Origin of the sequence: uncultured Anaerococcus sp., from assembly GCF_963510575.1 — a bacterium.
Lineage (GTDB): Bacteria > Bacillota > Clostridia > Tissierellales > Peptoniphilaceae > Anaerococcus.
On the sequence record NZ_CAUPFR010000003.1, the window covers coordinates 1 to 45,321 of the forward strand.

Annotated in this window: 42 protein-coding genes; 33 read left to right on the plus strand and 9 right to left on the minus strand. The window is 37.8% G+C overall.

Annotated elements, in window-relative coordinates; all coding sequences use genetic code 11:
* The 3 genes from RQ907_RS00500 to RQ907_RS00510 all read right to left on the minus strand — a co-directional run.
* Nucleotides 1-786, minus strand: a 786-nt coding sequence (locus RQ907_RS00500; protein ID WP_311491447.1) for a DUF4145 domain-containing protein, incomplete at its 3' end; no start/stop codon positions are given.
* A 9-nt stretch (nucleotides 787-795) separates the two neighbouring features.
* Nucleotides 796-2,883, minus strand: coding sequence for an N-6 DNA methylase (locus tag RQ907_RS00505; protein ID WP_311491448.1), 2,088 nt, complete (start codon nucleotides 2,881-2,883; stop codon nucleotides 796-798).
* Between the two features lie 279 nt (nucleotides 2,884-3,162).
* Nucleotides 3,163-3,816, minus strand: a complete 654-nt coding sequence (locus RQ907_RS00510) for an MgtC/SapB family protein (protein ID WP_311491449.1) — start codon at nucleotides 3,814-3,816, stop codon at nucleotides 3,163-3,165.
* A 322-nt stretch (nucleotides 3,817-4,138) separates the two neighbouring features.
* Here RQ907_RS00510 and RQ907_RS00515 point away from each other — a divergent pair, with 322 nt between their 5' ends.
* From RQ907_RS00515 to RQ907_RS00530, 4 genes are all read left to right on the plus strand, one after another.
* Nucleotides 4,139-5,212 carry a C4-dicarboxylate TRAP transporter substrate-binding protein gene (locus tag RQ907_RS00515; protein ID WP_311491450.1) on the plus strand — a complete coding sequence of 358 codons (1,074 nt, stop codon included), beginning with the start codon at nucleotides 4,139-4,141 and terminating at the stop codon, nucleotides 5,210-5,212.
* Between the two features lie 119 nt (nucleotides 5,213-5,331).
* Complete coding sequence (locus RQ907_RS00520) at nucleotides 5,332-5,811, plus strand: TRAP transporter small permease (protein ID WP_311491451.1); 480 nt, start codon at nucleotides 5,332-5,334, stop codon at nucleotides 5,809-5,811.
* Nucleotides 5,808-7,100, plus strand: coding sequence for a TRAP transporter large permease (locus RQ907_RS00525; protein WP_311491452.1), 1,293 nt, complete (start codon nucleotides 5,808-5,810; stop codon nucleotides 7,098-7,100). Before RQ907_RS00520 ends, RQ907_RS00525 begins: the two co-directional genes overlap by 4 nt.
* Nucleotides 7,101-7,883, plus strand: coding sequence for an HAD-IIA family hydrolase (locus RQ907_RS00530; RefSeq protein ID WP_311491453.1), 783 nt, complete (start codon nucleotides 7,101-7,103; stop codon nucleotides 7,881-7,883). It begins immediately after the preceding gene.
* Nucleotides 7,884-7,970: 87 nt separating this feature from the next.
* Here the strand turns inward: RQ907_RS00530 and RQ907_RS00535 are convergent, their stop codons facing one another.
* Complete coding sequence (locus tag RQ907_RS00535) at nucleotides 7,971-9,662, minus strand: Na/Pi cotransporter family protein (RefSeq protein WP_311491454.1); 1,692 nt, start codon at nucleotides 9,660-9,662, stop codon at nucleotides 7,971-7,973.
* A 231-nt stretch (nucleotides 9,663-9,893) separates the two neighbouring features.
* On the opposite strand from RQ907_RS00535, the gene mnmE reads away from it, so the two are divergent.
* The 16 genes from mnmE to ftsH all read left to right on the plus strand — a co-directional run bounded on the left by mnmE (nucleotide 9,894) and on the right by ftsH (nucleotide 25,724).
* Nucleotides 9,894-11,258, plus strand: a complete 1,365-nt coding sequence (gene mnmE, locus RQ907_RS00540) for a tRNA uridine-5-carboxymethylaminomethyl(34) synthesis GTPase MnmE (protein ID WP_311491455.1) — start codon at nucleotides 9,894-9,896, stop codon at nucleotides 11,256-11,258.
* Entirely contained in the window at nucleotides 11,248-13,134 is a 1,887-nt protein-coding gene (gene mnmG, locus RQ907_RS00545) for a tRNA uridine-5-carboxymethylaminomethyl(34) synthesis enzyme MnmG (protein ID WP_311491456.1), read from the plus strand. Before mnmE ends, mnmG begins: the two co-directional genes overlap by 11 nt.
* Nucleotides 13,127-13,756: a 16S rRNA (guanine(527)-N(7))-methyltransferase RsmG gene (gene rsmG / locus RQ907_RS00550; protein ID WP_311491457.1), complete on the plus strand. Its 630-nt coding sequence runs from the start codon at nucleotides 13,127-13,129 to the stop codon at nucleotides 13,754-13,756. Before mnmG ends, rsmG begins: the two co-directional genes overlap by 8 nt.
* A gap of 27 nt (nucleotides 13,757-13,783) precedes the next feature.
* A complete protein-coding gene (locus RQ907_RS00555; RefSeq protein WP_311491458.1) occupies nucleotides 13,784-14,584 on the plus strand; it encodes a CPBP family intramembrane glutamic endopeptidase in 801 nt (266 codons plus the stop codon).
* Between the two features lie 91 nt (nucleotides 14,585-14,675).
* Complete coding sequence (locus RQ907_RS00560; RefSeq protein WP_311491459.1) at nucleotides 14,676-15,890, plus strand: CinA family nicotinamide mononucleotide deamidase-related protein; 1,215 nt, start codon at nucleotides 14,676-14,678, stop codon at nucleotides 15,888-15,890.
* A complete protein-coding gene (locus RQ907_RS00565; protein ID WP_311491460.1) occupies nucleotides 15,868-16,752 on the plus strand; it encodes a ParA family protein in 885 nt (294 codons plus the stop codon). The genes RQ907_RS00560 and RQ907_RS00565 overlap by 23 nt, the downstream gene beginning before the upstream one ends.
* A gap of 8 nt (nucleotides 16,753-16,760) precedes the next feature.
* On the plus strand, nucleotides 16,761-17,768 hold the full coding sequence (locus RQ907_RS00570) for a ParB/RepB/Spo0J family partition protein (RefSeq protein WP_311491461.1): 1,008 nt from the start codon (nucleotides 16,761-16,763) through the stop codon (nucleotides 17,766-17,768).
* A complete protein-coding gene (locus RQ907_RS00575) occupies nucleotides 17,758-18,321 on the plus strand; it encodes a cyclodeaminase/cyclohydrolase family protein (protein ID WP_311491462.1) in 564 nt (187 codons plus the stop codon). The genes RQ907_RS00570 and RQ907_RS00575 overlap by 11 nt, the downstream gene beginning before the upstream one ends.
* Nucleotides 18,318-18,791 (plus strand): DUF4446 family protein, encoded by a 474-nt coding sequence (locus RQ907_RS00580; RefSeq protein WP_311491463.1) that lies wholly within the window; start codon nucleotides 18,318-18,320, stop codon nucleotides 18,789-18,791. Before RQ907_RS00575 ends, RQ907_RS00580 begins: the two co-directional genes overlap by 4 nt.
* 72 nt (nucleotides 18,792-18,863) lie before the next feature.
* Nucleotides 18,864-19,886, plus strand: coding sequence for a phosphate acetyltransferase (gene pta / locus RQ907_RS00585; RefSeq protein ID WP_311491464.1), 1,023 nt, complete (start codon nucleotides 18,864-18,866; stop codon nucleotides 19,884-19,886).
* A 60-nt stretch (nucleotides 19,887-19,946) separates the two neighbouring features.
* Nucleotides 19,947-21,338 (plus strand): DUF1538 domain-containing protein, encoded by a 1,392-nt coding sequence (locus tag RQ907_RS00590; protein ID WP_311491465.1) that lies wholly within the window; start codon nucleotides 19,947-19,949, stop codon nucleotides 21,336-21,338.
* The gene (locus RQ907_RS00595) at nucleotides 21,338-21,934 is read left to right on the plus strand and encodes a P-II family nitrogen regulator (protein ID WP_311491466.1); all 597 of its coding nucleotides are present in this window, start codon (nucleotides 21,338-21,340) and stop codon (nucleotides 21,932-21,934) included. Before RQ907_RS00590 ends, RQ907_RS00595 begins: the two co-directional genes overlap by 1 nt.
* Nucleotides 21,935-21,943: 9 nt before the next feature.
* The gene (locus RQ907_RS00600) at nucleotides 21,944-22,252 is read left to right on the plus strand and encodes a thioredoxin domain-containing protein (protein ID WP_311491467.1); all 309 of its coding nucleotides are present in this window, start codon (nucleotides 21,944-21,946) and stop codon (nucleotides 22,250-22,252) included.
* The gene (locus RQ907_RS00605) at nucleotides 22,252-23,112 is read left to right on the plus strand and encodes an NAD(P)/FAD-dependent oxidoreductase (RefSeq protein WP_311491468.1); all 861 of its coding nucleotides are present in this window, start codon (nucleotides 22,252-22,254) and stop codon (nucleotides 23,110-23,112) included. The genes RQ907_RS00600 and RQ907_RS00605 overlap by 1 nt, the downstream gene beginning before the upstream one ends.
* A gap of 84 nt (nucleotides 23,113-23,196) precedes the next feature.
* A complete protein-coding gene (locus RQ907_RS00610; RefSeq protein ID WP_311491469.1) occupies nucleotides 23,197-23,667 on the plus strand; it encodes a MarR family transcriptional regulator in 471 nt (156 codons plus the stop codon).
* On the plus strand, nucleotides 23,664-25,724 hold the full coding sequence (gene ftsH, locus RQ907_RS00615; RefSeq protein ID WP_311491470.1) for an ATP-dependent zinc metalloprotease FtsH: 2,061 nt from the start codon (nucleotides 23,664-23,666) through the stop codon (nucleotides 25,722-25,724). Before RQ907_RS00610 ends, ftsH begins: the two co-directional genes overlap by 4 nt.
* A 634-nt stretch (nucleotides 25,725-26,358) precedes the next feature.
* Here the strand turns inward: ftsH and larC are convergent.
* Genes larC through larE form a run of 4 tightly spaced genes read right to left on the minus strand, consistent with a single transcriptional unit; the run spans nucleotide 26,359 to nucleotide 29,295 of the window.
* Nucleotides 26,359-26,781, minus strand: coding sequence for a nickel insertion protein (gene larC, locus RQ907_RS00620; RefSeq protein WP_311491471.1), 423 nt, complete (start codon nucleotides 26,779-26,781; stop codon nucleotides 26,359-26,361).
* A gap of 2 nt (nucleotides 26,782-26,783) precedes the next feature.
* Nucleotides 26,784-27,704: a LarC family nickel insertion protein gene (locus RQ907_RS00625; RefSeq protein WP_311491472.1), complete on the minus strand. Its 921-nt coding sequence runs from the start codon at nucleotides 27,702-27,704 to the stop codon at nucleotides 26,784-26,786.
* Entirely contained in the window at nucleotides 27,704-28,462 is a 759-nt protein-coding gene (larB, locus tag RQ907_RS00630) for a nickel pincer cofactor biosynthesis protein LarB (protein ID WP_311491473.1), read from the minus strand. The genes RQ907_RS00625 and larB overlap by 1 nt, the downstream gene beginning before the upstream one ends.
* Nucleotides 28,462-29,295 (minus strand): ATP-dependent sacrificial sulfur transferase LarE, encoded by an 834-nt coding sequence (gene larE / locus RQ907_RS00635; protein ID WP_311491474.1) that lies wholly within the window; start codon nucleotides 29,293-29,295, stop codon nucleotides 28,462-28,464. Before larE ends, larB begins: the two co-directional genes overlap by 1 nt.
* Nucleotides 29,296-29,536: 241 nt before the next feature.
* Between larE and sppA the strand changes: the two genes are divergently transcribed.
* The 5 genes from sppA to RQ907_RS00660 all read left to right on the plus strand — a co-directional run bounded on the left by sppA (nucleotide 29,537) and on the right by RQ907_RS00660 (nucleotide 36,267).
* A complete protein-coding gene (sppA, locus tag RQ907_RS00640; protein ID WP_311491475.1) occupies nucleotides 29,537-30,520 on the plus strand; it encodes a signal peptide peptidase SppA in 984 nt (327 codons plus the stop codon).
* Complete coding sequence (locus tag RQ907_RS00645; protein WP_311491476.1) at nucleotides 30,510-30,980, plus strand: RDD family protein; 471 nt, start codon at nucleotides 30,510-30,512, stop codon at nucleotides 30,978-30,980. Before sppA ends, RQ907_RS00645 begins: the two co-directional genes overlap by 11 nt.
* 190 nt (nucleotides 30,981-31,170) lie before the next feature.
* Nucleotides 31,171-33,699 (plus strand): ribonucleoside-diphosphate reductase subunit alpha, encoded by a 2,529-nt coding sequence (locus tag RQ907_RS00650; protein WP_311491477.1) that lies wholly within the window; start codon nucleotides 31,171-31,173, stop codon nucleotides 33,697-33,699.
* A gap of 1,167 nt (nucleotides 33,700-34,866) precedes the next feature.
* Entirely contained in the window at nucleotides 34,867-35,199 is a 333-nt protein-coding gene (locus tag RQ907_RS00655; protein ID WP_311491478.1) for a phage holin family protein, read from the plus strand.
* Nucleotides 35,200-35,208: 9 nt separating this feature from the next.
* Nucleotides 35,209-36,267 carry a ribonucleotide-diphosphate reductase subunit beta gene (locus RQ907_RS00660; RefSeq protein WP_311491479.1) on the plus strand — a complete coding sequence of 353 codons (1,059 nt, stop codon included), beginning with the start codon at nucleotides 35,209-35,211 and terminating at the stop codon, nucleotides 36,265-36,267.
* 122 nt (nucleotides 36,268-36,389) lie between these two features.
* On the opposite strand, the gene RQ907_RS00665 is transcribed toward RQ907_RS00660, so the two are convergent.
* Complete coding sequence (locus tag RQ907_RS00665; RefSeq protein ID WP_311491480.1) at nucleotides 36,390-37,454, minus strand: hypothetical protein; 1,065 nt, start codon at nucleotides 37,452-37,454, stop codon at nucleotides 36,390-36,392.
* Between the two features lie 102 nt (nucleotides 37,455-37,556).
* On the opposite strand from RQ907_RS00665, the gene RQ907_RS00670 reads away from it, so the two are divergent.
* Genes RQ907_RS00670 through RQ907_RS00705 form a run of 8 tightly spaced genes read left to right on the plus strand, consistent with a single transcriptional unit; the run spans nucleotide 37,557 to nucleotide 45,311 of the window.
* The gene (locus RQ907_RS00670; protein ID WP_311491481.1) at nucleotides 37,557-37,880 is read left to right on the plus strand and encodes a V-type ATP synthase subunit H; all 324 of its coding nucleotides are present in this window, start codon (nucleotides 37,557-37,559) and stop codon (nucleotides 37,878-37,880) included.
* A complete protein-coding gene (locus RQ907_RS00675; RefSeq protein ID WP_311491482.1) occupies nucleotides 37,867-39,789 on the plus strand; it encodes a V-type ATP synthase subunit I in 1,923 nt (640 codons plus the stop codon). The genes RQ907_RS00670 and RQ907_RS00675 overlap by 14 nt, the downstream gene beginning before the upstream one ends.
* Nucleotides 39,789-40,256 carry a V-type ATP synthase subunit K gene (locus RQ907_RS00680; RefSeq protein WP_004827183.1) on the plus strand — a complete coding sequence of 156 codons (468 nt, stop codon included), beginning with the start codon at nucleotides 39,789-39,791 and terminating at the stop codon, nucleotides 40,254-40,256. The genes RQ907_RS00675 and RQ907_RS00680 overlap by 1 nt, the downstream gene beginning before the upstream one ends.
* Before the next feature lie 15 nt (nucleotides 40,257-40,271).
* Complete coding sequence (locus RQ907_RS00685; RefSeq protein ID WP_311491483.1) at nucleotides 40,272-40,835, plus strand: V-type ATP synthase subunit E; 564 nt, start codon at nucleotides 40,272-40,274, stop codon at nucleotides 40,833-40,835.
* Nucleotides 40,832-41,866, plus strand: coding sequence for a V-type ATP synthase subunit C (locus tag RQ907_RS00690; RefSeq protein ID WP_311491484.1), 1,035 nt, complete (start codon nucleotides 40,832-40,834; stop codon nucleotides 41,864-41,866). The genes RQ907_RS00685 and RQ907_RS00690 overlap by 4 nt, the downstream gene beginning before the upstream one ends.
* Nucleotides 41,859-42,170, plus strand: a complete 312-nt coding sequence (locus RQ907_RS00695) for a V-type ATP synthase subunit F (RefSeq protein WP_311491485.1) — start codon at nucleotides 41,859-41,861, stop codon at nucleotides 42,168-42,170. The genes RQ907_RS00690 and RQ907_RS00695 overlap by 8 nt, the downstream gene beginning before the upstream one ends.
* Nucleotides 42,171-42,181: 11 nt before the next feature.
* On the plus strand, nucleotides 42,182-43,939 hold the full coding sequence (locus RQ907_RS00700) for a V-type ATP synthase subunit A (protein WP_311491486.1): 1,758 nt from the start codon (nucleotides 42,182-42,184) through the stop codon (nucleotides 43,937-43,939).
* Between the two features lie 4 nt (nucleotides 43,940-43,943).
* Nucleotides 43,944-45,311 carry a V-type ATP synthase subunit B gene (locus RQ907_RS00705; protein ID WP_311491487.1) on the plus strand — a complete coding sequence of 456 codons (1,368 nt, stop codon included), beginning with the start codon at nucleotides 43,944-43,946 and terminating at the stop codon, nucleotides 45,309-45,311.
* Nucleotides 45,312-45,321: the final 10 nt, after the last annotated feature.

Genomic DNA, 45,321 nt, shown 5'->3' on the forward strand with positions numbered 1-45,321 from the left:
AGCCAAAGGTAAGCCATCCTTGCCATAAAGAACATAGTCAGCAAAACCTTCACCAGACTCGCTAGGCATTCCCTTGACAGGCACTTCTGCCAAGGCATTTGCTCCCATATTCCAACCGGCAAGCTCTAGGTCTAGGTCAATAAATTCCTTCCTGGTTTGCGCTTCAGTGTAAGGGTCAACCCTGTAGGTCCTATCAGGATCTGCCTTAGCCTTTTCCTTATTTTTCTGAATTTCATTTTGAATGACGTCTGAGGTTTCCTCCCTCTCCTCATCAAGAGACTTAGGATTTTCTTCCTTATATTCGAGCTTCTCGGCTTCCTTCCTGGTCATAAAATCCCTAAGGTCATCGGAAGTAGGGACCAAGTTTTCATCGAAAAACCTCTTTTGGTAACCACTCTCCCCATAGGCACACTCTATAAAGTCTACAAAGTCAAAAAGCGCCCTCAAAATAGTAATGGCCTTGGCCTTGGAAATCAAACCACCACCGTGGACGGCCTTGTTGCCCAGCTTTCTAATCAGGTGGAGGAAATCCAAAAGCTCTGGATTATCGAGATTGTCCACAAAATCTGGATTTGCCATCATATCCATAAGGCTATCACCGTAGAGAGGCAGCCTAATAGACTTATCCACCTTGTAAATCCACTTGATAATAAGTTCCATAGCCCTACGGCTAGCGGCAACGGCTGATAGGGTGGAAATCATCATAGACCTTTCCGCCTCCACACAGGCTGGGGCAAAGTCTTCGTAATATTCGTTTTTCAATAAAAAATCAAAATTGCCTGCCATAAGTCCTCCTTATTTAGACATAGATCCATCAAAGGCATCCTGCATTAGGGAATTAGATAAGTCATCAAGCTCGTCTATAAGGGAGATTAAAGTTTTCTTTTGATCATCAATATTATTAACAATTGATTCGAATTTATTTTGCAATTCTATTTTAGGAATTGAGAATTTGAAATTTTCTAGGAAATCCCTACCAATTCTTTTTTGACCAGCACTTCCAGACATCCTCATTTCACCTAATTCTCGGAAATATTTTGTCCTAGTCAAATAATTTAACCATACTGGATTAATTATATTTTTGTTTTTACTTCTCAGTACGTGAAATTCAGTAGTTCCAAAACCTATTCCGTTTACTAAGCCTTTCATGAGGGCTCCCTTTCCGTTTTCAAAGCAAGGTGTTATTTTAGCTACAACCACATCATCATCTTTGAAATAGGTAAATCCCTTGTAAGCTTCATCTATAGTTTTTGTTTTAGAAAGACTTAGTTCTCCATTTTCTGAAACATCTTCCATTGGGACAAAGGATACAACTGTATTAGGATTTAATTCCTTAACTTCAGATTTAGGAGGGTTTATTTCTACATAGTCTTTTAGCTTAACTAAATTAATATTTTCGGTATCATTATTATAATAAAAGATATCATTAGATAAAGATTTAAGTTTCTGAATGTTTTTAGATAACGATTTTTCCAAATCCACAATCCTCGCAATTATATCCTCTGGTTTGTCGTAGGATATTTTTTCGTATTCTATTTCCTTATACTTGTTGATGGAGAGGTCGTAGTCGTTTTGGGCGATTTCTTCCTTGTCTACAATAAAGGATTTGCCTGTCCTTGGCTTGTCTATTTGGGCATCAAGATTAGCAAAACATTCTATGATGTCTGGTATGTCATTTTCTTCGATTGGGTTTCTGTTGTCATTTAGGCTGTAGCCGTCGTTTTCCATATCGTAGAACCAGACCTTGTCTGTTCCACCGATTCCGGTTTTATTAAAGATTAATATTCCTGTGGATACTCCTGTGTAGGGTTTGAAGACTCCGGATGGCATGGAGATGACTCCGATGAGCTCGTGGTTTTCGATTAAATTTTCCCTGAGTGTCTTGTGGGCCTTGCTCGCTCCAAAGAGGACTCCGTCAGGGACTATGACTGCTGCCCTGCCTCCTGGTTTGAGCATTTTGATAAAGAGGTCTATAAAGAGGAGCTCGGTCTTTTTTGTCTTTAGGCTTGCGATGATGTCTGCTGATACTGATTCGTAGTCAAGGGACCCTTTGAAGGGTGGGTTGGCTAGGATGAGGGTATATTTGTCCCTGTCAGTATTGTCATCAGATAGGGAGTCTCTGTAGGCTATGTCTGGATTGTCTACAGAGTGGACCATCATGTTCATGGCAGATATCCTGAGCATGGTTGTGTCCATGTCGTAGCCGTGGAACATTTCATTGTGGAAATGATTTGATTTCTTGGGATCGAAAAACAAGTCAGGATCATTTTCTCTCAAATATTCGCTGGCAGCTACCAAAAATCCAGATGTGCCGCAGGCGGGATCTGCGATGATGTCGCCTGCTTCTGGCTTTGTGAGGGCGACCATCATTTTTATGATGTGCCTTGGGGTGCGGAATTGGCCGTTGGTACCAGATGTGGCTAGTTTTGATAGGAGGTATTCGTAGATGTCTCCCTTGATGTCGTTGTCTTCTGTTGGCAGGTCATCTATGGCTGTGACTACCTTTTGGAGGGTCTGGGCCTTGTTGATGTTGAAGGTGGCGTCTTTCATGTATTTGGAAAAGGCGGCGTCTTCGTCATCTGCCTTGAGGTTTTTGATGAAGGGAAATATTTCCTTTTGCATGAGGTCAAACATATAGGTGGCATCTCCTATATTTTTGAAGACGTGCCAACGGTATTGAGGCTTATCTTCTGGGAAGATTGATTTATGGTCTAAGCCTAGGAGGTTGGAGTCTTCTTCCTTACTTAGTTCTGCTTCATCAAGGCCTTTCATGAATAATAGGTAGGTAATTTGTTCTATATTTACAAGGGGCTGGGTAGAGCCTTCTGTCCAGAGGGTTGTCCAAATTGAATCTACCCTATTTCTTAATTCTCCAGTGAGCATGGTTTCTCCTTTTTGTCTGATACTTTTCTTTGTTAATTAATTATTATACTGGTTTTGGTTAAGGTTTTCATTCAATTTCCCAAGTGATTTGTGACAAAAAAACGGGACTGTTGCAAAACTATGAATAACTATCGTCGCATCACTAGAGGGTTCTTGTGGGAAATTTTTGGCATAGCCTACCGGCTCGTGGAGGCAAAATTTTCCACAAGGTTCCTCTGGTGATTTGGGACGATTTATTCATTCTGCAACAGCCCCGTAAAATTTTCAGGAGAAAATTATTTAAAATATATCAAACTTCTCAACATGGAGGTCGTTTTCTAGGAATTCTATAAATTCGTTTAGTTCTTCTGCGTCTTTTGGATAGATTAGGAAGTTTAGTATGTATTTTTGGTCTTTGAATCTTAGGTTATAGGCTTTTTTGATTAGGTGGTTTTCTTCGATATAGGTATCGATTCTACCTATTATGTTTGAGCTTCTTGATTCTATGATTGTTGTGTATTGGTCGTGTCTTTTGAATATTTCTCCGCTGAACATAAAGGTTTGAAATATTACTATAAAGGCTGCTGCTACTATTCCTACAAAATACATACCTGCTCCAAATGCCATACCTACTATTGATGTTGTCCACATTCCTGCTGCTGTTGTTAATCCTGTTACGCCGTAATTTTTTACAAAGATGACTCCTGCTCCGAGAAAACCTACACCCGATACTATTTGGGCCGCCACCCTTGCTGCGTCGTAGTTTTTTACATCGTAAAAACCGTATTTTGATATTATCATCGCTATACAAGCACCAAGGCAGACAATGGTGTGGGTTCTTACTCCGGCTGATTTGTTTTTGGTTTCTCTTTCTGATCCTATTATGAATCCAGCCAATACTGATAGGGCTATCCTTAATAAGAGATTTAGGTTGAAGCTATCTAATAAATTCATAATTCCTCCTAAAATAAAAAAGAGCACGGAAATAATGCCGATATTTTCTGTACTCGTGTCTCATAAAATATTTGTTTAGACAATTATATTATATTTCATTTAATATGTCAAATATCGTGATAATGTTTTCAAAAAAATGTTGACAAATGGTTTTTACTATGTTAACATATAACCATACATACTTGGTAGGTTATTTTACTAAGGTTTTATAGGTGTAGAGAGTGGGTGTACAAATTAACTAGTATTTTTTGCGCACCTTTTTTTATATCACAATAAAACGATTTCAAATAATCTATCAAATAAATTTTAATAGGGAGGGTATATGTTTAAAAAACGTACCATAGGTTTCATTATGGCTATGGCTCTAGTGTTTAGCGCTTGTGGAGGAGCTAAGAAGGCTGATAATGATGCTGAAAAAAAGAACGAAAAAGAAGTAGTTGAAACAGCTAAAGATACCGAAGAATCTAAAGAAGGTAAAGAAGGCAAGAGGGTTATTAAAGTTTCTACAAAGTTTGTTGATGATGAACAAACTGCAAAATCTCTTGTTAAAGTTTGCAAGAATATCAATGAAAGAAGCAAGGGTAGCCTTGAACTCCAATTATTTACCGGTGGTATCCTACCAATTGGTAAGGATGGTATGGAACAAGTTGTTTCTGGTTCTGACTGGATTTTAGTTGATGGTGTTAACTTCTTAGGTGACTATGTTCCAGATTATAACGCTATTACAGGACCATTCCTTTATAAGACTTTTGACGAATACTTCCACATTGTTAAGTCTGATATCGGTCAAGAATTGAATAAAAAAGCAGAAGAACTTGGTATAAAAGTTTTGAGCATGGATTGGGTATTTGGTTTCAGAAACATGGAATGCAAGAAAGCTATCAAGACTCCTGAAGATATGAAGGGTTTAAATATCCGTGTCCCTACCAGCCAACTTTATACTTACACTCTAGAGGCTATGGGCGCTAACCCAGTTTCTATGCCATATCCTGATACTTATGCTGCTCTTCAACAAGGTGTTATCGATGGTGTTGAAGGTTCTATCCTAAGTTATTATGGTACAGGCCAATATGAAAATGTTAAGGAATATTCTTTGACCAAACACTTACTTGGTGTTTCTGCAGTTTCTATTAGTACAAAAGTTTGGAATGATCTTACAGATGAACAAAGAACCATTATCCAAGAAGAATTTGATAAGGGTGCTAAAGAAAACCTTGAAGAAACAAATAAACTTGAAAAAGAATATACTGAAAAGCTTAAAGAAAAAGGAGTTACTTTCCACGAAGCTGACATTCCTAAATTCCAAGAAGCTACTAAATCAGTTTATACTAAGTTTGATAAGTGGACACCAGGAATTTACGAAAGAATCCTTGAAGAATTAAAAAATGTAAAATAAAAAGTTAATAAATCATGAGGCTTGGTGGCAATATTGTCTCAATACCATTAAGGCTAAATACAAGCATTTATTGGGAACAATTAGCCAGGCCTCATATTTTTTTTACTATAGGAGTTATTATGAAGAAATTTTTGGATAAGTTTGAGTTATACCTAGGATCTGTTTTTCTTAGTGTAACTTTCATTTTTGTAGTAATTAATGTTTTTACTAGGTATTTTCTCAAATTTACATATTATTGGGCAGAAGAAATAGCAGTTTCCTGCTTCGTCTGGGTTATATTTTTAGGTTTCGCCTATGCTTATAGGTCAGATGAACTTATTGGTATTTCAGCGATTGTTAATTTATTTCATGGTAAGGTTAGGTCTGTTATAAAAATTATTACTGATGCTTTAGTTTTTGTAATTTCGGCTGTTATGTTGTATTTTTCTTATAATTACACAGCTAATATGACTAAGATTACTTCTGCTTTGGAAGCACCTTACCAGTTGATTTATTCTAGTATAGTTATATCTTTCTTTTTAGTTTGTATATATTCTATTATTAGAATTTATGGATCTATAAAAAAATTGAGCAGTCATGAAGTGGAGGAGGAATTATGATAAGATTCTTACCAATTATTATATTATTTGTATTATTTTTCCTTGAAGTACCAATTGCTTTTTCTCTTATGGGAGCTAGTCTTTTTTACTTTATTTTTATAAATAATACCATGCCTATGGAAATGGTTATCCAACAATTTGTAACTTCCATAGAGTCTTTTCCCTATTTAGCAGTTCCATTTTTTATAATGGTTGGAGCTGTTATGAATTATTCGGGTATTAGTGAGGCCTTGATGGATTTGGCTAATATTTTGGTTGGTCATACCAAGGGTGGTCTTGCCCAAGTAAACGTGCTTTTATCAGCTCTTATGGGTGGTATTTCTGGTTCAGCTAATGCTGATGCTGCTATGCAATCTAAGATGCTTGTTCCTGAGATGACTAAGAAGGGTTTTTCTCTTGAATTTTCTGGCGCTGTTACAGCTGCTTCTTCTGCAGTTAGTCCAGTTATCCCTCCAGGAACTAACCTTATCCTATTTTCAATCATAGCAGGCATACCTGTTGGATCAATGTTTTTAGCAGCTTACGGACCAGGTATCCTAATGACTGTTGCTATGATGATTACAGTTCAGATTATAGCTGTTAAGAGAAAGTTTGCTCCAAATTTAGATAAGAGAGCTACTGTTATAGAAGTTTTAAAACAGATTCTTAAATCATCATGGGCCCTAGTTATACCTTTTGGTATTATCATGGGTATGAGAACAGGTGCCTTTACTCCTACAGAAGCAGGTGCTATAGCTGTTGTATTCTCACTCTTTGTAGGATTTTTAATCTACAAAAAATTAGAAGTAAAACACCTAGGCATTGTCCTTATGGATACTGTAAAATCAACAGGTTCAGTTCTTTTGATTATTGCTAGTGCTAAGGTTTTTGGTTATTATTTAACCCTTGAGTTAATCCCTCAACAAATTACCCAGGCCCTAGTTAATTTCACAGACTCACCACTAGTATTTTTACTTTTGGTTAATGTACTACTTCTAATAATTTGTATGTTTATCGAAGGTGGTGCTGCCTTAGTTATACTCGCTCCACTTTTAGTGCCAGCAGCTAATCAATTTGGTATTAATACCCTACATTTTGGTATGATCTTTATTGTAAATATCATGATTGGTGGTCTTACTCCTCCATTTGGTTCTATGATGTTTACAGTATGTTCTATACTCGATTTACAGATGGAGAAATTCATCAAAGAAGTTTGGCCATTTATTGTATGTCTTTTAATAGTACTTTTGATGGTAACTTTCTCAGAAAAAATAGCCCTCTTTGTACCATTGCTATTTGGAGGAATATAGATGATAAATCAGTCCGTGTTCTTGCTTGATATGGATGGGACAATATATTTAGGAAATAAGCTTATAGATGGGGCTAAGGATTTTTTGGAAAAAATAAAATCCTCTGGGAAAAAATATATTTTCTTAACTAATAATGCATCGAAAGATAAGGCTGAATATGTTAAAAAACTAGACAAGCTTGGGATTACAGCTAGCAAGGAGGATGTATTTTCTTCTGCAGATGCAACTATTTCATATTTCAAAAAAATCGGAAAAAAGAGATTGTTTCTTGTGGGAAATACTTCCTTAAAAAACCAGTTTCTAGATGCGGGTTTTGAAATAATTAGCGAAAGAAACCAGGATATAGATGGGGTTTTGGTAAGTTTTGATACAGAGCTTACTTATGAAAAACTTTGGATAGCTTGTGATTACCTCCAAGATGGATTTGATTATTATGCCACTCATCCTGATTATGTTTGCCCACTTGATGCTGGCAGAATTATGCCGGATGCTGGTTCCATTATCGAATTGCTTTATGCTTGCATTGGTAGAAGGCCAATTGTAATCGGTAAGCCAGAAGAGAAAATGATTGAATCTCTAACAGGAAAGTACCATGTTGATAAAAAAGATTTGATTATGGTTGGCGATAGACTTTATACAGATATAGCTATGGGCCATAAGGCTGGGATTAAGTCGATTTTGGTCTTATCAGGCGAAACAAGCCTAGCTGACTATGAAAAAAGTGATGTGGAAGCTGATTATATTTTTGATTCTGTTAAAGAAATAATTCCTGAAATAAAATAAATCTTCACCAGACTTGGGATTTTCAAGTCTGGTTTTTTCTTGTTTTTTTAAACAAAAAAAGATGCTGGGTCTCCAACATCTTTTGTCTTAAAAGAGTTCCATATTTTCTTCGCCTTCGATATGGTAACCGGTGTGGGTTTTTACTGGGTCTACTGTGATCCTTGCTATGTTGTAGGCGTGGTCACCGATTCTTTCCATGGTGGATAGGATGTCGTTGTAGACGTAGGATGCCATGGTTGTCATGTCTAGGCCTTTTTTAAGTCTGCGGTAGTGGCTCTTTCTTAATTTTACTTCCATTAGGTCGAGGGCTGCTTCGTCTTCGCCTAGCTTGTTATATTTTGCTAGGTCTTCTTCTTCGAAGACTTCTACTGCCATTGCTATGTTGTTTATGACTAGGTCACAGATGTCGTTTAGGTCAGCTAGGGCTTCTTCTCCGTAACCTGTGCCTGATTCGTATATTTCATGGTAGTAGTCTGCCAAGTTTTCTGATAGGTCGGAGATTCTTTCTACGTTGATTTGTACCTGCAAGTAGGTTTGCATATCTCTTTCTATATCTGGTGGGGATTGGCTTTGGGCGAGGGTTAGGAGGTAGGATTGGATTTTGGTGTCCATGTCGTTTACCATTGATTCTGCTTCCTTGGCTGTGTCATAATATTTTTTATCCTTGGTGTTTAGGTAGGATTTGGTTGCCTTGATGTTTTCAAGGGCTACTACCGATTCTTGGATAATTGCAGTTTTTGTTTGTGATAGGGCTGCAGCTGGGAAAGTTGTTATTAACTTCTCGTCTAGGTCTATATTTCCAAGGTCTGTTAGGATTGAATCCTTGCCTGGGATTATCTTTCTTAAGATTCTGGCGACTAGTCTTATAAATGGTAGGAAGAGGATCATTCCTACAAAGTTAAAGGTAAAGTGTCCTACTGCTATGGTCATGAGCTTGTTGGCTCCGATTGCTCCTGCAATTAATTCTACCAATTTTTGGTAAGGACCTAATATTATTAGGAAGACCAGCGATATTGATACGTTAAATAGGATGTGGAAGAGGGATGTCCTTTTGGCTGACAAGCTTCCGCCAAGACTTGCAAGGATGGCTGTGATACAAGTTCCTATATTGGCACCAAACATGAGAGCTAGGGCCACGTTTAGCTTAATGGCTCCTGTTGCGAATAGGGATTGGGTAATACCTATAAAAGCAGATGATGATTGGAGTAGGGCTGTGAGGGCTGTACCGATTAGGACGCCTAAGATTGGTTTTTGGCCAACATTTGCTACTACTTCTTCAAAACCTGGTATGTTTTTGAGCTCTTCTAGGGATGCTCCCATCATTTCAAGACCGATAAATAATAGGCCGAAACCTATAAAAATTTCACCTATGTATTTGTTTTTCCTTTTAGCAGAGAACATAAATACTAAAACACCGACTAGGGCGATAAAATAGGAAAAATATCCTAGGTTAAAACCGATAAGAATTGATGTAACGGTTGTACCGATGTTGGCTCCTAGGGTGACGCCGATGGCTTGTTCTAGGCTCATGATGCCTGCCCTTACGAAGGAAATGGCTATAACTGTGGTTGCTGATGAGGACTGGATTAGTCCTGTAATTACTATTCCTACAAGGACCCCTTTAATAGGGTTTGATGTGTATTTTTCAACTAAACCTCGCATCTTTGGTCCGGCAAAATTTGTTAGGGCATCGCCCATTAGGCTGATACCAAACAAGAATATAGCGAGACCTCCAGCTATGAGGTTCCATTGTAGGGAAGATAGTGATGATAAATTCATAATTCCTCCAATAAATCTTCATTACTTCTAATATATCACATTTATTAAATAAATAAAATGAAATTTGAAAAAATTTACAAATTTTATTTGTTTTTATAAAAATTATAAATAATTCTAAGTGGCTAAAAGTCAAGCTTTTTTATTGACAAATCGCTAATTTCCACTATAATCTTTATGTTACAGACCACTAGTGAAAGTAGTGGATAATCACTAAAAGCATAAGGAGGATTTATGGCAAAGACAATAGCGGCTATCTCAACTCCAGCAGGCACTGGTGGGATTTCGATAGTGAGAATGACGGGTGATGCTACCCTCGCTATTATAAATGAAATATTTAGACCGATTAATAAAAGGCCTATTGACCCAGATAAGGATAATAGGTACCTTCGCTACGGCCACATAATTGATAGTGACGGAGAAATTATAGATGAGGTTATGGTTGCCTTTATGAAGGCACCTGCTACCTATACTAGGGAAGACGTATGTGAGATTAATTGCCACGGGTCTTTTGTGGCTGTTAGGGAAATTTTAAACCTACTTTTAGACAAGGGCGCTGACCTTGCAGAGCCAGGTGAATTTACCAAAAGGGCCTTCCTCAACGGAAGGATAGACCTTTCCCAAGCAGAAGCAGTCCTTGATATAATCAATTCGACCAATAAATTATCTGCCAGTCAAGGTATCAGCCAACTCCAAGGATCTCTTACTAAGAAAATAAGAGAAATTAGGGATGATTTAAAAGAGGGACTTGCCCGTCTGGAATATTCTATAAACTTCACTGAAGATGGGGAAGACCTCCCTGTTTCTGATATTACAGCCTTTATCAAAACCGCCAAGGGAAAAATTGACGATTTGGCAAGCACATCAAACAAGGGCAAGCTCGTGAAGGACGGGATAAATACAAGTATAGTTGGCAAACCAAACGTGGGCAAGTCTTCACTTTTGAATGTACTTTTGGATGAGAATAGGGCCATTGTTACTGATATACCGGGCACAACTAGGGATCTTATAACAGAATATATTTCCTTAGGTGATTTTACCCTAAAAATTAATGACACTGCGGGAATCAGAGATACGGATGACCTTGTTGAAAAAATCGGGGTTGATAAGTCAATCGAACTTATAGAAGAATCTGACCTCATCCTAGCGATTTTCGATATGTCTAGGGAATTTGACGAGGAAGATAAAAAAATCCTCGATTTAATCAAGGGGAAAAATGCCATTATAATTTTAAACAAGACAGACCTTGATGGGAAATTTGACGAGGGAATTTTTGACGTCAGCCTTCCTATTATCAAAACTTCCATGGTTGACCAGGTGGGAATAAAAAAACTTGAAGATACCATCAGGGAAATTTTTGATACCAAGGAAATAAAGAGAGAATCAGTTTTAATAACTAATACCAGACACGAAAGGCTTTTGAAATCTGCAAGGGAAAAGATAAACCAATCTTTAAAAGACATGGAGGCTGGTATTCCTATAGATGCCTGCGAGGTTGATTTGTCATCTGCCTACGAAGATTTGGGCCTAATTATAGGTGAGAGTGTTTCTGGAGAAATTATGGATAAAGTATTTAAGGAGTTTTGCGTTGGAAAATAAATATCAAGCAGGAAGCTACGATGTAGTTGTTGTTGGTGCAGGCCATGCTGGTTGCGAAGCAGGTCTTGCAGCTGCAAGGTTAGGAATGAGGACCTTAGTTTTAACTACATCTATGGAGTCAATCGCAGACATGCCTTGTAATCCCAACATCGGAGGTACAGGCAAGGGTCACATAGTTAGGGAAATAGATGCTCTTGGTGGGGAAATGGCGATAAATATCGACAAAACCTTTATCCAATCAAGGATGTTAAACACATCCAAAGGCCCAGCTGTCCATTCCCTAAGAGTCCAGGCTGACAAGAGAAAATACCACGATGAGATGAAAAAAGTTCTTGAAGACAATTTAGATCTTTTTGAACAAGAAGTAGACAAAATAAATTACCAGGACGGAAAAATTGTTTCATGTGAAACAGTCCAAGGAGCAATCTTCGAAACAAAGGCAATCATAATTTGTACTGGCACCTACCTAAATGGAAAAATCTTAATCGGCGATTACGAAAAAGTTAGTGGACCTCACGGCCTTTCAGCAGCTACATACCTAACAGACAGTCTAAAAGAAATGGGTTTTTCTATCCGTAGGTTTAAGACAGGCACACCTGCCAGAGTTCACAGGGATTCTATAAATTATGAAAAAACAACAGTTCAAGAAGGTGATAAAGAAGTTATTCCATTTTCATTTTTAAATGAAGGCAAGGATTATTCTGACAGGCACCAAGAGGATTGCTTCCTAACCTACACAACAGAAGAAACCAAACAAATTATCATGGACAATTTAGATAGGTCTCCGATTTATGGGGGCAAAATCAAGGGAATTGGTCCAAGATATTGTCCATCTATCGAAGATAAGATGGTGAGATTTCCTGACAGGGATATCCATCAAGTTTTTATCGAGCCAGAAGGTTTATCTACAAAGGAAATGTACGTCCAAGGCGTGTCATCTTCCCTTCCTCAAGAAGTCCAGATGGAATTTTACAAAACCATAATCGGACTTGAAGATGTAAAAATTATTAGACCTGCCTATGCCATTGAGTATGACATGATTGATACTAGGGAATTAAAGAGGACTTTGGAATCAAAGGCCTATTCTGGTTTATATTTTGCAGGCCAAATCAACGGGTCTTCAGGTTATGAAGAAGCTGCTGGCCAAGGTCTTATAGCAGGTATAAATGCAGCCCTAAAAATCAAGGGCGAGGAAGAATTTATCCTAGATAGGTCTGATGCCTATATAGGGGTTTTGATTGATGACCTTGTTACAGAAGGCACCAACGAACCATACAGGATGATGACATCTAGGTGTGAATACAGACTAACTATGCGCCAGGATAATGCTGACGAGAGGCTTTCTAAGAAGGGCCACTATATAGGCTTGGTTTCAGATGAGCGTTACCAAAAAATGTTAGATAAGCGTGCGAAAATTACTGGCGAAATCGAAAGACTTAAGAATATCATGCTTACACCAAAGGAAGAAACCAACAAGGCCCTAGAAGTGCTAGGATCAACTCCATTAAACAATGGCCTAACCCTTTACGAATTAATAAAAAGACCAGAAATCACCTACGAAAATTCAGCAGTATTTGACCCAGAAAGAGAAGACCTACCTTCTTATATAAGGTTGAGCGTCCAAACTGAAATCAAATACGAAGGCTATATCAAAAAGCAACTTAAGGATATAGAGAAATTCAAAAAGCTAGAGAGCAAAAAATTAAGCCACGATATAGATTATTGTAAAATTCCTGGCCTTAAAAAAGAATCAGCAGAAAAGCTTAACGAAATCAAGCCAGATTCAATAGGCCAAGCCTCTAGGATTTCTGGGGTAAGTCCTGCAGATGTGAACGTGCTTTTGATTAGGCTTAAGACTGGAGAACTTTATGGATAAGTACAAAGTTTATAGGGACTATTTATTAGAGGTCAATTCTCACACAAACTTAACAACAATAACAGCCCCGCCAGAAATTGAATTAAAACACTTTAAGGATTCCCTTACAGTTTTGGATTATATAAAAGAAGGCGATAAGGTTTTGGACCTGGGTGCTGGTGCAGGTTTTCCTGGTATCCCACTTAGGATTGAAAAAGATTTTGATTTGACTTTGATAGATTCAGTTAATAAAAAAGTTAATTTCATGAATGAGGTTATAGAAAAACTTGGCTTGGCAAATGCTCGCGCCATTCACACTAGAGCTGAAGATTTTGCCAAAGATCATAGGGAAGGATTTGACGTGGTTGTTTCACGAGCAGTGGCAAACATGGCGACTCTTTCCGAGCTTTGCCTGCCATTTGTAAAAGTCGGTGGACTTTTTATCGCCCTTAAGGGCCCTAAGGCAGATGAAGAAATAGAAAATGCGGAAAATGCCCTCGAGATTTTGGGCGGGGAAGTAATTGAGAGAAAGAAATTTGACCTTGACGGCAATGAGAGATGCAATGTGGTTGTAAAAAAAGTTAGGTCTTGCAAAAAGACTTATCCAAGGGGACAAAACCTTCCAAAGAGAAACCCCCTATAATGTTTCACGTGAAACAAAGGAGGAAATATGAAATTTAAGAAAATAATAAAAACATTCTTTATTATAATGAGTTTCTTGCTTGTAAATGTTATTATAGACGTCATTACAGGGGCGAGTATTCCGAGTATAATAGCTCAAGTTAAAGATGGGGATTTTTTAAAAGCGTCTGGCTACGTTATCTACGGTGTACTTTGTGGGCAAGTGGTGAAACTTGCGATTTTATATTTTTACATTAAAAAACGTGATAAGACCTTTAGGAGCAAATATAATAGAAGATATATCTCGGATGCGAAAATCAAAGATCCGCTTACTCTTGTGGGCATTGGTATAGGAACAATTGGCTTTGGACAACTGCTTACCAACTTAATTATCAAGGCATTTGCTGGTACAGAAATATTAAAAAGCTCCATGGACATCTTACAAAATGTCTTTAACGCAAAGGGAATTGTTGACGGAATTGTCATACTTATAGTAACAGTAATCGGTGCACCACTTGTAGAAGAGCTCTTGTTTAGAGGAGTCTTGTTTGAAGAAATAAGAAAAGAATGTTCTGTAAAGACCACAATATTTTTGACAGCCCTAATGTTTGGTTATTATCATTTCAATATTATTCAAACACCAAACACATTTTTCATGGGCCTTGTCCTAGCCTATGTCTATTTTAAAACAAAATCGATTAAGGCTTCGATAATAGTACACGCTACAAACAACATCCTTGCCATGATTCCATTTTTGGATAAGGGTTTGAGTCCTATCGGAATTTGTATCTACACAGTATTTCTAATAATAGGAATATATTCACTAATAACACTTAGGCGAAAAGCCTAGGTGTTTTTTTGTTTCACAAATTAGAATTTATCCTAATTGGGAGTAAAATATAGGTATAAAAGTTTCACGTGAAACATTAAGGTAGGTAAAAATGAAAGCAATAATTTATTCGGTAGGTACAGAAATCCTACTAGGATCAATTTTGGATACAAATTCAAAGTTTATAGCATCAAGACTCCAGGACTTGGGTATAAATTTATACAAGATGGTGACTGTAGGAGATAATCCTGAAAGGCTTTACAAAGCGCTCAAGGAAGCAAATGGCGAATATGATTATGTATTTGTTAGTGGGGGCTTGGGCCCAACTGAGGATGACCTAACCAAGGAAACTCTTGTAAAAGTTTTGGGTCTAGAAGATGAAATGGTATTGGATAAAGAATCCTACGAGGAATTGAAACAATATTTTAGTGACGAAAAAAAGGCCATGATGGTAAATGAAAAGCAGGCGATTTTTCCAAAGTCTGCAAGCATTTTGAAAAATGACCAAGGTACAGCTCCTGGTTGTATAATGGGAGATAAAACCAAATATGTTTTGATGCCAGGACCTCCAAATGAAATGGAAAATATGTTTGATAAGGAAGTCGTTCCTAGAATCCACACTGACCTTTTGATAAAGTCTGTAAACTGTAAGATTGCCCTATTATGTGAATGGCGAGTGGCAAAGACTATCGACCTTTCAGGCTCGAATCCAACCATAAGCCCCTATGCGAAAAGTACAGGAGTGGAATTGAGGGTAACTGCCAGCGCCGCTAATAAAGAAGATTTGGAAGCTTCCTTGAAAAGAGGCCTTGACCAAGTGAGAACAGCTTTTGGCCCACTTTTATTAACAACAGAAGACAAGGCCCGTGAAGAAGTTTTAATTGATGAATTAAGGGCGAAGGGAGAGAAAATTTCTTGTGCTGAATCTATAACTGGAGGCCTAGTTGCTTCTTCTATTGTAGATATAGCCGGAGCAAGCGATGTATTAAAAGAATCCTATATCACCTATGCCAATGACATAAAGCACAAGCTATTAAATGTTTCATATGAAACAATAGAAAAGTATGACGTTGTTAGTCCAGAAGTGGCAGGGGAAATGCTTGATGGACTCCACCAAGCTACTGGTTCCGACTTGTGTCTGGCAACAACAGGATATGCCCATTTGGGTCTAGCTTATGCTGGTGTCCTATATAAAGGAAAGAAATATATCAGAAAAATTAAGGTCAAGGGTGACCGAAACAAGGTAAGAAGAGTTGTCAAAAATAAATTAATTGACATGAGTATTTTGATTGTGAGGGAAGAGTATGAAAACTATATCAGTATTTAATCAAAAAGGAGGAGTAGGAAAGACTACTACAGTGGTTAACCTATCTGTTGCCCTTGCCTACTTGGATAAAAAAGTCCTAGTAATCGACATGGACCCACAGGCTAATGCTACTACAGGCCTTGGCGTGGATAAAAATAAGGTAGATTCTTCAATCTATGACCTTTTTTACCTCCTAGCCGAAGAAGAGGAAATAAAAAAAGAAAAGGAAAATGAAAAGGAAAAGGCAGAAAGTTCTGAAGACAAGGAAGATTCAGAAGTAAAAGAAGAGTCAAAAAAAGTTGAGGATAAGAAAAAAGATATCGACCTTTTAAAAGATATGAAGATTATAAAGACAGAATCTGGAGTGGATTTGATTCCGTCAGAAAATTCTTTGTCCGGCCTAGAAGTGGAGCTTGTAGAACTTGACCCAATTGAGAGGACAAAAAAGTTAAAGGAAATTGTAAATAGGATCAAAAATGATTATGATTTTATCCTTATAGATTGTCCACCATCTCTAGGACTCCTTTCTATAAATGCTCTTGTGGCGAGCGATTCAATTATTATTCCAATCCAAACAGAATACTACGCCCTTGAAGGTGTGAGCGAACTTATGAATACCTTTGAACTTGTAAAGGGTAGTTTAAACAAGGACCTAAATGTAGAAGGCGTTTTACTTTCCATGTTTGATAAGAGAACCAAACTTGCCTACGAAGTTGTTGAAGAAGTGAAAAAATTCTTCAAAGATAAGGTCTTTAGGACAATGATTCCTAGGAATGTTAGACTTGCAGAAGCACCTTCCCATGGTAAATCTGCTATAGAGTACGATGCCAAAAGCCAGGGCGCTATGGCCTACATAAGCCTAGCTTCAGAAATAATAAAATAGGGGGATAAATGAATAACAGAAGATCTTTGGGTAGGGGCTTGAGCTCTTTGATACCAGATATAAAAGAAGAAGTTAAAAAAGATTTTGTTGAAGAAGACAAAGAAGTTAAAGAAGATTCTAAAGAAGAAGTGAAGGAAGATTTTAAAGACGAAAAGCCTGCTGAAAGCCCGGCAGAAAATTATGAAAAAACTCTAAAGGTAGAAACTCTACCTATAGAAAAAGTAAGTCCAAGGTCTAACCAACCTAGGAAAGAATTTGACGAAAAAGCTCTCGAAGACCTAGCCTTATCTTTAAAGGAGTATGGACTTTTAAATCCTATTATAGTTACAAGGGTGGGCAAGCACTATGAAATACTAGCCGGTGAAAGAAGGTTTAGGGCGAGTAAATTAAATGGATCTGAAACTATAGATGCCATTGTAAAAAACTTTGAAGAAGAAGACGTAGAGGTCCTATCTCTTATAGAAAACGTCCAAAGAGAAGACCTTTCAGCCATAGAAGAGGCAACAGCCTATAAAAAGCTAATTGATTCTTACGGACTCACCCAAGATGAGATTGCCCAAAAAATGGGCAAGTCGCGCTCATATATAGCCAACACAGTAAGACTATTAAAGCTAAATGAGGAAGAAAAATCTGCCCTAAGAGAAGGTTCTATTTCCCCATCCCAAGCTAGGAGCTTACTCTCCCTTGACGATGGAGAAAAAAGAGAAAAAGCCCTAGATGATTACAAAAATAAAAAAGTTGTAGTCAGAGATGTAGAAAAAATTTCTAGGGAAGACAAACAACCTCCTCGCAAAAATTTTATAGACTTAACAGGCAAGTCAGATAAAAAACCAAAAGAGGAAAAAATTCCAAACCTTGATTCCCTTCTCTTTGATGATTTTGAGGAAAAATTCATGAACAAGTTGGCGACAAAGGTGGCCATAGAAAAAAACAAAGATGCCTATAAAGTAGTAATAGATTGTTATTCGATTGAAGATATAGAAAAAATTTACGATAGGATTAGGTATGAAGATTAATGACCTAAGGGTGGGCGAGTTAATAGAGGAAACTAGGAAGGTAAATGCCAAACCTGGTGGAGGAGCCATTGTAATTTTAAGTGCAAATCTTGCCGTAAACTTAGGCCTAATGTTGGATAAAAATGACTGGGGAGAGCTCGGCAATGAAGCAAGGGAAAAGCGAAAGGTCATGGAAGAGATATCAGATTTGCTAAGTAAATGTGCCGATGAGGATATTTATTATGCAAATTTATTGATAGACCAATATAAAAACAAGGGGCCAATTGACGAAAAGTTTTTTATAGACGCTTCTAAACCTCAAATTAGGTTAAACACCCTGGCCCTAAAGGCCCTGGAGCTTTTGGGATTTTTCCTAGACTTTGGCAAAGCTTCAACCCTAGCAGACGGTGAAATCGCAAATGAAATGCTCTATAATGCCATAAAATTATCCCTACCGACCCTTAAGGCGAATTTAAATGAAACAAATTATAAGTATAATATAGATGAAGTTTTAGATGAAGCTTATAAATTATATCAAAATAATAGAAATATTATAGAAAGAAGGAAAGCTTGACAGGAATATATGTAGGAATGGGACTCTTGGCCCTTATTGTAATCTTGCAATTTGCCATGCTAAAGGGTCTTCAAGACAGGACCCGTAGGCAAAAACAAAGGTACGATCACTTGCTAAGGGGAAATGACCCAGATGTAAATATCGAAGAATTGTTAAACAATTTAAATGACCAGATAGAATCCTCCCACAAGGAGCTAAGAAATATAAACAAAACTGCAGCAGATGCCAAAGATACAACCATGGGAGCTGTGTCAAATATGGCAGTGGTTCACTTTGATGCCTTTGAAGGCCAAAGCCGAGAACTCTCCTTTGCCCTTTGTATGCTAGATAATTTCCACAACGGAATTATCCTAACAAGCCTCTACGGGGCTGATGGAGCAAATGTTTACCTAAAAGAGATAGTAAATGGTTCATGTAAGGGTGAATTATCTGAAGCAGAAACTAAGGCTCTTAATAAAGCAAAAAGATAAAAATTTGCAAATATACTAGCTTTAATTGAAATTTACAATATAATAAGAGTAGTAAAATAATAGGAGGATTTAATGGCAAGAATTGGAATTCTAGAAGAAGCTATTAACATAATAAAAGGAAAAAACCTTACCATAGTCTTACCAGAAGGTAATGACCCAAGAGTATTGGAAGCAGCTATCAGACACCAAGAAGAGGGATTAATTAAACCTCTAGTCCTAGGTGATCAAGGCGAAATCCAAAAAACAGCAAACAAATTAGGAAAAAGTATTTCTGAAATAAAGATTTTAAATCCAGAAAGCTATGAACATTTCGATGAAATGGTTGATGCCTTTGCAGAAATCAGAAAAGGCAAGATAGACAGAGAAGAAGCACAATTTATCCTAAAGAGAGACCTAAACTACTTTGGCGTCATGTTAGTAAAACTTGGTTATGCTGACGGACTTGTATCTGGTGCTATTCATACAACAGCAGACACAATCAGACCTGCTCTTCAAATTATAAGAACCATCCCAGGTAGAAAAAGAGTATCAGGTGTAATGGTAATGTTAGGACCAGACGGACAACAACTAGTATTTGCAGATACAGCTGTAAATATCACCCTAGAAGCAGACGAACTTGCAGAAGTAGCAGTAGAAACAAGCCACACAGCTAAGACTTTTGGTCTTGACCCATATGTAGCTATGCTATCATTCTCAACCTTCGGTTCAGCCCACCACGACCTTGCAACAAAGGTGGCTAGGGCAACATCTATCGCTAAAGAAATTAACCCAGATATAAAAATTGTTGGTGAAATCCAATTTGATGCAGCTATTGATCCAGCAACAGCTAAGAACAAAGCTCCACAATCTGATGTAGCTGGTAAGTGCAATGTATTTATCTTCCCAGACCTACAAGCAGGTAACATTGGCTATAAGATAGCTCAAAGACTTGGTGGTTATAAGGCCCTAGGACCAATACTCCAAGGACTAAATGCACCAGTTAACGACCTTTCAAGAGGTTGTTCAGCTCAAGACGTGTATGAAATAGCTATCATCACAGCCATGCAAGCAGCAGAAAGAGCTAGAGAAGCAGCAGAAGCTGCAGCTAATAAATAATAAAATAATTTTAGGGCAATCAGTTTTGGTTGCTCTTTTTTTTATAATTTAAGAAAGAAGGTGAGCTTTATTTTTCTAGATGAAATAAAAAACACATCCAAGTCAGTAATTCCCATAGCAATTTTAGTAGTAATTTTTAATTTTTTTGTGGGAGTAGAAAGTAAACTCCTAGTTAATTTCTTTTTGGGATGCGCTGGGGTCATCATAGGCCTCGGTATCTTTCTTACAGGTGTAGAAATTTCTGTATCAGAAATCGGCTCTATGATGGGAGAGTTTCTTGCAAGGTTTGATAGGCTTATAAAGGTAATATTATTTGGGGTTTTTATTGGTTTTACTATATCAATAGCAGAACCAGACCTCCTTATCCTTGCAGGTGAGGTAACAAGCGCCGTAGGTATTCCTGCTCAGGTCATTGTAATGATTATTTCCCTTGGGGTTGGAATTATGATTTCTTCAGGACTTTTTAGGATTTTTAAGGATATCAGCCTTTCTACTATGATGTGCCTAATTTATGGGATGGTTTTTATCCTAATGATTTTTACAGAAGAGATGGGACACGCTATTGCCTTTGATGCATCAGGTGCAACTACAGGAGCTATGACAACTCCATTTATAATTGCCCTTGGACTTGGTGTTGCAAATTTAAAGGGAGAAAAAAGCGAAGATGATTCCTTTGGCCTAGTTGGCCTTGCATCAACAGGCCCAATACTCGCCGGTCTTTTGATGAATCTTTTATCAGGTGGTGGTGGCGAAATTTTAGCAGATCATGCTGCCCACTCCCCACTTATGTCAGGTTTTATAAATTCAACCTTCGCCATAGTGCCAATTGCCCTTGTATTTTATATTATGAATCATTTGTATTTTAAGATAGAAAAAGACGAGCTAAAGTCAATTAGCTTGGGACTTCTTTATACCTATATCGGTTTGATAATTTTTTTAACCAGCGTTGAGGGTGGCTTTACGGACCTTGCTAGAGTCTTGGGCGAAGGCCTAGCTGATAGCAAATTCCTACCTTTGATTGGTTTTGTTTTGGGACTTTTGGTAGTTTTGGCAGAACCAGCTGTGGCAGTTTTGTCCGAACAGGTAGAAGACGTGACAGGTGGTTCTATTCCAAGGAAAAATATCTTAACTGCCCTATCCATAGGGGTTGCTTTTGCAGTTATGCTTGCGATTTTTAGGATAAGAATAGAAGGCTTTGCCCTCTGGATGTTAATTGTGCCAGGATTTTTGATTTCTCTCATCCTATCAAGGAGGGTTGATCAAATCTTTGTTGGTATAGCCTTTGATTCGGGAGGAGTGGCATCAGGACCTATGACTGCCACCTTTATCCTAGCCTTTTGCCAAGGAGTTGCGGGCAATATTGCCGACGGCTTTGGGGTAATTTCCTTTGTAGCCATGATGCCAGTTTTAACCATTATGATAATGGGCAATTTGTATAAGGGAGCGAAATAATGCAGTTATTAAGGATAATCTTGCCAAGGGGCAAGGGATCTAAGTTTATGAAAATTTTAAAAGACCACGGGGCCACAGCTATTGGTTGTTTTTATGGTGAAGGCTCTGCGCCAAGCGAAATTTTAAACGCCCTTGCCATAGATAAGACAAAAAAAGAAATAGTTACAGCCCTTATAGAAGAAGAGTATGTAAAGAAAATAATAGAAAAAATATCTGAAAAGCTACAAGCAGTAAATTCTGCAGTGGCATTTTCAACATCATTAGAGGGAGAAAATAAAATGGAATATGTTTGTTTGTATGTAATTGTCGACAGACACCAGGGCCAAAAAGCCATCCATATTGCCCAGGATAACGGTGCTAAGGGGGCTACAGTAATCCACGGCAGAGGGTCAGGTGAAATAGTAAAAAGCAAGTTGTTTTTGTCGATGAATATAGAACCAGAAAAAGATTTGGTAATTATGCTTGTTAAAAAAGACATGGCAGAAAAAATTCAGAAGGAAATTTATGACCAAATGGATTTGGAAAGCCAAGGAAAGGGTATAATATATTCACTACCAGTTAATCATGTAGCTGGTTTAGTAGAGCAAAGTAATTAAGGAGCATATATGCAAAAATTAGATACATTTGAATTTAGAGACAAGGTAGAAAACGGTACAGGCCTTTGCCTGGTAGATTTTTCTGCAACTTGGTGTGGACCATGCAAGATGCAAGCGCCAATCCTAGAACAATTAGCAGGAGAAGTTGACTATGACATTTACACAGTAGATGTAGATGAGTCAAACGAAATTGCTGGACAATACAATATAAATGCAGTTCCATCCCTACTCATATTTAAAGATGGAGTTTTAAAAGGAAACCTAATAGGATTCCACCCTAAGGAAGCTCTTGTAGAGGAAATGGCTAAATATTTATAATGACCTATGATATAGCAATAATCGGCGCAGGTCCTGCAGGACTTAGCGCCGCTTTAAATTCGAAAATAAGGAATAAGTCGGTAATACTTTTTGGGAAAGATTCTGAAAAACTTGTCAAAACCAAGAAAATCGCCAATTATTTGGGTTTTAAAGACATCACAGGCTCTGACCTAAATAAAAATTTTAAAAATTCCATAGAGGGTTTTGAAATAAAAAGGGATACCAGGAAGGTCAAAACTGTTTATGCCATGGGAGATTTTTTCGCCATAGAAATCGAAAATGAAATCGAGATGGTAGAAGCAAGGTCGGTGATATTGGCAAGTGGAATTGAGCTTAAAAAAGATTTGCAAAATGAGGAAAAGTTTTTTGCCAAGGGTGTAAATTACTGTGCGACTTGCGATGCTGCCCTTTATAGGGGAAAGAAGGTCGTAGTTATCGGCTACAATGACGAATCAGTTGCTGAAGCAAATTTTACATCAGAGATTGTGGGAAGTCTTGTTTTTGTAAATATGACAGGCAAGGCAGTCTCCCTAAATGAAGGTATAGACCTAATCGAAGGAGAAATTCCTATGGGCTTTGAGGGAGACGAAAGGGCTGAAAAACTCGTTTTCAAATCGGGTAGAGAAATAAAAGCAGATGGGTTTTTTATAGAAAAAGATTCTTCTAAGGCGGAAAGGCTAGTGCCTGGCATAAAAATGGAAGAAAACCACATTTTGGTGGGAAGAGACCTATCGACATCCATCAAGGGACTTTTTGCAGCAGGAGATATCACTGGTAAACCCTACCAGATAATGAAGGCTGTTGGCGAAGGCCAAGTCGCAGCCTTAGGTGTGGCTAGTTACCTATCTAAAAAAAATTGACAAAAATATAATAGGTGTAAAACATAGCTATTTATATTGACATAATATTTAAGATATGTAAAATAAATATATCAGGAGGTGGCTATGCCAGATAAACATATAAACTTTTTTGAATTTAACAATACCATATTCTCTATGATTAGAGAAATATCACATAAAATTGACTTACTACTTCAAGATACGGCAAACAACTTAGACCTAACTCCCCTCCAGCTAAAAATAATAATTGCCCTATATTCATCTGACGATGATGTATCTATAGGTAATCTTGGAAAGGCTATAGGAGTTACAGGTGGAAATATCTCTAATATATGCAAGAAGCTTGAGAAAAAAGGCTATGTTGACAGGATTAGAAGCGAAGAAGACGAGAGAGTGGTTAATGTTAGGTTAACCGAGGCAGGAATCACAGCAAGCAAGGATTTGGGAGAATACTTCTATAAAATAAGGGAAGAATTCCCAGATGATGCTGTAGAAGTAAATTTAGAAACCATAGTAGAAGAGTTAAAAGAACTTGACATCCTACTTGATAAATATATATCAAGGAGACTTATATGAATCAAAAACCAAGAAAAAATAGACCCTTACTTTATTATTGGATAGGTGCTATAATCATATATTTCATATTTTCCTATGTTTTTAGCCCTATTTCCCAACAAGACGGGGCAAAGGAAATATCCTACAGCCAATTTGTAGAGATGATAGACGATGACCAGGTTACTGAAGTTTCCAGGGACAACTTAAAATACACTTTCAAGGCCAAGGTAGATGGTGTAGAAAAAACCTATCAAACAGGACTTTGTGAAGATACAGACCTTACAGAAAGCCTCTTAGAGGCTCAAAAACGCAACGATAAATTGAAATTTGGCAAGGAAATAGAGACCAAAATGAATCCATACTTGTCACTTTTCCTTACAAGTGTGTTGCCATTTATCTTCCTAATCGGAATCTTCTATTTCGCATCCAGATCCCTTTCTAAGACCATGGGTGGCAGAGGTGGAGCCGACTTCATGAATTTTGGCAAATCAAATGCCAAGATTTATATGGAAAATGAAACAGGCAAGTCCTTTAGAGACGTGGCCGGACAGGAAGAAGCCAAGGAAAGCCTAAGTGAAATTGTAGACTTCCTCCACAACCCAGGCAAGTATAAGGAAATCGGAGCTAGGGTTCCAAAGGGAATTTTACTTGTAGGCCCTCCAGGAACCGGTAAAACCCTTCTCGCCCAAGCAGTCGCAGGCGAGGCAAAAGTGCCATTTTTCTCAATTTCAGGATCTGAATTTGTGGAGATGTTCGTCGGTATGGGTGCATCTAAGGTAAGAGATTTATTTAAACAAGCCAAGGAAAAGGCCCCATGTATAGTTTTCATAGATGAAATTGATGCTATTGGTAAGAAGCGTGATGTTTCTGGATATTCTGGAAATGACGAACGTGAACAAACCCTAAACCAATTACTAAATGAAATGGACGGTTTTGATGCAACTGAAGGTGTAGTTTTATTAGCTGCAACCAATAGACCAGAAATCCTAGACCCAGCCTTAACCAGACCAGGCAGGTTTGATAGGCAAGTCCAGGTAGAACTACCTGACCTAAAGGGCCGTGAGGATATCCTAAAAGTCCACGCCAAAAAAATTAAAAAAGAAGAAAATATAGACTATGAAGAAATAGCCAAGAGAACTGCAGGCACATCTGGTGCAGACCTTGCAAATATAGTTAACGAAGGTGCTTTAAGGGCGGTAAGGGAAGGCAGAAAGAAGCTTACCCAAGAAGACCTTGAAGAATCAATCGAAACAGTAATAGCAGGTATGCAAAAGAAAAATGCAGTAATCTCAGATGACCAAAAGAAAATAATAGCCTACCACGAAGTTGGCCACGCCCTAGTTGCAGCCATCCAAACCCACAAGACACCAGTAACAAAGATTACAATAGTTCCAAGAACTGGTGGTGCCCTAGGCTATACAATGACAGTCGACAAGGACGAAAAATATATCATGACCAAGCAAGAGTTAATCGACGAAATCGTGACCTTTGCAGGTGGTAGGGCGGCAGAAGAGCTAATCTTTAATACAAAGACCACTGGCGCTTCAAATGATATAGAAAAAGCCACAGCTATGGCAAGGAATATGGTAACAATCTACGGTATGGATGATGAATTTGACTTCATGCAGTTAGAGCAAATCCAAGGAAGATACCTAGGTGGCCAAAGGGCAATGATAGTATCAGACGGTACAGGCAACAAGATTGACCAAAAGGTAGCAAAAATCATAGCCGATGCTCACTTCAGAGCTATAGAAATCCTAAAAGATAATGTCGACAAACTCCACGAAATCGCAGCTTACCTCCTAAAAGAAGAAACCATAACAGGTGAAGAATTTATGGCCATTCTTGAAGGAAAGAAGGAAAAAGAAGTAAGCGAAGCAAAAATCGATGAAAACACAGATGTGGATGTAAAAAATCTAGAAAATTCTGAAGAAGAAATTCAACCACAAGAAGAATCTGAAAAACCAGTTGAAAAAGAAGCTGAAACTGAAAAATCAGTTGAAAACAAAACTGAAAATGATTCTGAAAAAGAAGATGAAAATAAGAGATTTATAGACTTGTCAAAAGACGATGAGTAAAAATCAAGCCAGCCTTAGGGTTGGCTTTTTTGCTGGCAATTTTAAGCAAAATATGAAATAATATTGACATTCCGACAAAATTGTACTAAACTATTGTCAACCAAAGAAAGGTGGAATTATGAAGACTGTAATTATTATTATGGCTCTTGTGGTAGCATACTTGACTCCGATGTTTATTATAAAAGCCATTAAATGTGATGGAGATAGATCTCAGCATTATACAATTTTGTCGGGTATATGTCTATCTTTATTACTTCTATATGTAACAGCTTTACTAAATAGTTAATTAAATTTATTATAAAAAAATGATAGAAAAATATCTTCAGAATATTTTTTAAGCGATTAAGATTAAAACTTAGTCGTTTTTTTCTTTTCCAAAAATAGTAAGGAAGATTAAAATGTTAAAAATAAAAATCTTACAATAACTTTAGAAAGAAATTTCAGAATTTATTGAAGAAAAAGAATGGTGGGGAGAAATTAAAAACTTAGAAGATGAAATCAGTAAATTAAATACATAGCCAGAAAATATAAGGGAAGGATACAAGGGATTTTATAAATTAAAAACCAGATTGAAGGAAGGGATTAATTAAAAATATCCACAAAAAACCAGGACATTTTCAGTCCTGGTCCGTCTTTACTTTTCAATTTTTACTACTAGGGCCCTCATCAAATTGTAGGCTTCTTTTAGGGATATTCCTTCATTTTCTGCCAAGTCTTTGGCGGATTCGTATTCTGGGTAGGTGTAGGTTTTATCCTTGTAGCTAACTTGTTTTGCAAGGTAGTCCCTATCCCCATAATGAATTTTAATTATTTTCCTATCGAGGATTGTCCTTTCTAGGTCAAATTTCCTCACTCCTATGGATGTGGTTTCCCTAAAAATTATATCTTCGATTGCCTCTTCGTCTTCTGCTTTATAGATTACTGACAATTTATAGGCTGGGCGGTTTTTTTTCATGAAAATCGGGCTGTAATAGCAATCGAGGGCGACAGTCATGATTTTTTCTAAGGCGAAACCTAAGATTTCTCCGCTGGCATCGTCGATATTTGTTTCAAGCAATTTTATTGTTTTTTTTTACAAGTTTCGATTTGGATTACTCTTAGGATATTTGTGGACTTTTCAAAGTCCTTGTTGCCGGCTCCAAGGCCGATTTTTTTGATTTTAAAACTTTCTGGTGCTTTTTTATAGAAGTATTTAACGATAGCAGCACCTGTTGGAGTGATGTGCTCGCCTTCTTCTCCGATGAAGTTTAGGTTAATATCAGAATCTGCAAGGATATTGGCTACAGCTGGCACAGGTATTGGCATTGGGCCGTGGGCGCACATTTGGTAGCCGAATCCTTCGTAGAGGTCTGAAAAATAAATATTTTCTACACCAAGGTCGTCTAAGCATATGCAAGTGCCGACAATATCTATAATAGAATCAATTGCTCCAACTTCGTGGAAGTGGACTTCAGACTTTGGTATTCCGTGGGCCTTGGCTTCTGCATCGGCGATTATATCGAAAATTCCAAGGGCGTTTTTCTTGATATTTTCATTTAGGTCTGAAGAATTGATTATTTTTTTAATATCGTTTAGGTTTCTGTGAACATGGCTGTGAATGTGGCCATGAGAATGTTCGTGAGAATGACTATGACCATCTTCGTGGCAATGGCAATGGTCGTGTCCATGGTCGTGGTGGTCGTGATCGTGGCAATGTTCGTGGTTGTGGGTGTGCCCGTCTTCGAGGGTGTGGACATGGCAATGAACATGCTCATGGTGGTGGTTATGATGATGGTGGTGGTTATGACCTGCTAGGATAACGTCAAAGTTATAAGCGTCGATTCCATTTTTCTTTACTCTTTCAAAAACCAAGTCATAGTCACTTAGGCCAAGAGATTTGATTCCTGCTTCTAAATTTTCCTTGCTAGCGCCGAGGTCTAAAAGAGCTCCGATGGTCATATCACCAGCTATTCCTGAATACATTTCAAAATATAGGTCCATTATTTATTTCCTTTCGCTATTAGCCTATTTATCTGGCAGGCTTGGTAGGCGGCACCGTAGCCGTTGTCGATATTAACTACGCTTACCCCTTCAGCACAGGAGTTTATCATTGATAAGAGGGCTGTGATTCCTCCAAGATTTGCTCCGTAGCCAACGGAAGTTGGCACAGCAATGATTGGCTTATCAACAAGACCTGCGAGGACTGTTGCAAGGGCTGCTTCCATGCCTGCTATGGCTATAATTACATTTGCTTTTTTTATTTCTTCTGTCTTATCTAAGAGCCTGTGAACTCCTGCGACTCCCACATCCCTGTAGGCTTTTACTTTTGCTCCCAAAAACCTAGCTGTGATTTCAGCTTCAAGGCTAATAGGAAGATCAGATGTGCCTGCAGAAACTACGGCGATCTCACCGATTTTATCAGATTCTTTGGAGTAGTCTAGGCTAATAATTTTGGCAAGGTCTGAATATTCTACATCAGGGATGGCTTTTTTTACGATTTGGTATTGGCTTTTGCTTGCCCTGGTGCCTATTACAGATTCGCCTCTGTCGTAAAAGGCCTTAAAGATTTGGATAAGGCTATCGTCATCCTTGGATGCGCAGTAAATTGCTTCTGGAAAACCACGTCTTTCCCTTCTTGAGAAGTCGATTTTGACGTTTTCGCCTACATCTGCATATCCCTTGCCTTCTAGGATTTTAAGGGCATCTTCTTCTGAGATGGCCCCTTCTTTTATTTGTTTGATTAAGGTTTTTTTATCCATTATAAGACCCACTTTTTCTTTTCTTCTTCGCTTAGGCCCTCATCCATAGATCCTGACCTAAAACCTTCTAAATCTAGTGTCACATAGGAAAAACCAAGTTTTTTAAATTCCCTTATGACTTGATCTTTTTTGTCGATAAATCTTATAAAGTCAGCTGGCTCTAACTCAATCCTAGCTATATTAGAGTGGTCTCTGACCCTAAATTTGATAAAGCCTAGGTCCCTTATAAAAGCTTCTGCTTTTTCAAGTCTGTCTAATTTTGCTGGGGTAATCCTTGTACCGTAAGGAAACCTAGTTAAAAGACAAGGGGCTGATGGCCTTTTTGCAACACTTACTCCAAGCTCGCTAGCAAGGGCCCTCACCATTCCTTTAGAAAAACCAGCCATATTTAGGGGACTTACGACTCCAAGATTTTTTAGGGCCATAAGACCAGGCCTATAAACCTTGTGGTCATCGGTGTTGGTCCCGTCAATGACATAACCGTAACCGAGTTCGTCTTTTAAATCTATAGCTTGTTTAAAAAGGTGGCTCTTGCAGTGGTAGCACCTGTCTTTTTCGTTGTTGGTGATGTGGTCATCTACAAAGATATCCACATCTTTTATATATAAGTTAACCTGCATTTCTTTTGCCAAAGCTTGGGCATTAACGAGGTCTTCTTCTGTAGATGATGGAGCCTTGAAAAACATAGCGACTACATCGTTTTCATCCTGCCTTAGGTCTGTTGCTATTTTTAAGAGCAAGGCAGAGTCTACTCCACCTGAAAAGGCCAAAACTATTTTTTTCTTTAGTAGGTCTTTTATGATTTGATAGAGTTTTTTGGTGTTATTTTCCATATAAACACTCCTTTTAAAATATAAAAAAATAATTAAGCTATATAAGAAATACAGCTTAATTTTTCTCTATGTAAATAGCTCCGGGCAGGAGCTATACATAACAATGTAATCGAGTGTTAACGATAATTGTAATGCATATTCATTGTACTGATTGGCTTATGAAAATGCAATAATCTTATTTAGTCTTGATTTATTTAGGGTATAATATTTTTAGTTAAAAATTCAAATGTAAGGAGAGAATATGAAAAATAACGCAAAAAGATGGATAGCAGTGGGACTTGCCGTACTTGTCTTCGTTGCTTCCATGTTAATGAAAGATACCAAAGAAGAAAATGAGGCAAAAGGTTTGGCCTACCTTAAAGATTGGGGCAAGTCTACACTTTTTGATCAAGAGGTCATCCAAGGAACAAACCCTTCAGAAAAAATCAGAAAAATTTCTCTAAAAGGTGTCATTCAAGGAGACGAAAATAGCGAATATGTTATTGATGAGCTTAAAGATGCTGCAAAAGACCCAACAACCAAGGGAGTTATTCTTACAGTAAATTCTCCAGGTGGGTCAGTTTATGTTTCAGAAAAAATTGCCAAGGAAATTAAAAACTTAAAGGCAAAGAAAATCCCAGTCTATTCTGTAATGGAAGAGATGGCTGCATCTGGTGGTTATTATATTTCTGCTCCAACAGATAGGATTTACGCTTCAAATGAAACCCTCACTGGTTCTATCGGTGTAATCATGGGTGGCCGTTCTTTCCAAGGACTTTTTGAAAAATATGGCATCAAGGAACAAAACGTAGTTTCAGGCAAGATGAAAGATACAGGTACCATGGGTAGGGACTTAAATGCTGAAGAAAAAGCCTACCTCCAATCCCTAGTAGATTCAGCTTTTGGTCGTTTTGTAAAAATCGTATCTGAAGGCAGACACATGAGTGAAAAAGACGTTAGAAAACTTGCTGACGGTAGGGTTTATGATGGAGCCCAAGCTGTGAAAAATGGCCTTGTTGACAAGATAGGTGATATCGACATGGCAATAGCAGATATGACCAAGGAAAATAAGTTAAATGACCCACAAGTTGTGGAAAGTTCCTATACAAATCTTTCACTCAGACAACTATTCCAAAAGGTTAGTGATTTGAAGAAATCTTCATCAGACCTCGCAATTCTTAAAGAATTGATGGAAGAAAATAGGCAAGCTCCTATGTATATCTACGGGGGAGTCTATGGAAGATAAAAAAGTTTTCGAAGAAAGAGATTTTACCTACGCTTATTCATCATTTGGCCTAAGATTATTGGCCTATATAATAGATATGATGGTAGTTTCAGCCTTCTATAGTATAATCAAATTTATTTTGCCCATAGATCCTGATGTGAAAATCCTTGGGCTAGGCCTTATAGAGGCTCTCCATACCCTTATTTGTATAATATATTTTACAATCCTATCCCTAATAACCAGGGGTCAAAGCCTTGGCAAAATCATTACAGGACTCAGGGTGGTATCTGTTGGTGGGAACTTATCAACTAGCCAAATCCTAATAAGGGAAATAGCCGGAAGGTACATTCAAAATAAATTTATCTTTCTCTATGCCCTTGCCCTAGTCACTCCTAAAAAACAAAGCTTTATCGATTTGTTCACTGATACAGCTGTTGTAAAAGAGGTAGCCTATAGGGATTTATATGCAAAAGAAATTTAGAAAAATTTGTTTTTGAAGAAAAATATAGTATTAAAATTAGACAGATATTTAGACAAATAGCACAAAGATAAGCTTTAAAAGCCTTTGTGCTTTTTTTATCCATATTTCACACTAGCCCCTATATAAGGTATGATAAGATATAGATTGCTATAAAATACCACTACATCTAGTAGTTAGGATGGAGAGATAAATGAAAATTATAAAAAGAGATGGGTCAAAAGTTGACTTTGAATTAGGGAAAATTAAAAGAGCCATATTCAAAGCCTTTAAGTCAGTTGATTCTACCATAACTGATGAAAAACTTGAATACATCGCCCAAAAAATTGTAAGGACAATCGAGGAAAAGTTCCCAACAGATCACACAGTGACCGTAGAAGAAGTCCAAGACCTAGTAGAACTAAACCTAATTGATGAAAATTATTATAGAGAGGTAAAGTCTTTTATCCTCTACCGTGCCAAGCACAACATGGACAGAAAGGTGATTTCAGATTTTACCCAATATGTGGCTGATAAGGACCTAATGGAAATAATTTCTAAGGTTCAAAGGGAATTTGATAGCCAAAGATATCCTATAGAGTCACTTTATTTCAAATTTGAATCCTTTACCAAGCCAGAAATGAATGACAAGGAAGTCCTAGATGCAGTAATCCGTGCAGCAAGCGAGCTAACTAGCAAGGAAGCCCCAGATTGGGAAATAATAGCTGCAAGATTTTTAGCCTACAAGATAAACCTAGAGATAAGGGAAGAAGAAGAACGCTACGAAATTTATGATTTCAAATCAAAAATAAAGTTTTTGACAGAAAACGACCTCTACGGGGCTTATATTTTAGAAAATTATTCGTCAGATGACATAGATGAATTAGAAAAATACCTAGACTCCAAGAGAGATGACATTTTTACCTACTCAGGTCTAGATTTATTAAGAAAAAGATATTTGATAAAAAGTTATGACGGCCGTCTTTTAGAAAGAGTCCAAGAGATGTTCATGGGAATCGCCATGCACCTTGCCATTCCAGAAAAAAACAGGGTCGCCTTTGCCAAAAGACTTTACGATATCTTATCAAGTCTAAAGGCAACCATGGCAACTCCAACTATGACCAATGCCAGAAAGCCTTTTAATCAGCTTTCTTCATGCTTTATAGAAACTGTGCCTGATACCTTAAAGGGAATTTACAGGTCTATTACCAACTTTGCCGAGGTTTCCAAACACGGCGGTGGTATGGGCATGTATTTTGGAAAAGTAAGGGCAAATGGTTCTGACATCCGTGGTTTTGAGGGAGTTGCTGGTGGAGTTATCCGTTGGATAAGACTAGCCAACGACACAGCTGTAGCTGTTGACCAACTAGGCGTTCGCCAGGGAGCTGTGGCCGTTTATCTTGATATTTGGCATAAGGATATGCCAGAGTTTTTGGCCCTAAGAACCAACAATGGTGACGATAGGATGAAGGCCCACGACGTCTTCCCAGGTGTATGCGTGCCTGACCTTTTCTGGAAACAGGTCAAAGACAACATGGAAGGCGACTGGTATATGTTCGACCCACACGAGGTTGTAAAAAAATATGGAAAAGCCATCGAAGATACCTACGGGGATGAATTTGAAGAATTTTACAAAAAATTAGTTGCCGATAAGGAAATATCTAGAAGGGTCATGCCAATTAAGGATATGGTAAGGCTTTTAATTAAGTCTTGGTCAGAAACTGGCACACCTTTCATTTTCAATAGGGATTTGGTAAATAAATACAATCCAAATAAGCACATGGGAATGATATATTCATCAAATCTTTGCACAGAGATTGCCCAAAATATGAGCCCATCAGAAAGTGTTTCAACAGAAATAGTAACAGAAGATGGGGACGTGGTTATAGTTAACAAAACCAAGCCGGGCGACTTTGTAGAATGTAACCTAGCAAGTCTAACTCTCGGCAAGCTTGATGTGAACAATGAAAAAGAGCTTGAAGAAACTGTAAGGACAGTTGTAAGGGCACTAGATAATGTAATTGACCTAAATTATTACCCAACCCCATATGCAGAAGTAACCAATAAAAAATATAGGGCCATAGGTCTTGGCACCAGTGGCTACCACCATATGCTAGTTAAAAATGACATTAGATGGTCAGACGAAAAGTCCCACTCAGAATTGGTTGACAGGGTATATGAAGATATAAATTACTACGCCATCAAGGAAAGCGTGGAAATTGCCAAAGACAAGGGAGCTTATAGGGTCTTCGAAGGAAGCGACTGGCAAAGTGGTGCCTACTTCACAGATAGGGCCTACACATCAGAAAGATGGGAAAAACTAGCCGCAGATGTAAAAAAATACGGCTTAAGAAATGGCTACCTAATGGCCATTGCCCCAACAGGATCAACCTCAATCATATCCGGCACATCAGCAGGGGTAGACCCAATTATGTCCAGGTATTTCCTAGAAGAAAAGAAAGGCGCCATAGTCCCAAGAGTAGCACCAGGACTTACAACCAAAACTTTCTGGCTCTATGAAAACGCCCACGACATCGACCAAAATATATCAATGCGTATGGCAGGAATAAGACAACGTCACCTAGACCAAGCCCAATCAGTAAACATCTACATCACTACAGAATACACCATGAGACAGATTTTAAATGTTTACCTAACAGCTTGGGAAAGTGGAGTAAAGAGCATTTACTATGTAAGAGGCAAATCACTTGAGGTAGAAGAGTGTGATACTTGCTCCGCGTAGGATTTATCCAAGATAAATAAATTTTTGGGAGGGCTCCCAAAAGCCCTCCTTTTTTCAATCCAAGATAAATTATTTTTTCTTTTATCCAAGATAAATTATTTTTTCTTTTATCCAAGATAAATTATTTTATTTTATATAATTTTGGTCATTTACGTGACCCCTCCGTAAAAAGGGGGACCCCTGGGGAACGTTTCGTCGCTCTCGGCCGCTAGGGCAGGATGTTCCCACATCGGGTCCCCTTTAAACCCCCGGCAAGCCCGTCGGCTCGTGGAGACTTACCCCCTCCGGGCGACCCCTCGCGGGGGATATGGAATTTGCCTGTCGGCAAACGTGTTGGTATGGAGGAGCCCTTGTTTATGTATAATATTATTCTAAATTTTTAAAATCCCAAGCCTCCTAAAAATTGCAATCTCGTCTGACTTATGCTTTGTATTTTTAATTAGTTCACAGTATTTATTGTTTTTTATATTCAAAAAAAGCTGTCAGTGCAATTTTCTTAACGGATGCTTGGGCTTTTAAAATACTTAACCTTAGGATTTTTAGTTTCTTCGTTTGAAAACAAACACTAATTTAGCAATGTTTGGCGAAGCCAAACGAGCCTGGCAAGTCCTGGAACTTTGAGACCAAGTTTCCCTTTTATCGGGTAAGGATTTCTAATCAAGGGTTGCGTTAAGAAAACTGATGGCAAGCCCGTCCGGCTCGTGGAGGACTGAGCGTTAGCGAGTTATCAGTTTTTAGCAACCCGACGATTAGAAATCTGTAGGGAGATACGTAATCTTAAACAAGGTAATTATCTCTACATAAAAAAGCTTGCGATTAGCAAGCTTCCTTACTCGCCCTCCGCATAAGGAGCCGCTCGGGGGTGCAGCCGAGAGGGGTTTAAGGGGAGGCGGGTGAGGGACCCTGCGGAAGGTCCCTCGGGCCTCCCCTTTAAACGGAGATTCAACTGTAAGTAGAATAATAATATAAAAGATAAAATTACGAAGATTCAATAGTAAATAAAACCATCACATATAAGATAGATAATCTATCTCGAATTAAGAAAAATGATAACTTATCTCGGATAAGAAGAAAAAGATACTTTATCTCGGATAAAAAACACAAATATCTGGTATAATAATATATATGAAAGAATACTTCATCTTGGATGAAAAAAAGGAGTTTATTTTGTTAATTTTATTTATAGCAAATGCTATTTCATTATTTTTAATGAGTAATTTTATAAGCCATATTTCTTTTGACAAGACTTCGGCGCTTATTATTACAGCTATTGTTTTGACCCTACTTCAAAGGGTGGTGGAGCCTGTGCTTAAATTTTTTGCCTTTCCTGTCACTATTTTGACCTTGGGTTTATTTTCACTTGTGATTTCTGCCTTTGTTTTGTATTTGGCTTTTAAATTTGTTGATGGGGCCCATATTGATTCCCATTTATTTAGTTTAGTTTTTGCATCTATAGTTCTATCAATAGTTTCATCTATTGTTTTAAATATCATTTCCTAGGAGGTAGTGATGGAAGAAAGTAAAAGAAAAGAAGTCGAAAAACGTGGTATTTTTAATGAAAATGGAGATATTGATCTTGCTAAGAGAAAGATTATCCAAGGTAATACCACAAACCTTAATGATTTTAACAACCTTAAATACACCTGGACATCTGATTGGTACAGGCAGGCTATGAACAATTTCTGGATTCCAGAAGAAGTGAATTTAAACCAGGATATAAAAGATTATAGGAATCTTGACCAGCACGAAAAAAGAGCCTATGACATGATTATTTCATTTTTGACTTATCTTGATTCTATCCAGACAGCCAATTTGCCAAACCTACAGACTTACGTAACTGCAAATGAGATTAATCTTTGTTTGTCTATCCAGACCTACCAAGAGTCAATCCATTCTCAGTCTTATTCATACATTCTTGATACAATTTGTTCGCCAGAAGAAAGAACCAGAATTTTATACCTCTGGAAGGAAGATGACCACCTTCTAAGACGTAATGAATTTATTGGTGACCAATACAACGAATTTTTAGAAAGGGATAATGAATTCCAGTTTGTAAAGGCCCTAATTGCTAACTACATCCTTGAAGGAATTTATTTCTATTCAGGATTTTCTTTCTTCTATAACCTAGGAAGAAATGGCAAGATGCCAGGAACTGTTCAAGAAATTAGATATATCAACAGGGACGAAAACACCCATCTCTGGCTATTTAGGTCCCTAATAAACGACCTTAAAAAGGAAAGACCAGACTTATTTACACCAGAAGCTACCCACATCTATAGGGAAATGCTAAAAGAAGGCGTTCGCCAAGAAATCGAATGGGGCAAGTACGCCATTGGTGATAATATAGCAGGCCTTTCTACAACCATGATTGAAGATTATATAAAATATCTGGGCAACCTTCGTGCCAAGGGCTTAGGTTTTGAACCACTCTTTGAAGGATATACAGAAATTCCTCAATCAATGAAATGGGTAGATGAATATTCAGATCCAAATGCAGTTAAGACTGACTTTTTCGAAGCCAAGGTAACTGCTTATTCTAAATCATCTATAATTGAAGACGACCTATAAAAAACAGAGCGTTGATTCGCTCTGTTTTATTAAATTCAAAACTTTTTATTATTTAAACATGTAGTTATTTGGGGTTAATAAAAATTTTTTTGTATTTCTTGTTTAATGTTTCATGTGAAACATTATTTTTTTATGGATTCCTTAATTGAATCTGCCATGGAGATGGATAGGGATTTGTTGGCGATTGGGCCTACTACTATTATGGTGATATAGGTGTTTTTTCTCTTCATGACAAACTTTTTTCCTGTTAGGGTATTTTCTTTGGTGTAGAGCCTGATTTCTCCTTCTAGGATTCCACCTAAGTTTTTTGTTTTTCCCATATTTATTAGCTGGGTTGGGTAGATGATATCCCCAGAATTTAGGTTGTAGGCGTCATAAAGGTCTCCATCTACTTTGTCTTTTTTTATTATGATTTCACCAATTACTTTGTTATCTTTTTTGGCTATGAAATATTTGAAATTTTCCTCTTCTTGGTGGATGGTGAAATTCTCAGGGATTTTAATTGAAAGTCCAGAAAATTCTACATCTTGGCTGGCAAAAACGGACAGGTCTTCCTTGTAGTCCTCAAATGATTTGCTAACTTCAAAAGGGTCTTCGCCTGCTAAATAGGAAGTCATTAAAATATCTGCCATTATTTTCCCACCTGCCTTTGTTTTGTCTTCTTTGATCACAAAATAAAGGGTTGTGTTAGGTGACTTTATAAAAAAGTGGGTGTAGGTGTAAGTGTCATCTTCGCTTATGAAATACAGGCTATCTTTATTTGTAAATTTATTTCTGATTGGTTTTGAATTTAGCCTTTCTTTCTTAATTATTTTTTTTGCTAGGTCCATTAGGTCAGTGTCTGTATCGAGCTTTTTAAAGCTAAGCAGGATTGAGTAGGATAAATCAAGGGGAAAGTCTACAAAATAGGTATCGTCTTTTTTGAAAATTTCCGTCTTATCGGGTAACCTAAAAAATATATCTCCCACCCTTACTTCTTTGTTGTAGTCAAGGTTGTCTAGATCTTTTTTTGTGTAAGTTTCTTTTTTGACTGGTGAGGGATATTTTATTAATTTTTCGCCTGTGTAGAGGCTGGAATCGTGTTTAAATTGGTCAATATTGGCGAGGGTATAGGTGGTTGTTTTATTTTCCTTACCACAAGCTGGTAAAAATATTAGAATTAAGAGGCTTATCAAGTATTTTTTCATAAATTTTCCTTTTAAATGCAAAAAATTAGTCTTATTTTGTCTAGACTATACCCGATTTGGGTAAAAATATGATATAATTTAATTAGCATTAGGGGGTGAATTATGACTGATGACATTTTGAATCAAGTCAAATCTGCCGAAGAGTCGGCGGCTCGTGAGCTTGATTTGGCCAAAGAAGAAGCCCGAAAACTAGTAGAAGAAGCCAAAATTAAGGCCGATGAATCTTATAAAGAAGAGATTGAACGTGCCAAGACTAAGGCAAAGAAACTAGTAGAGGAGGCCAAACTTAAGGCCCTTGAAGAAAGTAAACCGGTGTTAGAAAAAGCAAGAAGGGAGTCTGAGGAAATCAAAAAAATAGATATTAGTGATATTTCAAAGACTGTGGACTTACTTGTAGAAAGGATAGTGAATAATGGCAATAGTTAAGATGGATAAGTTTAGCTTGCTTAGTTTTTACAATAAGCGCTCTAGCCTACTTAACATTCTTCAAAATTTTAACTATGTGCATTTTAATGATCTTAAATTAGAAGAAAATGAATCCTATCTAAAAGAGGTTGAAAACTCAGCTGTCCTTAAATCTTTGGAGGAAAGGCAGGATAAACTCAAATACGCTGTTGAGACTGTTAGGAAATACTCCAAGGAAGAAAGCCCAGATGAGTTAAGGAGATTGGATATAGAAAATGTCTACAGAGATTCCGAGAACTTTGATTTTGACCTTATTTACGATAAGTTATTAAAATTAGTTAAAGAAAGGGAAGGCCTGGTTGACAAAAAACAGGCGAATGATTCTAAAATCGAAGATTTATCTCCATGGAAGGATATAAACCTAGATATAAATTACCTCTACAATTCTCCTAGGGTATTTGTAGAAACTGGTTCAATTTCAAGCCAATTCTACGATGGCCTAAGAAAAGAGCTTGTAGAAAAACATTTGGAAAAATCTCTAGTCTATAAGCTAAGCGAAAAAGATAAGGTTAGCTACATAGTAGGAATTGCTTCCCTTGACGAAAAAGAAGAATTTAAAGAAATCCTAAGGGGATTTGGTTTTACCAGAGTGAAGGTAAAGGCGAATGGTCCAATAGGGGAAGAACTTGAAAAACTAAATGCTAGTTCGAAAAAATACAAAAACGATATCACAAAATTAGAAGACGAAATTGGCGATTTTATAAAGTATATGGGCGATTTTGACCTTTACGAATCCTTCCTCGAAAACGAAAGAAAAAAGGAAGAGAGTGCTGAATTTTTCTTAAAGACTGAGTCTATGGATGTAATTGAGGGCTTTGTGCCAGCTGATATGGTAGAAACTTTTAAAAAGGACCTTACAAGTGTACTTGGAGAAGAGTTTATGCTAGATATCAAAGAGGCAGACCTTGATGATCCAAATGTACCAATCATCCTTGAGAATAATTCTATAGTAGAACCTTTTGAGTCAGTAGTTGAAACCTATGCCCTACCAAAATATAACGAAATAGACCCATCTTTGCTTGTTGCAATATTTTATACAATCTTTACTGGGTTTATGATTGGGGACTTGGGTTATGGAATCTTGGGCGTAATAGGAACTATTGCCATGCTTAAGATGAAAGACCTTACAAAGTCAAGCGAAAAAATGGTTAAGCTATTTTTAGCTATTTCCCTTTCAGCTTGCGTTTTTGGTACAATTTTTGGCTCAGTCTTTGGTGGCATAATCGAAGTGCCATTTGGTTGGATTGATACCCAAAAAGATGTTTATACCCTAATTGGTATAAGTTTTGGTATTGGTACTGTAGCCCTCATGGTAAGTGTGGGTATGACCATAATTGTAAATCTTAAAAACAAGAGACCACTAGATGCTATTTACGATTCACTATTTACCTATATGTTCCTTGGAGGAATTGGTTTTTATGTTTACAGCAAGTCAAAAATTGGCCTTTATGTAATGGCAGCCGGCATGGTTGGTATCCTCCTATTTTCAGGCAGAGATGCTAAGACAATCGGTGGCAGACTTGGTTCTGGTTTTTATAATGTATATGGACTCACTTCTTGGATAGGAGACTTTGTATCCTTCCTAAGGCTTATGGCCCTTGTTTTATCAGGTGGTTTTGTAGCCTACGCAGTAAATGTAATTGTAAAAATGATAGGAGGGGCAGGCTTTGTTGGCCTCTTAGGTGGCATATTAATCTTTGTGATTTTCCAATTATTTAATATGTTCTTATCCTACCTATCAGCTTACGTTCACGGCCTTAGACTAATTTACGTAGAAATGTTTAACAAGTTCTACGAAGGCGGTGGAATTAAATTTAGAGAAATGTTAAAAGATACTAAAAAGATTATCATTAATAAAAGGAGGAAATAATGAGTAACTTTTTTATTGAAAACGGCGGAATTATACTAGCAGTACTTGGAATGGCTATGGCTACATTTTTACCAGGTTCAGGATCAGCTAGGGGAACAGGTATGGCAGGTGAGGCTGCAGCAGCACTTACAGTAGAACAACCAGAAAAATTTGGTAAGGCATTGGTACTTCAATTATTGCCAGGTACCCAAGGTCTTTACGGTTTCGTAATAGCTTTCTTTATTATGCTAAGACTTGACGGCAATGTTGATTTTGCAAAAGGCCTATATTTCTTTATGGCTTCTCTACCAATAGCTATAGCAGGTTATACATCAGCAATAGCACAGGCAAAGGTAGCAGTAGCAGGTATTAACATCCTAGCTAAGAAGGAAGACGAGTTTATCAAGGGCGTTGTTTACGCAGTAATGGTTGAGCTTTACGCAATCCTAGCCCTAGTTATTTCCTTACTCCTAGTTCTAAGAGCATAATATTAGGATAAGATTATGAATAATCTTGATTTAATATTAGAATCTATAAAAAATAAAGCAGACGAAGAAAAAAATCAGATATTAGATCAGGCAAGGGCCGAAGCCAAAGAAATCGCAGATGAGGCTAAGACTAGAGCAGGCGAAGAGGCAAAAGTAATCATGGATAAGGCAGAAAAAGAAATTGCCACAACCCTTTCAAATGAAGAACTTTCTTCATCTCGTAAGGCCCGTGATATAAAAATCAAGGCCAAAAACGACCTAATAAACCAAGTCATAGACAGGATTTTAGCAGAGCTTAAAAACCTAGACAGGCCAGCCTACAAGAGATTTGTCCTTAATAGGCTCCAAGCCTTCCCACATTCAAGTGCAGAAATTGTCCTTAAAGAGGGCATGGAATTTGCCTTTAATTCCAGCGAGCTAAAGGGACTTAATGTCTCAAATGAAACCACCAATGATGGTTTTATCATAAAAGATGGCAAGGTAACCTACGATAATTCTTTTTCGTCAATCATAGAATACGAAAGAGATGAAATTAAAAAAATAATATCTGACGCACTTTTTACTAAGGAAGAAATATGAAAAGAGAAAACTTCATAGCAGCTTCTACATCCACCAGGATTTATGAAGACGATCTGCTTAAGGCCCGTGACCTTGAAAGACTAAATGACTATGAAAGTTTAAGTGAAGTGTTAAATGCTCTAAATGATTCATCCTACGCTAGCGCTATAGCAGAGCTTGAGAGGGATGAAGAGTATGAAAAAATCCTAAATAAGGAATTAGTTAAGGTTTATGATAAGATAGCCGATGTGACTCCTGATAAAAATATCAGCCAGTATTTAATCGAAAAATATAATTTTCATAACCTAAAACTTTTAGTAAAAGAAATTATCCAAGAAGAAGATTATTCCAAAATCTATTCGCCTATGGCAAATGTGGATACAGCCTACATTAAAAGGGAACTTTTAAAGGCTGCAGACGGGGAAGTTTCTGTAGGCTCTGTTGGCAAAAAAGATGACAGAGAAACCTACCTTGCCTATGCCCAAAAGGCCCTAAAAGCCTACAGAGAAAGCGAAAACCCTGCCATGATAGACATATCACTTGATAAGTCCTATTATGAAAGGGAAGTCGATTTGGCAGAAAAAACTGGGATAGATTCCCTCATTGCCTACACCAAGGAAGCCATAGACCTAAATAATATCAAGACCCTTTTAAGAATTAGGGGACAAAAACTTGATTTTGATCATTTAAAAAATGCCCTAATCGAAGGTGGCAACCTTGATAAAAACGATGTTCTTGCCATGATAAGCATGGACGTAAACGAGATTGTATCAAAGACTTCAAGCCTAAAGATAAATTCTTACCTAAAGGCAAGTCTAGATAGGGATAAAAAGATTGAAGAAAATCTTCTTGACCTAGAAAAGGCCATTGATGATCACTTTATGGACTTTGCTAAAAAAGCAAAAGCCATGACCTATGGCCCAGAAGTTTTGTTAGGATTTTTGATTGCCAAAGAGCAAGAGATTAAAAACCTAAGGATAATCTTTATCTCTAAGTTAAATTCACTTCCAAAAGACTTTACTAGGGAAAGGTTAAGAGAAACTTATGTATAAAATAGGAGTAATTGGCGATAAGGATTCGATTTTAGCCTTCAAGGCTATTGGAATTGACGCCTTTACAGCCATTGACGACAAAGACGCAAGTAAACTAGTAGACAAGCTTGCCGGCGAGGGATACGGTGTAATTTTCATCACCGAAGCCATGGCAGAGCTTGTCAGCGAAACTATAGATAAATATAGAGAATCTATGACTCCAGCCATCATCCTAATCCCATCAAATAAGGGATCTTTGGGTATAGGTCTTGCTGATATCAACCGTTCGGTTGAAAAGGCAGTCGGAGCCAACATTCTAAATTAAAGGAGCTTAATTTGAATATAGGTAAAATTACTAAAGTATCTGGACCACTTATAGAGGCAGAAGGCCTAACCGATGCTAATATCTATGACGTGGTTGAGGTATCAAAAGATAAGCTCATCGGTGAAATAATAGAGATGAGGGGAGATGTCGCAAGTATCCAAGTATATGAAGAGACAACTGGTATAGGCCCTGGCGATGAGGTTAGATCAACTGGTAGACCTTTGTCAGTAGAGCTTGGACCTGGTATGCTCGAGAGAATGTACGATGGTATCCAAAGACCACTTGAAAAACTTGAAATGCTTGCAGGAAATTTCCTAGAAAAAGGAGTAACAGCACCAGCCCTAGATAGGGAAAAACTTTGGGATTTTGAACCTCTTGCAAAGGTTGGAGATGACCTTGTAGCAGGAGATATCCTAGGTACTGTCGAAGAAACCACAGTTATCACCCACAAGATTATGGTGCCTTACGGAGTAAGTGGCAAATTAAAAGATATAAAAGCAGGTCAGTTTACTGTTGCTGACACTATCGCTGTTGTAGAAACAGAAGACGGCGATAAGGAATTAAATATGATCCAATATTGGCCAGTAAGGAAGGGAAGACCAATCAAGGAAAAAATCGACCCTAACGAACCACTAATCACAGGCCAAAGGGTAATAGATACCTTCTTCCCAGTTGCCAAGGGTGGTACTGCAGCAATCCCAGGACCTTTTGGTTCAGGTAAGACCGTAGTTCAACACCAGATAGCAAAATTTGCTGATGCTGATATCGTAATTTACGTAGGTTGTGGCGAACGTGGCAACGAGATGACTGACGTACTAAATGAATTCCCAGAACTAGTTGACCCAAAAACTGGCGAATCAATCATGAAACGTACAGTCTTAATTGCAAATACATCAAATATGCCAGTAGCAGCGAGAGAAGCATCAATCTATACAGGTATTACCCTTGCTGAATACTATAGAGATATGGGTTACAATGTAGCTATGATGGCTGACTCTACATCAAGATGGGCAGAAGCCCTCCGTGAGATGAGTGGACGTTTGGAAGAGATGCCAGGTGATGAAGGATATCCTGCTTATCTTGCCAGCCGTGTTGCAGATTTCTACGAAAGAGCCGGCAAGGTTAGGGTTTTAGGATCTAGAGAAGATATAGGTACCCTTTCAGTAATCGGAGCTGTATCTCCTCCAGGTGGAGATATGTCAGAGCCAGTAACCCAGGCTACATTACGTATTGTAAAAGTATTCTGGGGACTTGATTACGATTTGTCTTACCAAAGACACTTCCCAGCTATTAACTGGTTAAACTCTTATTCCCTCTACCAAGACAAGATGGATAAGTTTATAGATGAAAATGTCGACGAAGAATTCTCAACTATGAGAAAACGTGCCATGAGTTTATTGCAACAAGAATCAGGACTTCTAGAAGTAGTAAGGCTGGTAGGACGTGACGCCCTATCTGATGATGATAAGTTAAAATTAAATGTAACTAAGTCAATTAGAGAGGACTACCTCCAACAAAACGCCTTCCACGATGTGGATACCTACTGTTCACTTAGCAAACAAGATAAGATGCTAGGCCTAATTTTATATAACTATGATAAGTGCCTAGAAGCCTTGTCAAAGGGCGTTGAGATTAAGAAACTTGAAGGTCTTGACGTTAACGAATCAATTTCAAGATTAAAACTAATTAGCGAAGACAACAAGCAAAGATTTGATGAAATCAGATCAGAGATTGACTCAGCAATTAGCAAGCTAATAAAGGAGGCATAGACGGATGTTAAAAGAATATAAAACAGTAACAGAAGTAGTTGGCCCTCTTATGCTTGTTGAAGGCGTTGAGGGAGTAAACTTCGAAGAATTAGTAGATATAAAACTACAAACTGGTGAACACAGAAGGGGCAGAGTTATAGAAATCGACAAGGACCGTGCCATGGTTCAGCTATTTGAAGGTTCAAGCGGAATCAACCTTGAAGGCACATCTGTAAGATTTTTAGGCAGACCCCTAGAACTAGCCGTAAGTGAAGACATGATTGGTCGTGCCTTTAACGGTCTAGGTGAAGTTATAGATGACGGTCCAGAAATAATTCCAGAAGATAAGAGGGATGTAAATGGTACAGCAATAAATCCTGTATCAAGAGACTACCCTTCAGAATTTATCCAAACTGGTATTTCAACAATAGACGGCCTAAACACTCTAGTAAGGGGTCAAAAACTTCCAATCTTTTCTGGAAACGGTCTGCCACATAATCAAGTAGCAGCCCAAATCGCTAGACAAGCCAAGGTTTTGGGAGATGACGAAGGTTTTGCTGTAGTATTTGCAGCTATAGGTATCACCTTCGAAGAAGCTCAATTCTTTATGGATGACTTTAAGAAAACAGGCGCTATCGACCGTTCAGTTTTATTTATAAACCTAGCAGACGATCCTGCAATCGAACGTCTTTCAACACCAAAAATGGCCCTAACATGTGCAGAATACCTAGCCTTTGAAAAGGACATGCAAGTATTAGTAATCATGACAGACATGACCAACTATGCAGAAGCCCTTCGTGAAGTATCTGCAGCCCGTAAGGAAGTACCAGGTAGACGTGGTTACCCAGGATATTTATATACAGACCTTTCTACAATCTATGAAAGGGCAGGTAAACTTCGTGGCAAACCAGGAACTATTACCCAGATTCCTATTTTATCCATGCCAGAAGATGATATCACCCACCCAATCCCAGACTTAACAGGTTATATTACCGAGGGACAAATCATCCTAAGTCGTGACCTTTATAACCAAGGTATAGCACCACCTGTATCTATCCTTCCATCCCTATCAAGGTTAAAAGATAAGGGTATAGGCAAGGGAAAAACCAGAGAAGACCACGCAGATACCATGAACCAAATCTACGCTGCCTACGCTTCAGGTGTGGACGCTAGAGAGCTTCAAAAGATTCTAGGTGACTCTGCTTTGTCAGATGCAGACCTAGCCTTTGCAGAATTTGCCAAGGCCTTTGAAGAAAAATATATCAACCAAGGTTATTACACAAATAGGTCAATCGAAGAGACTCTTAACTTGGGTTGGGAACTCTTAAAGATAATTCCAAAATCAGAGCTTAAGAGAATTGACGACGCCCTAATAGAAAAATACATGGACTAGCCTATGGCAA

Coding starts and splice junctions, on each gene's coding strand:
- RQ907_RS00525 (WP_311491452.1), top strand. CDS start 5,808: ATGATAAGATTCTTACCAATTATTATATTATTTGTATTATTTTTCCTT.
- RQ907_RS00625 (WP_311491472.1), bottom strand. CDS start 27,704: ATGGACCTATATTTTGAAATGTATTCAGGAATAGCTGGTGATATGACC.
- RQ907_RS00605 (WP_311491468.1), top strand. CDS start 22,252: ATGACCTATGATATAGCAATAATCGGCGCAGGTCCTGCAGGACTTAGC.
- RQ907_RS00535 (WP_311491454.1), bottom strand. CDS start 9,662: ATGAATTTATCATCACTATCTTCCCTACAATGGAACCTCATAGCTGGA.
- rsmG (WP_311491457.1), top strand. CDS start 13,127: ATGGATAAGTACAAAGTTTATAGGGACTATTTATTAGAGGTCAATTCT.
- RQ907_RS00680 (WP_004827183.1), top strand. CDS start 39,789: ATGAGTAACTTTTTTATTGAAAACGGCGGAATTATACTAGCAGTACTT.
- RQ907_RS00600 (WP_311491467.1), top strand. CDS start 21,944: ATGCAAAAATTAGATACATTTGAATTTAGAGACAAGGTAGAAAACGGT.
- RQ907_RS00685 (WP_311491483.1), top strand. CDS start 40,272: ATGAATAATCTTGATTTAATATTAGAATCTATAAAAAATAAAGCAGAC.
- RQ907_RS00675 (WP_311491482.1), top strand. CDS start 37,867: ATGGCAATAGTTAAGATGGATAAGTTTAGCTTGCTTAGTTTTTACAAT.
- RQ907_RS00565 (WP_311491460.1), top strand. CDS start 15,868: ATGAAAACTATATCAGTATTTAATCAAAAAGGAGGAGTAGGAAAGACT.
- ftsH (WP_311491470.1), top strand. CDS start 23,664: ATGAATCAAAAACCAAGAAAAAATAGACCCTTACTTTATTATTGGATA.
- RQ907_RS00595 (WP_311491466.1), top strand. CDS start 21,338: ATGCAGTTATTAAGGATAATCTTGCCAAGGGGCAAGGGATCTAAGTTT.
- mnmE (WP_311491455.1), top strand. CDS start 9,894: ATGGCAAAGACAATAGCGGCTATCTCAACTCCAGCAGGCACTGGTGGG.
- RQ907_RS00695 (WP_311491485.1), top strand. CDS start 41,859: ATGTATAAAATAGGAGTAATTGGCGATAAGGATTCGATTTTAGCCTTC.
- RQ907_RS00650 (WP_311491477.1), top strand. CDS start 31,171: ATGAAAATTATAAAAAGAGATGGGTCAAAAGTTGACTTTGAATTAGGG.
- RQ907_RS00705 (WP_311491487.1), top strand. CDS start 43,944: ATGTTAAAAGAATATAAAACAGTAACAGAAGTAGTTGGCCCTCTTATG.
- RQ907_RS00575 (WP_311491462.1), top strand. CDS start 17,758: ATGAAGATTAATGACCTAAGGGTGGGCGAGTTAATAGAGGAAACTAGG.
- pta (WP_311491464.1), top strand. CDS start 18,864: ATGGCAAGAATTGGAATTCTAGAAGAAGCTATTAACATAATAAAAGGA.
- RQ907_RS00520 (WP_311491451.1), top strand. CDS start 5,332: ATGAAGAAATTTTTGGATAAGTTTGAGTTATACCTAGGATCTGTTTTT.
- RQ907_RS00665 (WP_311491480.1), bottom strand. CDS start 37,454: ATGAAAAAATACTTGATAAGCCTCTTAATTCTAATATTTTTACCAGCT.
- RQ907_RS00660 (WP_311491479.1), top strand. CDS start 35,209: ATGGAAGAAAGTAAAAGAAAAGAAGTCGAAAAACGTGGTATTTTTAAT.
- larB (WP_311491473.1), bottom strand. CDS start 28,462: ATGGATAAAAAAACCTTAATCAAACAAATAAAAGAAGGGGCCATCTCA.
- RQ907_RS00510 (WP_311491449.1), bottom strand. CDS start 3,816: ATGAATTTATTAGATAGCTTCAACCTAAATCTCTTATTAAGGATAGCC.
- RQ907_RS00560 (WP_311491459.1), top strand. CDS start 14,676: ATGAAAGCAATAATTTATTCGGTAGGTACAGAAATCCTACTAGGATCA.
- RQ907_RS00555 (WP_311491458.1), top strand. CDS start 13,784: ATGAAATTTAAGAAAATAATAAAAACATTCTTTATTATAATGAGTTTC.
- RQ907_RS00645 (WP_311491476.1), top strand. CDS start 30,510: ATGGAAGATAAAAAAGTTTTCGAAGAAAGAGATTTTACCTACGCTTAT.
- RQ907_RS00505 (WP_311491448.1), bottom strand. CDS start 2,883: ATGCTCACTGGAGAATTAAGAAATAGGGTAGATTCAATTTGGACAACC.
- RQ907_RS00515 (WP_311491450.1), top strand. CDS start 4,139: ATGTTTAAAAAACGTACCATAGGTTTCATTATGGCTATGGCTCTAGTG.
- RQ907_RS00570 (WP_311491461.1), top strand. CDS start 16,761: ATGAATAACAGAAGATCTTTGGGTAGGGGCTTGAGCTCTTTGATACCA.
- sppA (WP_311491475.1), top strand. CDS start 29,537: ATGAAAAATAACGCAAAAAGATGGATAGCAGTGGGACTTGCCGTACTT.
- larE (WP_311491474.1), bottom strand. CDS start 29,295: ATGGAAAATAACACCAAAAAACTCTATCAAATCATAAAAGACCTACTA.
- RQ907_RS00670 (WP_311491481.1), top strand. CDS start 37,557: ATGACTGATGACATTTTGAATCAAGTCAAATCTGCCGAAGAGTCGGCG.
- RQ907_RS00530 (WP_311491453.1), top strand. CDS start 7,101: ATGATAAATCAGTCCGTGTTCTTGCTTGATATGGATGGGACAATATAT.
- RQ907_RS00690 (WP_311491484.1), top strand. CDS start 40,832: ATGAAAAGAGAAAACTTCATAGCAGCTTCTACATCCACCAGGATTTAT.
- RQ907_RS00610 (WP_311491469.1), top strand. CDS start 23,197: ATGCCAGATAAACATATAAACTTTTTTGAATTTAACAATACCATATTC.